Annotated in this window: 52 protein-coding genes and 5 tRNA genes (1 of these 57 running past the window's edge); 16 read left to right on the forward strand and 41 right to left on the reverse strand. The window is 64.8% G+C overall.

The window, feature by feature from the left end:
- From IT472_RS02680 to IT472_RS02705, 6 genes are all read right to left on the reverse strand, one after another.
- Window positions 1-302 (reverse strand): type IV pilin protein (locus IT472_RS02680; protein ID WP_297177975.1); only part of this gene is annotated, 302 nt, incomplete at its 3' end.
- Window positions 303-476: 174 nt separating this feature from the next.
- Complete coding sequence (locus tag IT472_RS02685) at window positions 477-4,178, reverse strand: PilC/PilY family type IV pilus protein (RefSeq protein ID WP_297177978.1); 3,702 nt, start codon at window positions 4,176-4,178, stop codon at window positions 477-479.
- Window positions 4,179-4,204: 26 nt separating this feature from the next.
- Window positions 4,205-4,786: a PilX N-terminal domain-containing pilus assembly protein gene (locus tag IT472_RS02690; RefSeq protein ID WP_297177981.1), complete on the reverse strand. Its 582-nt coding sequence runs from the start codon at window positions 4,784-4,786 to the stop codon at window positions 4,205-4,207.
- On the reverse strand, window positions 4,783-5,655 hold the full coding sequence (locus tag IT472_RS02695; protein ID WP_297177984.1) for a hypothetical protein: 873 nt from the start codon (window positions 5,653-5,655) through the stop codon (window positions 4,783-4,785). Before IT472_RS02695 ends, IT472_RS02690 begins: the two co-directional genes overlap by 4 nt.
- Window positions 5,652-6,113, reverse strand: a complete 462-nt coding sequence (pilV, locus tag IT472_RS02700; protein WP_297177987.1) for a type IV pilus modification protein PilV — start codon at window positions 6,111-6,113, stop codon at window positions 5,652-5,654. The genes IT472_RS02695 and pilV overlap by 4 nt, the downstream gene beginning before the upstream one ends.
- 5 nt (window positions 6,114-6,118) lie before the next feature.
- A complete protein-coding gene (locus IT472_RS02705; protein ID WP_297177990.1) occupies window positions 6,119-6,649 on the reverse strand; it encodes a GspH/FimT family pseudopilin in 531 nt (176 codons plus the stop codon).
- Window positions 6,650-6,885: 236 nt separating this feature from the next.
- Here IT472_RS02705 and IT472_RS02710 point away from each other — a divergent pair, with 236 nt between their 5' ends.
- Entirely contained in the window at window positions 6,886-7,917 is a 1,032-nt protein-coding gene (locus IT472_RS02710) for a histidine kinase (protein ID WP_297177993.1), read from the forward strand.
- 191 nt (window positions 7,918-8,108) lie between these two features.
- On the opposite strand, the gene cysN is transcribed toward IT472_RS02710, so the two are convergent.
- From cysN to IT472_RS02830, 24 genes are all read right to left on the reverse strand, one after another.
- On the reverse strand, window positions 8,109-10,025 hold the full coding sequence (gene cysN, locus IT472_RS02715; RefSeq protein ID WP_297177996.1) for a sulfate adenylyltransferase subunit CysN: 1,917 nt from the start codon (window positions 10,023-10,025) through the stop codon (window positions 8,109-8,111).
- Window positions 10,025-10,939, reverse strand: a complete 915-nt coding sequence (cysD, locus tag IT472_RS02720; protein WP_297177999.1) for a sulfate adenylyltransferase subunit CysD — start codon at window positions 10,937-10,939, stop codon at window positions 10,025-10,027. Before cysD ends, cysN begins: the two co-directional genes overlap by 1 nt.
- Window positions 10,940-10,966: 27 nt before the next feature.
- Window positions 10,967-12,550 (reverse strand): FMN-binding glutamate synthase family protein, encoded by a 1,584-nt coding sequence (locus IT472_RS02725; RefSeq protein ID WP_297178151.1) that lies wholly within the window; start codon window positions 12,548-12,550, stop codon window positions 10,967-10,969.
- Window positions 12,551-12,632: 82 nt separating this feature from the next.
- Window positions 12,633-12,719: transfer RNA gene (locus IT472_RS02730), tRNA-Leu, on the reverse strand.
- An 82-nt stretch (window positions 12,720-12,801) separates the two neighbouring features.
- Window positions 12,802-12,875 (reverse strand) — tRNA-Cys (locus tag IT472_RS02735).
- Between the two features lie 59 nt (window positions 12,876-12,934).
- A tRNA-Gly gene (locus IT472_RS02740) sits at window positions 12,935-13,010 on the reverse strand.
- A gap of 23 nt (window positions 13,011-13,033) precedes the next feature.
- Entirely contained in the window at window positions 13,034-13,618 is a 585-nt protein-coding gene (gene pgsA / locus IT472_RS02745) for a CDP-diacylglycerol--glycerol-3-phosphate 3-phosphatidyltransferase (RefSeq protein WP_297178002.1), read from the reverse strand.
- Window positions 13,619-13,708: 90 nt separating this feature from the next.
- Entirely contained in the window at window positions 13,709-15,547 is a 1,839-nt protein-coding gene (gene uvrC / locus IT472_RS02750; RefSeq protein WP_297178006.1) for an excinuclease ABC subunit UvrC, read from the reverse strand.
- 18 nt (window positions 15,548-15,565) lie between these two features.
- Window positions 15,566-16,045 carry a low molecular weight protein-tyrosine-phosphatase gene (locus tag IT472_RS02755; protein ID WP_297178009.1) on the reverse strand — a complete coding sequence of 160 codons (480 nt, stop codon included), beginning with the start codon at window positions 16,043-16,045 and terminating at the stop codon, window positions 15,566-15,568.
- Window positions 16,038-16,817 carry a 3-deoxy-manno-octulosonate cytidylyltransferase gene (kdsB, locus tag IT472_RS02760; RefSeq protein WP_297178012.1) on the reverse strand — a complete coding sequence of 260 codons (780 nt, stop codon included), beginning with the start codon at window positions 16,815-16,817 and terminating at the stop codon, window positions 16,038-16,040. Before kdsB ends, IT472_RS02755 begins: the two co-directional genes overlap by 8 nt.
- Before the next feature lie 113 nt (window positions 16,818-16,930).
- Window positions 16,931-17,968: a tetraacyldisaccharide 4'-kinase gene (gene lpxK / locus IT472_RS02765; protein WP_297178015.1), complete on the reverse strand. Its 1,038-nt coding sequence runs from the start codon at window positions 17,966-17,968 to the stop codon at window positions 16,931-16,933.
- Complete coding sequence (gene msbA, locus IT472_RS02770; protein WP_297178018.1) at window positions 17,965-19,716, reverse strand: lipid A export permease/ATP-binding protein MsbA; 1,752 nt, start codon at window positions 19,714-19,716, stop codon at window positions 17,965-17,967. The genes lpxK and msbA overlap by 4 nt, the downstream gene beginning before the upstream one ends.
- Window positions 19,713-20,150, reverse strand: coding sequence for a biopolymer transporter ExbD (locus tag IT472_RS02775; RefSeq protein WP_297178021.1), 438 nt, complete (start codon window positions 20,148-20,150; stop codon window positions 19,713-19,715). Before IT472_RS02775 ends, msbA begins: the two co-directional genes overlap by 4 nt.
- A gap of 10 nt (window positions 20,151-20,160) precedes the next feature.
- The gene (locus IT472_RS02780) at window positions 20,161-20,784 is read right to left on the reverse strand and encodes a MotA/TolQ/ExbB proton channel family protein (RefSeq protein WP_297178024.1); all 624 of its coding nucleotides are present in this window, start codon (window positions 20,782-20,784) and stop codon (window positions 20,161-20,163) included.
- Window positions 20,785-20,811: 27 nt separating this feature from the next.
- Window positions 20,812-23,214: a DNA internalization-related competence protein ComEC/Rec2 gene (locus IT472_RS02785; protein WP_297178027.1), complete on the reverse strand. Its 2,403-nt coding sequence runs from the start codon at window positions 23,212-23,214 to the stop codon at window positions 20,812-20,814.
- A gap of 470 nt (window positions 23,215-23,684) precedes the next feature.
- Entirely contained in the window at window positions 23,685-24,410 is a 726-nt protein-coding gene (gene lolD / locus IT472_RS02790) for a lipoprotein-releasing ABC transporter ATP-binding protein LolD (protein WP_297178030.1), read from the reverse strand.
- A complete protein-coding gene (locus IT472_RS02795; RefSeq protein WP_297178033.1) occupies window positions 24,403-25,647 on the reverse strand; it encodes a lipoprotein-releasing ABC transporter permease subunit in 1,245 nt (414 codons plus the stop codon). The genes lolD and IT472_RS02795 overlap by 8 nt, the downstream gene beginning before the upstream one ends.
- A gap of 22 nt (window positions 25,648-25,669) precedes the next feature.
- The gene (locus IT472_RS02800) at window positions 25,670-26,026 is read right to left on the reverse strand and encodes a hypothetical protein (protein WP_297178036.1); all 357 of its coding nucleotides are present in this window, start codon (window positions 26,024-26,026) and stop codon (window positions 25,670-25,672) included.
- A gap of 67 nt (window positions 26,027-26,093) precedes the next feature.
- Window positions 26,094-26,348: a succinate dehydrogenase assembly factor 2 gene (locus tag IT472_RS02805; RefSeq protein ID WP_297178040.1), complete on the reverse strand. Its 255-nt coding sequence runs from the start codon at window positions 26,346-26,348 to the stop codon at window positions 26,094-26,096.
- Window positions 26,349-26,376: 28 nt separating this feature from the next.
- On the reverse strand, window positions 26,377-27,159 hold the full coding sequence (locus IT472_RS02810; RefSeq protein ID WP_297178043.1) for a succinate dehydrogenase iron-sulfur subunit: 783 nt from the start codon (window positions 27,157-27,159) through the stop codon (window positions 26,377-26,379).
- A gap of 63 nt (window positions 27,160-27,222) precedes the next feature.
- Window positions 27,223-29,010, reverse strand: coding sequence for a succinate dehydrogenase flavoprotein subunit (gene sdhA, locus IT472_RS02815; RefSeq protein WP_297178046.1), 1,788 nt, complete (start codon window positions 29,008-29,010; stop codon window positions 27,223-27,225).
- A 6-nt stretch (window positions 29,011-29,016) separates the two neighbouring features.
- Window positions 29,017-29,412 (reverse strand): succinate dehydrogenase, hydrophobic membrane anchor protein, encoded by a 396-nt coding sequence (sdhD, locus tag IT472_RS02820; protein WP_297178049.1) that lies wholly within the window; start codon window positions 29,410-29,412, stop codon window positions 29,017-29,019.
- On the reverse strand, window positions 29,412-29,804 hold the full coding sequence (gene sdhC, locus IT472_RS02825) for a succinate dehydrogenase, cytochrome b556 subunit (protein ID WP_297178051.1): 393 nt from the start codon (window positions 29,802-29,804) through the stop codon (window positions 29,412-29,414). The genes sdhD and sdhC overlap by 1 nt, the downstream gene beginning before the upstream one ends.
- 82 nt (window positions 29,805-29,886) lie before the next feature.
- Complete coding sequence (locus IT472_RS02830; protein WP_297178054.1) at window positions 29,887-30,078, reverse strand: DUF1674 domain-containing protein; 192 nt, start codon at window positions 30,076-30,078, stop codon at window positions 29,887-29,889.
- Window positions 30,079-30,291: 213 nt separating this feature from the next.
- Between IT472_RS02830 and IT472_RS02835 the strand changes: the two genes are divergently transcribed.
- Together IT472_RS02835 and IT472_RS02840 are read left to right on the forward strand one after the other, a co-directional pair.
- Window positions 30,292-31,896, forward strand: a complete 1,605-nt coding sequence (locus IT472_RS02835) for an FAD-dependent oxidoreductase (protein WP_297178057.1) — start codon at window positions 30,292-30,294, stop codon at window positions 31,894-31,896.
- Window positions 31,897-31,898: 2 nt separating this feature from the next.
- Window positions 31,899-33,560: an acetolactate synthase large subunit gene (locus IT472_RS02840; protein WP_297178060.1), complete on the forward strand. Its 1,662-nt coding sequence runs from the start codon at window positions 31,899-31,901 to the stop codon at window positions 33,558-33,560.
- Between the two features lie 15 nt (window positions 33,561-33,575).
- Here the strand turns inward: IT472_RS02840 and IT472_RS02845 are convergent, their stop codons facing one another.
- The 3 genes from IT472_RS02845 to IT472_RS02855 form a co-directional block, all read right to left on the reverse strand.
- The gene (locus IT472_RS02845; RefSeq protein ID WP_297178063.1) at window positions 33,576-35,846 is read right to left on the reverse strand and encodes a thiamine pyrophosphate-dependent enzyme; all 2,271 of its coding nucleotides are present in this window, start codon (window positions 35,844-35,846) and stop codon (window positions 33,576-33,578) included.
- Between the two features lie 82 nt (window positions 35,847-35,928).
- Entirely contained in the window at window positions 35,929-36,483 is a 555-nt protein-coding gene (locus IT472_RS02850) for a GNAT family N-acetyltransferase (protein ID WP_297178066.1), read from the reverse strand.
- Window positions 36,484-36,613: 130 nt separating this feature from the next.
- Window positions 36,614-37,777: an acyl-CoA dehydrogenase family protein gene (locus tag IT472_RS02855; RefSeq protein WP_297178069.1), complete on the reverse strand. Its 1,164-nt coding sequence runs from the start codon at window positions 37,775-37,777 to the stop codon at window positions 36,614-36,616.
- Window positions 37,778-37,951: 174 nt separating this feature from the next.
- Between IT472_RS02855 and IT472_RS02860 the strand changes: the two genes are divergently transcribed.
- Together IT472_RS02860 and IT472_RS02865 are read left to right on the forward strand one after the other, a co-directional pair.
- Window positions 37,952-38,179 (forward strand): DUF6116 family protein, encoded by a 228-nt coding sequence (locus IT472_RS02860; protein ID WP_297178073.1) that lies wholly within the window; start codon window positions 37,952-37,954, stop codon window positions 38,177-38,179.
- Window positions 38,180-38,195: 16 nt separating this feature from the next.
- On the forward strand, window positions 38,196-38,966 hold the full coding sequence (locus IT472_RS02865) for a TatD family hydrolase (RefSeq protein WP_297178076.1): 771 nt from the start codon (window positions 38,196-38,198) through the stop codon (window positions 38,964-38,966).
- Between the two features lie 75 nt (window positions 38,967-39,041).
- Here IT472_RS02865 and IT472_RS02870 read toward each other — a convergent pair whose 3' ends face one another.
- Both IT472_RS02870 and IT472_RS02875 read right to left on the reverse strand, forming a co-directional pair.
- On the reverse strand, window positions 39,042-39,509 hold the full coding sequence (locus tag IT472_RS02870) for an RDD family protein (RefSeq protein WP_297178079.1): 468 nt from the start codon (window positions 39,507-39,509) through the stop codon (window positions 39,042-39,044).
- A 237-nt stretch (window positions 39,510-39,746) separates the two neighbouring features.
- The gene (locus tag IT472_RS02875; protein ID WP_297178082.1) at window positions 39,747-40,532 is read right to left on the reverse strand and encodes a tRNA threonylcarbamoyladenosine dehydratase; all 786 of its coding nucleotides are present in this window, start codon (window positions 40,530-40,532) and stop codon (window positions 39,747-39,749) included.
- 144 nt (window positions 40,533-40,676) lie between these two features.
- Here IT472_RS02875 and IT472_RS02880 point away from each other — a divergent pair, with 144 nt between their 5' ends.
- The gene (locus IT472_RS02880) at window positions 40,677-40,985 is read left to right on the forward strand and encodes a hypothetical protein (RefSeq protein ID WP_297178084.1); all 309 of its coding nucleotides are present in this window, start codon (window positions 40,677-40,679) and stop codon (window positions 40,983-40,985) included.
- A gap of 249 nt (window positions 40,986-41,234) precedes the next feature.
- The gene (gene phaR / locus IT472_RS02885) at window positions 41,235-41,720 is read left to right on the forward strand and encodes a polyhydroxyalkanoate synthesis repressor PhaR (protein ID WP_297178087.1); all 486 of its coding nucleotides are present in this window, start codon (window positions 41,235-41,237) and stop codon (window positions 41,718-41,720) included.
- Window positions 41,721-41,966: 246 nt separating this feature from the next.
- Here the strand turns inward: phaR and IT472_RS02890 are convergent, their stop codons facing one another.
- Both IT472_RS02890 and IT472_RS02895 read right to left on the reverse strand, forming a co-directional pair.
- Entirely contained in the window at window positions 41,967-42,860 is an 894-nt protein-coding gene (locus tag IT472_RS02890) for a M48 family metallopeptidase (protein ID WP_297178089.1), read from the reverse strand.
- 48 nt (window positions 42,861-42,908) lie between these two features.
- Window positions 42,909-44,618: a formylglycine-generating enzyme family protein gene (locus tag IT472_RS02895; RefSeq protein ID WP_297178092.1), complete on the reverse strand. Its 1,710-nt coding sequence runs from the start codon at window positions 44,616-44,618 to the stop codon at window positions 42,909-42,911.
- A 235-nt stretch (window positions 44,619-44,853) separates the two neighbouring features.
- Here IT472_RS02895 and rnd point away from each other — a divergent pair, with 235 nt between their 5' ends.
- Window positions 44,854-45,957, forward strand: a complete 1,104-nt coding sequence (gene rnd, locus IT472_RS02900; protein ID WP_297178096.1) for a ribonuclease D — start codon at window positions 44,854-44,856, stop codon at window positions 45,955-45,957.
- Window positions 45,958-46,184: 227 nt separating this feature from the next.
- A tRNA-Ala gene (locus IT472_RS02905) sits at window positions 46,185-46,260 on the forward strand.
- An 84-nt stretch (window positions 46,261-46,344) separates the two neighbouring features.
- Here IT472_RS02905 and IT472_RS02910 read toward each other — a convergent pair.
- The 3 genes from IT472_RS02910 to IT472_RS02920 all read right to left on the reverse strand — a co-directional run bounded on the left by IT472_RS02910 (window position 46,345) and on the right by IT472_RS02920 (window position 49,294).
- The gene (locus IT472_RS02910; protein ID WP_297178099.1) at window positions 46,345-46,938 is read right to left on the reverse strand and encodes a hypothetical protein; all 594 of its coding nucleotides are present in this window, start codon (window positions 46,936-46,938) and stop codon (window positions 46,345-46,347) included.
- A 158-nt stretch (window positions 46,939-47,096) separates the two neighbouring features.
- Entirely contained in the window at window positions 47,097-48,737 is a 1,641-nt protein-coding gene (locus IT472_RS02915; protein WP_343231800.1) for a GMC family oxidoreductase, read from the reverse strand.
- Window positions 48,734-49,294 (reverse strand): gluconate 2-dehydrogenase subunit 3 family protein, encoded by a 561-nt coding sequence (locus tag IT472_RS02920; protein ID WP_297178105.1) that lies wholly within the window; start codon window positions 49,292-49,294, stop codon window positions 48,734-48,736. The genes IT472_RS02915 and IT472_RS02920 overlap by 4 nt, the downstream gene beginning before the upstream one ends.
- A gap of 243 nt (window positions 49,295-49,537) precedes the next feature.
- Between IT472_RS02920 and IT472_RS02925 the strand changes: the two genes are divergently transcribed.
- The 7 genes from IT472_RS02925 to IT472_RS02955 all read left to right on the forward strand — a co-directional run bounded on the left by IT472_RS02925 (window position 49,538) and on the right by IT472_RS02955 (window position 55,812).
- Window positions 49,538-49,614: transfer RNA gene (locus IT472_RS02925), tRNA-Arg, on the forward strand.
- A gap of 118 nt (window positions 49,615-49,732) precedes the next feature.
- On the forward strand, window positions 49,733-51,265 hold the full coding sequence (locus IT472_RS02930) for an aldehyde dehydrogenase family protein (RefSeq protein ID WP_297178108.1): 1,533 nt from the start codon (window positions 49,733-49,735) through the stop codon (window positions 51,263-51,265).
- Window positions 51,266-51,452: 187 nt separating this feature from the next.
- Window positions 51,453-51,746, forward strand: coding sequence for a DUF4190 domain-containing protein (locus IT472_RS02935; RefSeq protein ID WP_297178111.1), 294 nt, complete (start codon window positions 51,453-51,455; stop codon window positions 51,744-51,746).
- Between the two features lie 4 nt (window positions 51,747-51,750).
- Complete coding sequence (locus IT472_RS02940; protein ID WP_297178113.1) at window positions 51,751-52,806, forward strand: quinone-dependent dihydroorotate dehydrogenase; 1,056 nt, start codon at window positions 51,751-51,753, stop codon at window positions 52,804-52,806.
- Window positions 52,803-53,855 carry a UDP-N-acetylmuramate dehydrogenase gene (gene murB / locus IT472_RS02945; RefSeq protein ID WP_297178116.1) on the forward strand — a complete coding sequence of 351 codons (1,053 nt, stop codon included), beginning with the start codon at window positions 52,803-52,805 and terminating at the stop codon, window positions 53,853-53,855. Before IT472_RS02940 ends, murB begins: the two co-directional genes overlap by 4 nt.
- 85 nt (window positions 53,856-53,940) lie before the next feature.
- Window positions 53,941-54,840 (forward strand): DMT family transporter, encoded by a 900-nt coding sequence (locus IT472_RS02950; RefSeq protein WP_297178154.1) that lies wholly within the window; start codon window positions 53,941-53,943, stop codon window positions 54,838-54,840.
- 72 nt (window positions 54,841-54,912) lie between these two features.
- Window positions 54,913-55,812 (forward strand): GGDEF domain-containing protein, encoded by a 900-nt coding sequence (locus IT472_RS02955; protein ID WP_297178119.1) that lies wholly within the window; start codon window positions 54,913-54,915, stop codon window positions 55,810-55,812.
- A 7-nt stretch (window positions 55,813-55,819) separates the two neighbouring features.
- Here IT472_RS02955 and IT472_RS02960 read toward each other — a convergent pair whose 3' ends face one another.
- A protein-coding gene (locus IT472_RS02960; protein ID WP_297178122.1) for an HD domain-containing phosphohydrolase crosses the window boundary here: on the reverse strand, window positions 55,820-57,671 show its 3' portion. It continues 113 nt past the right edge of the window; 1,852 of the gene's 1,965 nt are visible here — the last part of the coding sequence; its start codon lies off the right edge, out of view; its stop codon occupies window positions 55,820-55,822.

Genomic DNA, 57,671 nt, shown 5'->3' on the forward strand with positions numbered 1-57,671 from the left:
GCGGGCGAGGCCGTGATGGTGTAGGACTTCGCGCCCAGGCCCGATACCGCCAGCGTGTAGTACTGCAATGCGTCGGGATCGCAATTGATGGCATCGGCAAAACCAGCGTAGGTCAGGTTTGCCGTGTAAAAGCGCTCCAATTGCTGCGCCGCCGCCAGTGCGCAGGCCGCGCCGGCGGCGCGACGGGTCTTGCGCACATGGTCGTTGTACGACGGATACGCGATTGCGGTGAGGATGCCGATGATGGCAACCACCACCATCAACTCGACCAAGGTGAAACCGGAAACTCGGGAATTGCGCATCGGAAGATCCTTGTGCCTGTTCGGGGTGGACACCGCACGACCACCCCATCGTTGTTCATCTCCGGCCCGCGTACAACCGCCGCAAGCCCGCTGCCCTTCCCTGCCCGTTCATGCCTCCACCGGGCCGGCGCGCCCTCCCTGGCCTGCGAAGCCCCCGCAGGGGCTCCGCAGCGATCAATCGCTCCGGATCTCGCGCCACGACACCCGCTGCCAGCTCATCCCGAAGGTGCGCGCACCGGACAATCCGGAACTGCTGCCATCGCCGCTGCCGCCCACGATGATCTGGCCCGGCAACAGCACCGGCAAGGTGGGCATGCCCACGCCGGTGTTGACGGAACCGATCGGGCTGCCGCCTGCGCCGGTGTCGTCGGTCGAGCCATCGTTGTTCAGGTCGAACATCGACTTGCCGCCGCTGGTGCCGGTGAAGGCATCGAGGGCATTGATGAATCCGGTACCCGACGCATCCAAGCAGGCGTCGCCCACCGGGATCATGCTGGCCGTCACCAGGAACGTGCCGTTGATCTGCGCGTTCTGCACGATCCGCTCACCCTTGCCCGGCAGGTCCACGTACCAGCCCTTGGATGTCGTCGGCAAGCTGGACTTTGCCTCGAAGTAGCGATAGCTGCCGGACACCGTGATCGTGCGTGCGGTGAGGTTCGAGCGGGTGTAACTGGCGCCATCATCCATGAACCCGTACATGCTCTGCCCGTCCGTGCTGATGTCGTTGGCGTCGGCATTGCTCATGTAACTGCCGGTGCCGAAGAACACCCAGCGCTTGTTGGTGGCGATGTCCACGGCCAGCGCCGGTGCCGAGGTGATCGGCTGCGGCGTTCCAGTGAACTTTTCGGCATGGAAGATCTTGGTGGCCGTCCACGCCGACGGCGAGGCACTGGTCATGTCGAACTTCCAGATATTGCCTTGCCTGTCGCCGGCGTAGGCATAGACCAGGGTCTTGCCATCGGCTGCGTACACGCCGGTCGGTGCAAACAGCCCGTTGTTGGTGGTGCTGTCGGTCGGGATCTCGCGGATCACGGAGCCATCGTTCATGTTGAGGACGACCAGCACCGCCTTGTCACTGCCACTGTTCGGACCATTGCCGAACACCACGGCCGGGACATTCGAGCCGTTGCGCACCATGCCCAGCACGGGCGCACCGACGACATTGCCAATGTTGTTGCTTGAGGTGTCCTGCCGCTCCCACAACACATTGCTGGTGTTGAAGGACCCCGGGGTGGAGACATCGAGGGCGTACAGGCCCTTGCCGCCGCGGCCCATGGTGCCAACCAGGATGCTCTTGTTGGGCACATAGCTGTTGTACGGCGAAATCGTGATCGGCCCGTCGACGAAGAACTTGTGTTCGTAGTCGGGGCGGCTGAGGCTGGCGAGGTTGGTGAAGTTGGTCAGCGTGCCCGGGATGTAGGCAAACAACTCGGCGCCGTTGTTGCCGTCGATGGCATGCAGCATGCCATCGTTGGCACCGACGTACACCACCTTGCCGCGCGGCTCGTAGGCCGGCGACGAGTTGACGATGTCGCCCAACACGGTTGTCCGCGAACGCAGGTTGCCGCCGTTGCGGTCCTCACGGCTGCCATCGCCCCGGATGTAGTTGGCGTTGTCCGTGCCGGTGACCGGATAGTCGGCGACGCCACCGGTGCGGGTCAGCGCCGCCAACTGGGTGCTGGTCGGGAAGGTGGCGCCGGAGCTGCCGCTGTAGGTGAACACCTTGCGCACGCCATGGGCGGGGAAGGTGGCAGTCCAGCTGGCCGTCGAGCTGACGCCACCGCTGTACGTCACCGGATAGGCCTTGACCACGCCGGTCCAGATGCCCGAGGTGTAGCTGGCCGCGAACACCTGCGCGCCGGTATTGAGCGAGGTGGAGTTGGTGGCCACGTTGGAGAACGAACTGGTGCGCTGGGCAATGGCGGCCAGGGCCCGCTTCAGCGCATCGGCGAACGCAGCCGGGCTGTTGGCGGAGACGAAGGTTCCGTGGCCGTTCACGGCCGCATGCAGCAGGTCGTCAAGGCGCCTCGGGTTGTCAGGACTTGGGCTGGACGTGCCCGGATCCGGCCACGTGTCGCCGCCATTGATCGCTGTCGTCGCATCTTCCACGCTGGTCCAGCCCTTGGTGGTCTCCAGGCCCAAGGCGATGGTGAAGGTCACCATGTGCTGCCAGAACGCCGGATCGCTGCTTGTGGTGGGCACGTTGTTGCCGTCCGGAGAGGAGCTGTTGCCCATGGACGCTTCAGTTCGCAGGTCATTCTTCCAGTAATACATCGCCATGTCGGCCAAGGTTTTGCTGATGCCGTCACTGAACGGCTTGGCGGCGCTGTAGGTGTAACTGGCGGATTTCGGGCCCAGGATCGTCGGACCATTGGTGCCGTCTGCGTTGCCGGCGGTGGTTTGAATCGCGCTGTTCCAATACCCGTCGGTGGTCAGGATGGTGAAGTTCTGCCGGCACGAGAGCTGGTCGGACCCGGATTCCGGACCGTATGGACCGGTCGCGCTCGAACCCGAGAAGTAGGCGCCGGCATTCTTCAGCGCCGTCTGCAACGGCGTGCCGTTGCTGGCCGCGGCAGCGAACAGGCGCTTGTACCAGTTGCTGCGATTGGCGATCGAAGCTGTGCTGTCGTCGAAGAAACGCCCGTCGCCGAGGGTCACCGGGATGTCCAGGTTGGAGCGATCCCAGATGGTGCGGTAGCCCACCCGCACCTTGCGGTCCAGCGGCTTGAACGCTTCTGCGGCGCCGCCCTTGGCCGACTTGATGCGGGTGCGGTAATAGGAATACCACGTGGCAAAGTTGGTTTGTTCCTGGGCCCAGCTGCGACCCGTGGGAGTGATGCCTGAGGTGCAGTTGATCCAGCCGTAGCTTCCGAGCGAGGCGGTGGCATCGCAGGCATTGCCGCCGCTGAACGTCGACGACGCCAGAGTGAATTTCGTGTAGGTGCTGGTGCTGGTGTCGGCTGGCTTCATGACGATCGTGTATTTGCCGGCCGTCGGTGACTCGCCGGCGCAGACCACGGTCTGGCCAGATGTCACGATGCCCGTGCACACCTGTGCACCGGCTGGATCCGTCACCCGATAGACGCCATTCAGTGCGGTGCCGGTGATCCTGATCTGGACATCGGCCCAAGCCGCGACAGAGTTCGTTTGACTGGTCACCGACCCAGACGTCCTGACCTGACCCGAGGAGGGAGTCACGGTCAGTCCGGTCACCGTGGTGCCGGTGACCTTGCCGAACTCGGACCGTTCGATACCGCGGCCGGATGACAGATACCGATAGCGGTAATAGTTGGCCGCATTCGAAAGGTAGGCGCTACTCTGGTCTGCCGGGTTCTTGGGAACGTAGACGGTCTGCGTGTAACTGTTGAGATTGATGGTGCCGCCACTCTTGGTGTCATAAGTGACGTAGTCGTTGCTGCTGTACGCCGCCGTGTATGTGGTGCCACCGGTCATGCGACTCCCGTCCGGCAGGACCCACGGCAGATAATCGACACTGGGGTTGTAGTACAGCGTATTGGTGCTGGAAGCCTGCATGAACATCGCCCGCAGCTCGTTGGCGCCGTAGCTGCCGTAATCGGTACCGTCGCCCACGCCGTCGGCATCCGGGCTGCTGTTGAATCCGCCCGTGCCGGTGATGGCGGCGACGTCCTTGTTGTTGACGTTTCTCCACGCCATCGAACCCGAGTCATCGAGGATGAACAGGATGTTCGGGGCCACCCGGATGCCGGTGGTCAACGGCTCATCCGGAATGACGACGCCGGCATGGACCGGCAGCGCCAGCAGGGTGGCCAGGAAGGCGGCGGAGGCAACCCACAGCGGTTGGCGGCGCGGGGCGCCGGCGGGCTTGCGGGTGACGTTGGTCTGAGTGCTGTTCATGGCGTGGCTCATGCGGTGGGTGCGGATTACCGGCTGACGATGTTGGCCTGAAGAACGACCAGCGCATGGCCAGGCCCCTGCCCGCGCACGGTGGCGCGGAACATCGGCCGCTGGCATTGGTAGCTGTTCTGGCCATAGGTGGTTTCACAGATCCCCAGCAGCATGCTGCCCTTGCCGGTGCCGAGGTATTCCAATGTGTAGGTGAAGGGCATGACCTTGCCGTCGGCGGCGGTGTAGCTGTCGGACATCCTCACCGGGGTTTCGATCGTGCCGCTGTTCGAGTCCTGGTTGCAGAAGCCGTGGCCGGCGCAATCGAGCGGCAAGCCGTCGGCGCGCAGTTCGGCCAAGGTCTTGCCGTACTGCAGTTCGACGATGGCGGGATTGCCCAGGACCGCGTTCTGGACCTGGCGGAGCGCCGTCTCGGCGGCCTGGAACGCAAGGCTGCGGTCGTAGAGGTTGGCGGCCATGCGCTCCTGCATGGCGGAACTGCGCAACACCGCGATGCCGAGCACCGACATCACGATCAGCAGGACCAGCACGACCAGCAGGGAGACGCCCTGCTGGTGGCCACGGTAGGCCGGGATGGTGCATCGGGCTGTGCGGTTCATTGCACGCGGCTCCTCAGGCTGATGACATTGGAGAAATCGCGGCGGATCGTGCGGCCGTCCGCACTGTCAGCACCGTTGAGTCTCATGTTGACCCTGACCGCGACCACGTCGGACCACACGGTGGGTGCAGCCACGAAGTTCAGGCCACCGCGCTGGAGGTAGCTCACCCGCATCACGGCAACGTTGTCGATGACCCGCTGGGGGCCGTTGCCATCGTTGCGGTTGACCATCAATGAACCCGAATTCACGAACCAGCGGACGTTGCGGAAGCGGCTGACCATGACGCTGGCCCCAGGTGCCATGGGATCGCTGGTCATCACCACCGGGGTGGCCGGAGCGAAGGAAATCGTATCCGTGGAGACGCCCGTCACCGCCACCACGTAGAGCTGGTTGGCATTGCAGACGATGATGGACTGGCCGCTGCTGAAGGCATCGCTGAGTGCGAAGCTGGGGTTGTCTTCCTGAGCCTGGGTGAGATCGACAGTGACGCTGTTGGAGGTTGCGGAGGTGACGGGATAGGCATCATCGTCACCGGAGACCACGGTGAACTCCGAAGCGTTCCCGGAGACTGGCTGGGTCAGGAAAGCGGTCTCGTTGGACGTGTTCGAATGCTCGACGTCGGGCCTCGCGAGATTGGAACAGGACGAACCGCCCGCGGCGCGCACGTCGTTGGAAATCATCTCGAAGGCCACCCGCGCGCCTTCCTGGATGCGATTGATGCCAGAGTTGGCCCGGAAGGTGCGCTGGTTGGATTGGAAAATGGCGAACGCCGCGCCCACCACCAGCAAGCCCAGCACCATTGCGACCATCAGCTCGATCAGGCCGAAGCCGACAGGCCGGAAACCCTGCGTCCTAGGCGAGGCGCTCATATGGTTGCCTCCAGGGCCAGGCTGCGGTTGCTGGCGCCGCCGGCGCGGGAATCGTCCCAGAACACCGTGATGGCGCAGTTGGGGCAGCCGGTGATCTGGGCGCACGTGGTGGTGTCCCCAAGGGTGCCGATGGAACCCTTCAGGCCGTTCAGCCAGTCCCTCAGGTTATTGCTGGCCAGATCGCTGCCAGGGATGGAGGCAGAACTGCAGACCTTGGCGGTGTTGTAGCTGCCGGCGTTGGCGCTGTTGGCGCGCATATTCTCGACGATCGAAGTGGCGGCCATCACCGCCTGGCTGGATTCCAGCGAACCCTGCCCACCGCGCAGCGCCATCGACTGCAGCGCGGCGATGCCGAGCAGGCCCAGACTGAGGATCAGCACCGAGACCAGTACTTCGATCAGGCTCATGCCGCGTGCACGACCGCGCAGTTGCCGGCCTTCGTTGCGGATTGGATTCATGTGCATCATGGGCAGACTCCACCGCCGTTTGTCGGGGTCTTGGTGACCACGCCACTGATCAGCACGGTGACCACCTGCCGGTTCTCCGGCGGCAGGTCAACCGGCAGGCAGACCGTTACCGCGGTTTGTGCGGCAATGCGCCCCGATGGGGAAAATTCGATGCCGTTCAACGGCCCGCTGACCTCGACATCACCGGATGCGGTGGTGTCGCGCAGGGTCACGGGCGCAGCATCGACGTTGTCACGACCGGTGACGATCCAGCGCGACCAGCTTGTGCTGCCGGCGCAGGTGGTGCCGTCGGTGGAACCGCACACCCGGACCCTGGAATTGAGACGCACGGCCTCGGCCCGCGCCAGTTGGATCGTGCTGACCATTTCGTCGGTGGTGCCAGTGAGACGGGCGGCGTTGGCCATCCAGCCCATGCTGGGCAAGGCAACCGCAGCCAGAACGCCGACCACGACCACCGTGACCAACAGCTCCAGCAGGGTGAAGCCGCGTGATTGCGCGATTCCAGTCAGTGTATTGCGATGCAACATGGTGCCCCCGGTTCTAGGCAACGCCTACCCTAGCGTCGCCCGTGACTCTACGCTATTCATGGCCGACAGGCGGAGCGAACACGGGAATGAACGGGCCGGACAGCCGGGAAAATCGGCTGAATGGCCCGTCTTTCGGCCCGGGTTGCCACCCTGCTCCCCCTGCGACGGGCGACGGAGTTTTGCCAGATGCACCTCCACGCCGCTACCCTGCGGCCATCCCGTGGAGCCCGTCCCCCGTGAATGCCGACACCAATCCGTTGGCCGCGCTGTGGCGCCCCCCCGCCCTGCTCAGCGTGGTGCTGGGCGGCGAAGCGCTGGCCGCAGTGGTCGCCCTGGCGCCGGCGCAGGGCGGCGATCGGTTGGTGCATTTCGGGCTGGCCTCGCTGTGCGTGCAGTGGGTGGCGATCGGCGCCCTATGCGCGCTGTACTTGCTGCGGCGGCCGCTGGGCCGGCTGCCGCCGCTGCGCTTGGCCTGGGCCTGCCTGATGGTGCTGCTGGGCATGTGTCTGCTGGTGGCTACCGGCGCCTGGGGCGTCATGGCGCTGGGCGCGACGCCCGCAGGCGATCGCACCGAGTTCGTGCTGAGGCTGCTTGGGATCGCCGTGGTGGTCGGGATGGTCGGGCTGTTGGCCTACCAGAACTATTGGCAATCTCGGCAGCTTGCGGTGCGTGCAAAGCAGTTGGAATTGGAGGCTTTGCAGGCGCGGATCCGGCCGCATTTCCTGTTCAACACGCTCAACACAGGGGCGGCATTGGTGCATCAGCGCCCGGATGAAGCCGAGCGGGTGCTGCTGGATCTTGCCGATCTGTTCCGTCATGCACTGCGCGGGCCACGGCAGATCCCGCTGGCGGAAGAGTTGGCCCTGACCCATCGTTACCTCGAGATCGAAATCCTTCGAATCGGCCCGCGACTGCGGCTGCAATGGAACGTGCCCGCGGCCCTGCCCGACATCATGGTGCCGTCGCTATCCCTGCAGCCACTGGCGGAGAACGCGATTCGTCACGGCATCGAACGCCTGCTGGACGGTGGCGGCATGGAGGTGGACGTGGGTGTCCGGACCGAAGGCGTCGAAGTCGTCATTCGCAATGATTTGCCCGCCACCGGCGTTGGCAACGCCGGCCATTCGGTGGGGCTGAACTCGGCGCGCGAACGCGTGCTGGCGCTCACCGAGGGCCGTGGACGGCTCGACGCGGGCATCGAGGATGGCCGCTTCGTGGCGCGGGTGTGGCTGCCAGCCCAAGGCAATGCGGATCAATCACATCCGTGATCTCTCCGCGGCCGACCAACCAAGGTCGGCAGTCAACGTCGACGCGCAATCAGCATTGCCTGATCAATCAGGTCCGTGATCGCTCCGCGGCCGACCATCCAAGGTCGGCAGTCAACGTCGACGCGCAATCAGCATTGCCTTCAACCAGGCCCTTCACGCCCTGCGCAGGCACACAAGGCGCGGGCCATCCATCAGCTCAATCCGTGGTAGCCCAGTGCCGCCAGCACCCGATCCGCCAACGTTGCGGCATCGGCCTCCTGCGTATGCAGGTGCACTTCCGGTTTCAGCGGCGCCTCGTAGGGTGAATCGATCCCGGTGAAATTGCTGAGTTCGCCACGCCGCGCCTTGGCATAGAGGCCCTTGACGTCACGTCGCTCGGCGTCGGCCAGCGGGGTGTCGACGAACACCTCCAGGAATTCGCCATCCTCGAACAGCGCGCGCGCCATCTCGCGCTCGGCACGGAACGGGCTGATGAAACTGACCAGCACGATCAGGCCGGCGTCGGTCATCAACCTGGCCACCTCGGCCACGCGACGGATGTTCTCGACCCGGTCTTCGGCAGTGAAGCCGAGGTCCTTGTTGAGGCCGTGGCGAACATTGTCACCGTCGAGCAGGTAGGTGTGTTTACCCAGCGCCAGCAGCTTCTTCTCGACCAGATTGGCAATCGTCGACTTGCCGGCACCGGACAGGCCGGTGAACCACAGGCAGCGCGGCTGTTGGTGCTTGATCGCGGCACGCTCGCCCTTGTCGACATCGAGGTGCTGCCAATGGATATTGCCGGCGCGACGCAGCGCGAACTCCAGCGTGCCGGCGGCGACCGTGGCATTGCTCTGGCGGTCGATCAGGATGAAACCACCCAGCGCCCGGCTGTCGGCATAGGCCTCGAACGGGATCGGGTGGTCCAGGTGCAGGTTGCACAGGCCAACTTCGTTGAGCTCCAGATGCTTCGCCGCAAGCTGTTCCTGGCTATTGACGTCGACCTTGTGCTTGATCTCCGTCACCGAAGCGCCCAGCGTGCGGGCGCCGAGCTTGAGCAGGTACGGGCGGCCCGGCAGCAGGCGCTCATCCCCCATCCACAGCAGGTGGGCGGCGAACTGATCGGCCACCTCCAGCGGGCTGGATGCCAGAGCAATGACATCGCCGCGACTGGCGTCGATCTCATCCGCAAGGGTCAGGGTCACCGCCTGCCCTGGGCGTGCCTCGGCCAGATCGCCGCTGGCGGTCACGATGCGCGCCACCTGTGAGCGTCGCCCGGAAGGCTGCACCACGATGGCATCGCCCGGCTTGACCCGCCCTGACACCACGGTGCCGGCGAAGCCACGGAAATCCTGGTTCGGACGGCACACCCACTGCACCGGCATGCGGAACGCGGCCTGGGTGTCGTGGCCTTCGATCGGCACCGTCTCCAGCAGTTCCAGCAAGGTCGGGCCGGCATACCACGGCGTGTTGACCGAGCGCACGATCATGTTGTCGCCCTGCAGGGCCGACAACGGCAGGCAATCGACGTGGGTGATGCCGAGGTGGGAGGCCAGCGCACGGTACTGGCCGCAGATGGCGTCGAACGTGGCTTGGTCGAAATCGACCAGATCCATCTTGTTGACCGCCAGCACCACCCGGTTGATGCCGAGCGATTTGACGATGTAGCTGTGGCGGCGGGTCTGGGTCAGCAAGCCCTTGCGCGCATCGACCAACACCACCGCGACATCGGCGGTGGACGCGCCGGTGGCCATGTTGCGGGTGTACTGCTCGTGGCCGGGGCAATCGGCGACGATGAACTTGCGGCGCTCGGTGCCGAAGAAGCGGTAAGCGACATCGATGGTGATGCCCTGCTCGCGCTCGGCGGCCAGGCCGTCCACCAGCAGGGCGAAATCGATCTGCCCATTCTGGGTGCCGTGGCGAAGGCTGTCGGATTCCAGTGCCGCGAGCTGGTCGTCCAGCAGCAATTTGGTGTCGTGCAACAGGCGGCCGATCAGGGTGCTCTTGCCGTCATCGACGCTGCCGCAGGTGATGAAACGCAGCAAGCCCTTGGTTTCATGCTGCTGCAGGTAGGCAGCCACCGAAGCGGCGGCATCCGCACCCGGCAGCGACGTGTCGATTGCCTGCTCCATCAGAAATAACCCTCCTGCTTCTTCTTCTCCATCGACGCGGTCGGATCGTGGTCGATCACCCGGCCCTGGCGTTCGGAGGTGGTGGCCACCAACATCTCGGCGATGATCTTCTCCAGCGTATCGGCTTCGGACTCGATCGCGCCGGTCAGCGGATAGCAGCCCAGCGTGCGGAACCGCACCTGCTTCATCATCGGGACTTCTCCCGCGTGCAGCGGCAGGCGTTCGTCATCGACCATGATCAGGGCGCCATCGCGCTCGACCACCGGGCGTTCGGCGGCGAAATACAGCGTCGGCACCTCGATCTGCTCGCGGAAGATGTACAGCCAGATATCCAGTTCGGTCCAGTTGGACAGCGGGAAGGCGCGCACCGACTCACCCTTGTGGATGCGTGCGTTGTAGAGATTCCACAGCTCCGGGCGCTGGTTCTTCGGGTCCCAGCGGTGCTGGGCATTGCGGAAGCTGAAAATGCGTTCCTTGGCGCGTGATTTTTCCTCGTCGCGGCGGGCCCCGCCAATCGCCGCGTCGAAGCCGTATTGGTCCAGCGCCTGCTTGAGCGCTTGCGTCTTCATCACGTCGGTGTGCACGGTGGCGCCGTGGCTGATCGGGCCGATACCCTGCGCCAGGCCCTCGGGATTGCTGTAGACGCGCAGGTCCACGCCGGTCTCGACGGCACGACGATCGCGGAACGCGATCATCTCGCGGAACTTCCACGTCGTGTCCACATGCAGCAGCGGGATCGGCGGGCGCGCCGGGTGGAAGGCCTTGAGCAGCAGGTGCAGCAGCACCGAACTGTCCTTGCCGACCGAGTACAGCAGCACCGGGTTGCGGAACTCGGCCGCCACCTCGCGCATGATGTGGATACTTTCGGCTTCGAGCTGGTCGAGGTGGGACAGTCCGTTGTTCAAGGCAGGCATCGCGGAAAAAATCAATGCAGGATTTTATCAGGTCGCCTTGCTCGACCGCAGTCTCAATATGCGCTCGGGGGCTGCGAATGTGTCACTGCGTGATTCCTCCCAGTAATCACGGAACACCGCATGCTCCGGAATGGGGCCGGCGAGCAGTTCACCGGGCTCGAGAAAGCGGTACAGCGATGCATACGACTTCACCTGGGTCTGTGACACCCGCCGCAGGATGTGCTCCGGCCCGAGCTCGTCCGGATGACTCAACCCGGCTGCACACAGCAGGTCGCGCAGGGCGCGCACGGTATTGTCGTGGTAGTCGGCCACACGTTCGGTCTTGTCCGGCACGTCGAGGTGCTTCCAGCGTCCCGGGTCCTGGGTGGCGATCCCGGTCGGGCAACGGTTGGTGTGGCAACTGAGTGACTGGATGCAGCCCAGCGAGAACATGAAACCGCGCGCGGCGTTGCACCAGTCGGCGCCCATCGCGATCGCCCTCGCCAGATCGAAGGCGCTGACGATCTTGCCGGCCGCGCCGATCTTGATGCGCTCGCGCAGGTTCAGGCCCACCAGGGTGTTGTGGACCAGCAGCAGGCCTTCGTGCATCGGCACACCGACGTGATCGACGAACTCCGCCGGGGCCGCACCGGTGCCCCCTTCGGCACCATCAACCACGATGAAGTCGGGCAGCAGGTCTGGCCTTGTCGCTGCACTCTCCTGCATCGCCTTGGCGATCCCGAACCACTCCCAGGGATGGCCGATCGCCAGCTTGAACCCCGTCGGCTTGCCGCCGGACAGCTCGCGCAGGTGGGCGACGAATTGCAGCAGGCCCAGTGGCGTGGAGAACGCCGAATGCTTGGCCGGGGACACGCAGTCCTGGCCCATCGGCACGTCGCGGGTGGCGGCGATCTCCTTGCTGAGCTTGGCCGCCGGCAGCACGCCGCCATGACCGGGCTTGGCCCCCTGCGACAGCTTCACCTCGATCATCTTCACCTGCGCTGCGACCGCCTGCTCCGCGAAGCGCTGTTCGTTGAACGTGCCGTCGTGGTTGCGGCACCCGAAGTAGCCCGAACCCAGCTCCCAGACCAGATCACCGCCGCCTTCGCGGTGGTAGGGTGAGATGGAACCTTCGCCGGTGTCGTGGTAGAAGCCGCCGCGCTTGGCGCCGCCGTTGAGCGCGCGGATCGCCGCCGCCGACAGCGCGCCGAAACTCATCGCGGAGATGTTGAACACGCTGGCCGAATACGGCTGCTTCGATTCGGCACCAATCTGGATCCGGAAATCATGATTGGCCACCTCGACCGGCGCGATCGAATGGTTGATCCACTCGTAATCGGTCCCGTACACGTTGCGCAGCGTGCCGAACGGACGGACGTCGTTGACATGCTTGGCACGCTGGTAGACCAGGGCACGCTGTTCACGCGAGAACGGCACTTTCTCGGTGTCGGACTGGATGAAATATTGCCGCATCTCCGGGCCGATGGTTTCCAGCCCGTAGCGGAAATTGGCCAGCAGCGGATAGTTGCGGCGCAGCGTGCTGGTGCGCTGGAGCATGTCCGCAGTACCCAGCAGGGCCAGTGCCCCGAAAATGGCCACGCCCCACCACGCGCCCGTAAGCAGTGGCGTCAAGGCCAGGGTGCCGAGGGTCAGGACGATGCTGAGGATGTAGGCGAAATAGCGGGACACGGCGGCTCCTTCGCGCTGGTGGCGGTGGTGCCCGGAGTCGGGATCGAACCGACATAGTGTCGCCACTGAGGGATTTTAAGTCCCTTGCGTCTACCAGTTTCGCCATCCGGGCATGCCGCAAGCTTACGCGATCCGTTGCGTGGGGCCGAACATGGCGGCACAAGAAAAAGGCCCCGCGATGCGGGGCCTTGGGATGGAGGCCGAGGTCGGAATTGAACCGGCGTACGCGGATTTGCAGTCCGCTGCATGACCACTCTGCCACCCGGCCGGATGACGCTTGCATTCTACTGAAATGACAAAGCCCCGCGAACGGGGCCTGTCCGGAACTGGAGCGGGAAACGAGACTCGAACTCGCGACCCCGACCTTGGCAAGGTCGTGCTCTACCAACTGAGCTATTCCCGCATCGAGCCCGTTATTTTACGTTCTCAACGACTGCTGTCAACTCTCTTCGGTGAATCATCGACCAGCGCCGGCCACGCGGCGCGCAGGTACTCGAATCCGGACCACAAGGTGAGTACTGCTGCGGCGGCCAACAACCACTCGCCGATGAGGAAAATCGGCAGGCCCCACAATGGATCGCGGTACAGCAGGAAGCCCAATGCAATCATCTGCACCGTGGTCTTGATCTTGCCGACCATCGCCACCGACACCTTGGCGTGCTGGCCGATTTCCGCCATCCATTCGCGCAAGGCCGAGACGGCGATCTCGCGGCCGATGATGACGCTGGCCCACAGCGCCATCCACGCGGTGTGGTGGTGCTGGACGGTGACGACGAGTGCGGTGGCCACCATCAGCTTGTCCGCCACCGGATCGAGGAAGGCGCCAAAGCGCGAGGACAGGCCATAGCGACGTGCAATCCAGCCATCCAGCCAGTCGGTCAGCGATGCCAGCACGAAAACGGCCGTCGCCCCCGGATTGGACCAGCGCCCGCCGAGGTAATACACAGCCACCAGCACCGGGATCATCGCAATCCGCGCAAGGGTCAGCCATGTGGGAAGGGTCAACTTCATCCGTGCATTCTACTGGCAGGCCGCCGGCTCGCAGGGCGCGTGCACACGGCTCGCCGCATGGCCGCGACAACCCGAGCCGAAGCAACCCACTCAACCCAACCCATGCAATTGCTCCCAGATGCGCTGCGCAAGTGCGCCGCTGACGCCTTCGACGCGTGTGATCTCATCGACCGCCGCGGCCTTCAATCCCGGCAGCCCACCGAAATGTTTCAACAGTGCGGCGCGGCGGCGCGGCCCGATGCCCGGGATGTCCTCCAGCCGACTGGTGACACGCGCCTTCATGCGCCGCTGGCGATGACCGGTGATGGCAAATCGATGGGCCTCGTCGCGCACCTGCTGGATCAACTGCAGTGCTGGCGAGGCCGGCCCGGGCGCCACTTCGTGCCCATTCGGCAGCAGCAGGGTTTCCGCACCGGGTTTGCGTTCCGGCCCCTTGGCCACGCCCACCAGCACCACGCCGTCGACGCTGGCTTCGAGCAACACCGCCCGCGCCTGCGCCACCTGCCCCGCCCCGCCGTCGATCAGCAGCACATCGGGCACCACGGCATCGGCCGCGGCCTCCGCCACCGGTCGGAATCGCCGTTGCAGGGCTTGGTGCATCGCCGCGTAGTCATCGCCGGGCTGGATGCCGGTGATGTTGTAGCGCCGGTATTGCTTGCGTGCCGGACCCTGCGCATCGAACACCACGCAGGAGGCGACGGTGGCCTCGCCCATGGTGTGGCTGATGTCGAAGCATTCGATCCGGTTGGGCACCTCCGACAAGCCGAGCAGTTCGCGCAGGGCTTCGACGCGGGCTTGCTGGGCGCTGCTGCTGGTCAATTCCGACGCCAGCGCCAGTGCAGCATTGCGCCGCACCATGTCGAGCTGGGCAGCACGTTCACCACGCACGCTGGTCCGCAAGACGACCTTGTGGCCTGCGCGTTCGCCCAGTGCCTGCTCGATCAGTTCGCGTTCGGGGATGTCGCGGTCCAACACGATCTCGCCGGGCGCGCTCTGCGTGCCGTAGTACTGCGAGACGAAGGCGCCCAACACTTCCTCGGCGCTGTCTACCCCATTGGTCCTGGGGAAGAATGCATGCGTGCCGAGGTTGCGACCGTCGCGAAAGGCCAGCAACAGCACGCAGGCCGCGCCGCCTTGCAGGGCCACCGCCAGCACGTCGAGGTCGGCGCTGCGGCCATCCATGGTCTGGCGTGATTGCAGGCGTCGGATCAGGCCGATGGTGTCGCGCAATTGCGCGGCCTTCTCGAATTCCAACGCATCGCTGGCGGCTTGCATGGCCGCGGTCAGTTCACCGCTGAGTTCATCGCTGCGGCCTTCAAGGAACAATTCGGCGCGGCGCACCGAATCGGCGTACTGGGCGGGGTCGATCACCCCGACGCAGGGCGCACTGCAGCGGCCAATCTGGTATTGCAGACAGGGCCGGCTGCGGTTCCTGAACACACTGTCCTCGCAATTGCGCAGGCGGAACAGCTTGTGCATCAGGTTGAGCGTCTCACGCACCGCAGTCACGTTCGGGTACGGCCCGAAATAACGCCCCGGAACGGACTGCGGGCCACGGTGCACCACCAGCCGCGGCGCGTCCCCGCGGGTGATGAGCACATAGGGATAACTCTTGTCGTCGCGCAGCATCACGTTGTAGCGCGGCTGCAGCGACTTGATCAGTTCGTTTTCCAGCACCAGCGCGTCGGCTTCGCTGCGGGTGACCGTCACCTCCAGCCGCGCCACCTGCGCCAGCATCAACATGATCCGTGCAGGCTTCGGCGTGGCGCTGAAATAACTGCCGACGCGATTGCGCAGCGCACGCGCCTTGCCGACATAGAGCACGCCGCCGTCGGCGTCGAACATCCGGTACACGCCCGGTGCCAGCGGCAGCCGCGCGGCCTCGGCGTGCCCGTCGAAAATGGGTTGCCCGGGTGGGGACTTGGCCACGACGCTCCCGGCCGCCGGTCAGGACCGGCCCTCGTGCAGGCGCTTGACGATCCCAGTGGCGGCTGCATCGATCAACTTGAACGCGCGCTCGAAATCCTTCGCATTGCCGTAGTAAGGATCCGGGACGTCCTTGTTTCCGACCCCAGCCCATTCAAGCAGGAGTTCAACATCCGCGTGTGCGGTGCGCGGCTTGCGGATGCGGGTTTCATGCAGGATGGTGCGGTCCGCGCACAGCAGAAGATCGAAACTCTCGAAATCATCGTAGGAAAGTCTTCGCGCGCGCTGTGCCGAAATGTCCACTCCATTCCGGAGCGCGCACTCGATCGCCCTGGGGTCCGGCGCGCAGCCAACGTGGGAATCACCGGTTCCCGCAGAGTCCACTCGGACGCGTTGACCGAAGTCGCTGGCATCCAGCCGCGCACGCAGGACGCCTTCCGCCGTCGGTGAGCGGCAGATATTGCCCATGCATACCATCAGGATTGAATACGGCCTAACCATGGTTTGCCTGCATCTCCGCGTAAGTATGTTGCGCGCGCAGCAGGTCGGCCTCGGTATCGACCCCGGGAGGGAACGGCGACGGCGCCATCGCCACGGCGATACGCCAACCGGCTTCGAGTGCACGCAGTTGTTCCAATGCCTCGATCCGCTCCAGTCGACCGGCAGGCAGCGCGGCGAACGCCTGCAGGACACGCACGCGATAGCCATAGATGCCGATGTGGCGCAGCCATCGACCTTCCGGCATGGACCTGCGGTCGTGCGCGAAGGCATCGCGCGGCCATGGCACCGGAGCGCGGCTGAAATACAACGCATCGCCGTCATCGGAGCACACCACTTTCACTGCATTGGGATCCAGCAATGTCTCGACATCGCTGATGGAAGTTGCCAAGGTCGCGATTCCGGCCCCGCTCTCCGCCACGGTCCGCGCAATGCAGGCAATACCGTCAACCGGCGCAAAGGGCTCATCACCCTGCAGGTTGACGACGACGGCGTCCTCGGCCCATCCGGCCATGCGCGCACATTCGGCGAGGCGATCAGTGCCAGACGCGTGATCCGGCGAGGTCATCGCGACGTGGACACCGCTGCCCGCCAAGGCGTCGGCAATCCTTCCGTCGTCGGTCGCCACCCAGACCTCACGTGCGCCGGCAGCCAGCGCGCGTTGTGCCACATGCAGGACCATGGGGATCCCGCCGATCAACCGCAGGGGCTTGCCCGGCAGCCGGGTCGAGGCATGGCGTGCGGGAATTGCGACGATGAAGGGAGGACAGTCCACGGAGGAATTATCGCCCACAACGCTCCGCCGCCGATGAACCCTGGGCGCAATCAGTCTTTGCATAGCCCGGATCCTGACGCAGCGACTTCACCAACCGAGCTTGCCTGAGGAGGTCACTTGCCCGTTGCCACCCTGGCAAGCAGGGTGCTCCAGAACGCATCGGGCATGTGCGCCGTGATGGGCACCGAATGCAACCGCGGCAAATCGATGCCAGCGCACTTCACCGCATCCTTTTCTGTCATCAGCACTGGCAATGGGCTGCCGAATTCGAAATCGCCTGGCACATAGGCGTGGTGATCCGGAAACGCGTGTGGCACCACGCCGATGCCAAACTCGCGCAGCATCACGAAGAAGCGTTCCGGCTCGCCGATCCCGGCCACCGCATGCACGCGCTGGCCAGCGAATTCCGACAAGGGCGCGCCCCGGCCGCCCGCAAGTGGAACCACCGCTCCGACCTCCAGCCACATCGGCCATTCCCGGCCCGGGCCAGCAGACGCGTCCAACGCCTCGGGCTTGAACACCTCGGTGCCTTCCGGCTGGCCGAGATTGAGTACCCGGAACGCGCAGTCGGCCGCACGCTCCAGCGGCTCACGCAGGGGGCCGGCCGGCATCAGGCGCCCATTGCCATAGCGCCGGCGCACGTCCTGCACTTCGATTTCGACATCGCGCGCCAAGCGGTAATGCTGCAAGCCGTCATCGCAAACCACCACATTGCAGCCAGCGTCGACCAGCGCCTTGGCCGCAGCCACGCGGTCGACATCGACGCGTACCCTCGCCCCGGTACGACGTGCGATCAGCAAGGGTTCGTCACCGACCTCGCGCGGATTGGAATCTGACTCGACCCAGCGTGGCGTCTTCAACTCCGCACGGCCGTGACCGCGGCTGGCCACTCCCGGCACCATTCCCGCCTGCCGCAGCCGTTCGACCAGCGCAATGGTCATCGGCGTCTTGCCGCTGCCACCGGCCACGAGGTTGCCGACCACCAGCACCGGCACCCCAGGGTGGACCTGCTTGCGCAGGCCGCGGCGATAAATGAATCGACGCAGGGCAATGGCCGCCGCATAAACCTGCGTCAACAGGCGCGCCCAAAGCGGCGCGGGACTGCCGTCAAACCACCACGATGGAGTGTGTCGCGAAGACGTCCCGCTCACACGCCGCTCTCACGGAATTGCATCCGATGCAACTGCGCGTAGATGCCGTCCCTGGACAGCAATTCGGCGTGGCTGCCCTGCTCCACGATCCGTCCTTCGTCAAGGACAAGGATCTGGTCGGCGTGCTCCACCGTCGACAGCCGATGTGCGACCACCAGGGTGGTGCGATCCGGCATCAATTGGGTCAAGGCTTCCTGCACCAGGCGTTCGGAAGCGTTGTCGAGGGCCGCCGTCGCTTCATCGAGAATCAGGATCGGCGCATCCTTGAGGACCGCGCGTGCGATCGCCAGGCGCTGCCGCTGGCCACCGGAAAGCGCCCCGCCTTTCGGTCCGACCTGCGAGGCCATGCCTTCGGGCATGCGCTCCACGAACTCCATCGCATTGGCTGCGCGGACCGCCTGCTCCACCACCTCTGCGCTTGCCTCGCGCAATTCTCCATAGGCCACGTTCTCGGCCACGCTGCCATCGAACAGCATCACTTGCTGGCCGACCATCGCAACCTGCCGACGCAGGTCGGCGAGTGGGTATTCCGATAATGGGTGTCCGTCGAGCAGGATCGCACCATCGTCGGGATCATAGAAACGTGGGATCAGCTTGACCAGGGTCGACTTGCCGCTGCCGGAGCGTCCGACCAGGGCAGTGACGGTTCCGGGACGGGCCGTGAAGCTGATGCCGTCCAGCGCCGGCGCATCGCGGCCTTCATAACACATCCGGACATTGCGGAATTCGATCAGCCCTTCGCAGCGCTGCAACGGACGGGTTCCCAGATCGACTTCGTCCGGCGCATCCAGCACGCTGAACAGGCGTTCCGCCGACGCAATCCCACGATGCAGCATGCCCTGCACATTGGTGAGCTGCTTGAGCGCCGGGATGATCGCCATCATCGACATCATCAACTGCACGAAACCGCCGGCGCTCAACCGCCCCGCCGCGGCTTCACGCCCCGCCAGCAACAGCAGCACCGCAAGACAGATTGCTGCGGTCACCTGGACCACGCCCGAGAACAGGCCGCGCGTACTCTCGACGCGGAGGAACAGCTTCAGGTTCTGGTTGGCCAGCGTGCGATAGCGCTCCATTTCCGCGGGACGTGCGCCGTAGACCTTGACCTCCTGCTGGCCGGACAGGGCTTGGTCGGCGGCCTGCATCAGCTCCGCCGAGGTCTCCTGCACGCGGTGGCCGTAACGCCGATAACGGCGTCCGACCTTGTCCATCATCCAGGCCACCACCGGGCCGAGCAGCAACACCGCGAGGGTCACCCGCCAGCTGGCGTACAGCATCACCGCGACCATGGCGGCGGCTTGCAGGGTCTGCTGGACCATGACCTTGCCGGAATCGATGACGGCCTGGGCAAGTTGGTCGCTGTCCGAACCCAAGCGCACCAGCATCGATGGCACCGGTTCGGCATCGAAACGCAGCCCCGGCAGGCGCAGATACTTGTCCATCGCCGAAACCCGCATGTCGCGGGAGATTCCGCGCGCCGCCTTGGCCATGTTCAGGTCGGTGATGTAGCCGGCGGCGCCACGGACGACGAAGATCGCGATGATTGCCAGCGGCAGCAGCAGGCCGAATTGCTGGTTCTTCAGCACGAAAGTCTCATCGACCATCGGCTTGGTCATCCACGCGAACGCGCCAGCCGCCCCGGCCTCCACCACCATGCTCAAGGCCGCGACGAACAGCACCGGGCGATAGGCGCGCGCCAGCCCGAGCAGACGCCGATAGACCGGCCACACCGATCCGGTTGCACTCACTGCGCGCGACCCTGGGTTGGCACCTGCGGGGTGGTGGCGTTGGCGATTCGGCGGAAGCCAAGCTGTGCCAGTGCTTCATAGGCGGTCACCACCGCCTGCCACGGTGTGCGTGCGTCGGCACGGATCAGCACCACCCGCTCACGATCCGTGCCGGCCACGTCCTGCAAGGCCTGCTTCAGGGATTCGACGTCGGTCTTCAGCACTTCGCGGTCGCCAACGAAATAGCGCCCATCGGCATTGATCAGGATGCCCAGCGGCTGGTTGGCCGAGGTGGCGGGCTCTCCGCTGGCCTTGGGCAACTCCAGCTTGAGCACCGAGCGTGCGTCGAAGGTGGTGGTCACCACGAAAAAGATCAGCAGGCACAGCACCACGTCGATCAACGGGATCAGGTTGATCTCGGGGTTGTCATCCTCGCGATGGTCGGCGATCCGCATGCGTGCTACCTCAGTCGGCCGGTCGGCCGGCAGCGGTGTCCAGCACATCCTGCAACTGCATCGCTTCGTGCTCCATGTCGACGATGTAGCTGGCGATGCGGCCACGGAAATAGCGATGGAAGGCCAGAGCCGGGATCGCCACGATCATCCCGGTGGCGGTGCAGACCAGCGCCTTGCCGATGCCACCGGCGAGTTGGGTGGCGTCGCCAATGCCGTGGTCGAGGATACCGAGGAACAGCTGGATCATGCCGACCACGGTGCCAAACAGGCCCAGCAACGGGCCGGCCGCGGCAATCGTGCCCAACGAATTCAGGAAGCGCTCCATCCGATGGACCAGGTGGCGCCCCACGTCCTCGACGCGCTCGCGGATGATCTCGCGGCCGCGATGGCGCACGTCGAGTTCTGCAGCCAAAAGCGCGCCCAACGGCGAGGTCGCGCGCAGGGATTCGATGTGCGACGGCTCCAGCGCATTGCCGCGCGCCACCCAGGTGCGCACCTCGTCGCCAAGGCCGGGCGGCATCACCCGATCCCGGCGCAGGCTCCAGAAACGTTCCACCACGATCGCGAGGCCAGCCACGGTCAGCAGCAGCAACGGGATCATCGGCCAGCCTCCGGCCTTGATCAGTTCCAGCACAGGTCAATCCTCTTGCCCATAAGGCACTCAATGCCCAAGCGCGTAGCATAGCCCAGCCGCCTGCCCACGCCGCCGGACCGCATCCCAAAGACGGGGCTGGTCGGACCGGCGTTCACGTACGCGCAGGCCGCCGTGACCGATCCAGACCCGCAACGCGCCGGAACGCGAGGTGTCCAACACCTCGGCCCCGGCATCGCACCAACGCTGAACCACTGGCTGCCGCGGATGCCGGAAGCGGTTGTCGGCCCCGGTCGAGACCACGGCCAAGCGCGCACCCACGGCGGTCACGAAGGCCGGATCCGAAGATCCCGCACTGCCATGGTGGGGGACGATCACGACATCGCTGCGCAAGCGCGATGCCTGCGCGCGAACCAGCTTGCGTTCGCTGTAATGGCCGATATCGCCGGCCAGCAGGGCGCTTCCATGCGTGGTCTCGATGTGCAGAACGCAGCTGGATTCATTGCCGAGGTAGGGCACGCCGTCGCCCGGGCTCAAGACGCGAAAGCGCACGCCGTCCCATTCCCAGCGTTGCCCAGCGACGCAATCCCTGCTGCCAGGCGATGGACTCCCAGCCGGGGCAAGCACCGATGGCATGGGAAATGCTGCCGCCACGGCATTGCGTCCACCGGCATGATCCATGTCGCCATGGCTGACGATGCCCATGTCCAATCGACGCACTCCAAGCCCGTGCAACGCCGGAATCACCGCACGTTCGCCGGCATTGAAACCGTCTGGCACCGCAGGCCCCATGTCGAACAACAGGGCATGGTGCGCGGTCCGCACCAGGACAGACAATCCCTGCCCAACATCGATCGCGGTCAGTTCCACCTCACCCGTCTTCGGCAACTCCAAAGGTGGATGCAGCAAGGGCAACCACAGCAACAGCGCCAGCCACCGACCCGGCAGGCCACGCGGCAGCAGCAGCCAGAAGGCCGACAACAGAGCCAGTGGCAAGGCGTACCAGCGCGATTCGGGCAACCACAGCAGCGCCAGAGGACTGTCCGCAATCCGGGTGATCGCCGGCCAGAGCAGGTCAAAGCACCACGCGGACGCGTGCCAGAACCCACTGCCCCAACCTGCATGGACGGCATCGGCCAGCACGCCCAGCAAGCCCAAAGGCACCACCACCAGACTCCACCACGGGACCGCGGCGAGATTGGCCAACGGACCCGCGATGGAGGCCTGCCCGAACAAGACGACACCCAGTGGGAGCAAGCCGAGGCTGGCCACCGCTTGCGCCGCCAGAAAGCCGCGCAATTGCCCTCGCCAGCCCGTACTGTCGGCGTCAGGCAGGCACCAGAGCAACCACGCGACGCCAGCAAAGCTGAGCCAGAAGCCTGCGCCCAGTACCGACAGCGGATCCATCAGCAGGAGGACGCCGCAACCCATCGCCAAGGTATCGGCCAGCCGTTGGCGTCGTCGCAGCCAGCGCGTGGCGACCACGGCCGCGATCATCACCGCAGTACGCAGGGTCGGCACCGCCATTCCGGTGACCAGTGCATAACCGAAGGCTCCGAGGATCGCGCCCGCGCCTGCGGCGAATTGACGCGGCAACCAGCGGCACAGCGATGGCCACAGCCACCATGACGCCGCGATCAGCAATGCGCAAAAGCCCGCCACCAGACCGACGTGGAAGCCTGAAATGGCAATCAGGTGGGTCAGGCCCGCAGCGCGCAGACGCGTCCAGTCCTGTTGATCGAGGAAGCGCGTGTCGCCCAGGGTCAACGCACGCACATAGCGTGACGATGGGTCGTCCACCGTCGTTCCGATGCGTGCGCTCATGCGTTCACGCCAAGCGTCGAGCCCAGCCGCATCGACCAATCGCTTCGCTTGTGCGGGCTTGATGACGTAGCCGGTGGCGGCAATGCGGGCCGCCAATGCAAAGCGTTCGGCATCGCTGGCGCCGGGATTGCGCAGTCCGCGCGGCGCACGCAGGCGTACCGGCAACTCCCAGCGACTGCCTGCCCGCAAACCAGCACGAGCGCGAGGATCGTCGTCGTACCAGCCGAGGCGCAGGGTCTTACCGCGCAGTGCCTCAGGCTGCCGGTCGTCATCGTCGACCCGAAACTCGAAGCGCGTACGCCCAGGTTCGCTGACGGGTAGATCATGGACACGCCCACGCAGCGCGAATGCATGACGTTGCAGCGCCGGCGGGAGCTGCGCATCGAGTGCACTGGCCGCCTGAAGCCCGGCAAAGGCCATCCCGAACAACAGTGCGCCGATGGGGCGCAGTGGTGTGCGCCAGAGCGTAGCAACCAATCCTGCGGCCAGGAGCAGCAGCCACAGCCAGTGCGGCGGCAGTGCCGGCAACAGCAGGCAGGAGCCGACACCGGCCAGCATCGACGCAACACAGGCGGGTCCGAACAGCGTCGGCACGTTGCCACGGCGCAGTCGGGCAACGGCCAACGGGGTCGATGCGATGGGATTCACGGATGTGATGACGGCAGCCATACGGACAGCGTGCCTGCTGGCATCGCCCGCCTGGATCGGAACTCGTCCCGTTCATGACTCGGACTTGCCTGATTCGAGGCGTGTGCGCGACGTCGGCCCATCGGTCCGCCGTTGCACGATGTCCGGTGCTGGGCCGTCTCGCCTCTGCGGATGCGCCCTCAGAAGATGAAGGTCAAAGCAAATGAAGGTCTGAACAACGTCATCTTGGCGTTGTCAGCCCACGCCGAGTCCGGTACACGCCCGGACCAGGCTCACACGAATCAATCCCTTGCGTGATCGATTCGTGGCCAGCCTAGGTAGACCGCGATGGAAGCCCAGCACGGCAACGGGGATTGCACGCGCGCAATCCGCCTGGCCCAGACGCCGGATTTGACCACGACCTCGCCCTGGATGATGGCGGATCCCACATAGAGCAACAGCACGCCACCGAGCAAATGAACAAGAACACCTCACACCGCGTCGCTGGCAAGCGCATGCAGGCGCCCATCACGCAATTCCAGCACGCGATCAAGGCGGCGCGCGAGACTCCGATCATGGGTGACCAACACCAGGCTGGTGGCACGGGCGCGTTTGAGCTCCAGCATTTGCTCGAACACCACGGTCGCGGTTTTTTCGTCGAGATTGCCAGTGGGCTCATCGCCAAGGACGCAGGCAGGATTGTTCACCAGTGCACGCGCGACAGCGGTGCGCTGGCGCTCACCGCCGGAGAGCTCGCCTGGCTTGTGCGCCAATCGATGGCCCAGCCCGACCGATTCCAGCAGGCTGCACGCACGTTGCCGTGCCTCGCTGGTGGACGCCCCGGCCAGCAGCACCGGCATCATCACGTTCTCCAACGCGGTGAATTCCGGCAGCAGGTGGTGGAACTGGTAGATGAAGCCGAGCGAGGCATTGCGCAGACGACCACGGGCTGCATCGGAGAGTGCGCTCATCCGTTGGCCGGCGACGTAGACCTCACCGCTGCTTGGCACATCGAGACCGCCGAGCAAGTGCAAGAGCGTGCTCTTGCCTGCGCCGGAGGCGCCCACGATCGCCACCGTTTCCCCGCGTGCGACGGAAAAATCGAGCGATTCGAACACCCGTGTCCGCAACGTGCCTTCGGCATACGTCTTGCCGAGTTGCTTGGCTTGGACCACGCCATCGGCAGCCGCCGACATCGCCTGCGCGTCCTCATTCATAGCGCAGCGCCTCGGCCGGTGCGGTACGCGCCGCGCGCCGCGCCGGGTACAGGGTGGCGAGGAAGGCCATGCCCAACGCCGAGGCAGCGATCTTCAACACGTCCGAAGCTTGCAGGTCGGTCGGCAGGCCGGTGATGTAGTAGACGTCCTCGGGCAACAGCTTCACGTGCAGCAGCATTTCGATGCCGTGCAGGATGGTGTCGAGGTTCAGGGTCAACAGGATGCCGCCAACCACCCCGGTGACAGTACCGATCACGCCGATCAGGCTGCCCTGCACCATGAACACCTGCATCACCTTGCCCGGCGTCAACCCCAGTGTGCGCAGGATGGCAATGTCGGCCTGCTTGTCGGTGACCAGCATCACCTGCGAGGACACCAGGTTGAACGCCCCCATCGCCACCAGCAGCGACAGCAGGATCGCCATCACCGTCTTTTCCATCTTCAGCGCGCGGAACAGGTTGGCATTGTCCTGGGTCCAGTCGCTGACCGAGTACGGCCCCTTGAGTGCCCGTGCCAGGTCGCGTGCAACATCAAAGGCCTGGTCCATGTCGTGCATGCGCAGGCGCACGCCGGTGACGCCATCACCCATCCGCAGCACGCGCTGCAGGTCCTCGAGGTTGGCCACCGCCAAGCCCTTGTCGAATTCGTTGTAGCCGGCCTCGAAAATGCCGCTGACGCGGAAGCGCTTCATGGTCTGCACGCCACCCACGGGCGTGCTGCGGAACTCCGCGAGGGTGACGATCACGTCGTCGCCCACGCGCACGCCCAGCCACATCGCCAATTCACGTCCGAGCACGATGTTGAAACTGCCCGGCGTCAGGTCCGATAACTTGCCCTGCACCATCTTGCTGGGCAACACCGACACCTTGCCCTCGTCAGCAGGCAGGACGCCACGCACCATTGCCGGCTGGTTATTGGCACCGGAGATCAGGGCTTCCTTCTCGATATAGGGTGCGGCACCCGCCACACGAGGATCCCGAACCGCAACCGACACGGCGTGACGCCATTCCTGTATCGGTTCGCCATAACCGCTGACCGTGGCATGTGCGGCCATGCCGAGCATGCGATCGCGGATCTCCTTCTGGAAACCGCTCATCACCGCCAGTGTGGTGATCAAGGCGGTGACCCCCAGCGCGATGCCGAGGATCGACGCCAACGAAATGAAGGAGATGAAGCCGTTGCGACGTTTTGCGCGCAGGTAGCGCAGGCCGATGGCGACGGGAACGGGTTTGTACATCGGGGACCCTTGCAGTGACCGCCTATCGTGCCACCGATGCGCGGCCCAGTGCAGCCTCCCGTGCACGCATGGCCAGCCGAAGTTCACGTCGCGTCGCGACATCCAGCCGGTCGGGCCAGAACACCAGCCGCTGCCGGCGGCCATTCGGCGACACGCGCCAGTCCATGAAGGCCAAGGGGCCGCGCCAGCGCACGCGCAGGTCGATCATCGGCAGTTCTTCGCAGCGCGCCTCGCCAGAGGCCGGAAAATGGAGGTGCCGAGGTTGTGCGCCGAGATAGCGACGCACGATCCATGCACCATGCAAGCCGGCGATCAACGCCACCGACCACGCCACCGGCGCAGGCAGGCCACTGGCCAAGACCGACAGTGGCGCCAGCACGCCCAGGATCGATAATGCCAGCGCACACGCGCACGAAGGTCGCCAGGCGTAATGACCCGCGGCCAACTCAGGCCCGTACGGGCAAATTGCGGATGACTTCCACGAGTTCGGCAAGTTCGCCATCGGAGGGTTTCTCGAGACCGGAGAGCCAGCGCCAGAGGATGTCGTCCTCGCACGCCAACAGCTTCAGGAAAACCTCCCGCGTGGCAGTCGGACTTTGCCGCCATTCGCGTTCCAGCCAACGTCCCAGCAGGACGTCCAGTTCCATCATCCCGCGCCGACAGCGCCAGCGCAGCTTCTTCAGTTCGACGTCATCGTCCATCGTGTTCAGCGGGCCGAAACGTCACGCATCACATCTTGCGCGCCAGCATCAACTTCTTGATCTCGGCAATCGCCTTGGCCGGGTTCAGGCCCTTCGGGCAGGTGCGGGTGCAGTTCATGATGGTGTGGCAGCGGTAGAGCTTGAACGGATCTTCCAATTCGTCCAGCCGCGTTCCGGTGTCCTCATCGCGACTGTCGACGATCCAGCGATAGGCCTGCAGCAGGATAGCCGGTCCGAGGTAACGGTCTCCGTTCCACCAGTAGCTCGGGCAGGAGGTCGAGCAGCAGGCACACAGGATGCACTCGTACAAGCCATCGAGGTGCTTGCGGTCCTCGGGCGACTGCAGGCGCTCGCGATCTGAAGGCACCGGCGACTGGGTGCGGATCCACGGCCGGATGCTGGCGTACTGGGCGTAGAAATGCGTGAGGTCCGGCACCAAGTCCTTGACCACCGGCATGTGCGGCAGCGGATGCACCTTGACATCGCCCTTGTCGACCGAATCGATCGCGCAGATGCACGCCAGCGTGTTGGTCCCGTCGATGTTCATCGCGCAGGAGCCGCAGATGCCCTCGCGGCAGGAACGGCGGAAGGTCAGGGTCGGGTCGATCTCGTTCTTGATCTTGATCAGCGCGTCCAGGACCATCGGGCCGCACGCCGCCATGTCCACCTCGTAGGTGTCCATGCGCGGATTGGCGTCGTCATCCGGCGACCAGCGATAGACATGGAAGGTGCGTGGCTTCTTCGCGCCCGGCGCGGGCCAGTGCTTGCCCTTCTGGATCTTCGAGTTTTTCGGCAGCGAAAATTCGGCCATTGCTCTACTCGTGACTCTGGTTCGTGGAATCGGGGTACGACGGGATGCAGGAGCGCGGGGGTGTCAGTACACCCGCTTCTTCGGCGGCACCGTCTCGACCTCGTCGGTCAGGGTCTGGGTATGCACCGGGCGGAAGTCGAAACCGGTGCGGCCATCGGCATCGATGGTGACCAGGGTGTGCTTCATCCACTCGGCGTCGTTGCGGTCCGGGAAATCCTCGTGGGCATGGGCACCGCGGCTTTCGTGGCGCTGCTCGGCCGAATGCATGGTGACGACGGCCTGATCGAGCAGGTTGTCCAGCTCTAGGGTTTCGATCAGGTCCGAATTCCAGACCAGCGAACGGTCGCTGACCTTGACCTTCTCGAACGACTTGCGCACCGCGTCGATCTTCACGCAGCCTTCCTTCAGCGATGCGGAGGTGCGGAACACCGCCGCATCGGCCTGCATGGTGCGCTGCATGTCCAGCCGGATCTGCGCCGTGGACAGCTCGCCATTGGCGTTGCGGAGACGGTCGAAACGGTCCAGCGCCTTGTCCAGCACGTCGCCCGGCAGGTCCTTGTGCGGCGCATTGGGCACATGGGTTTCGGCGCAGCGGTTGGCGACCGCGCGGCCGAACACCACCAGGTCGAGCAGCGAGTTCGAGCCGAGCCGGTTGCCGCCGTGCACCGACACGCAGGCCGCCTCGCCGATGGCATACAGGCCATGCACCTGGGCATCGTTGTCGGTGCCGCGCTTCTGCACCACTTCGCCGTGGTAATTGGTCGGAATGCCGCCCATGTTGTAGTGCACGGTCGGCAGCACCGGGATCGGCTCCTTGGTGACATCGACGCCGGCGAAGATGCGCGCCGATTCGGCGATACCGGGCAGGCGCTCGTGGATGACCTCGGGGCCGAGGTGCATCAGGTTGAGGAAGGCGTGGTCCTTGTGCTCGCCAACACCACGGCCTTCGCGCACTTCGATGGTGATGGCGCGACTGACCACGTCGCGCGAGGCGAGGTCCTTGGCGCTGGGCGCGTAGCGCTCCATGAAACGCTCACCGGCGGAATTGGTGAGGTAACCGCCCTCGCCGCGCACGCCTTCGGTGATCAGGCAACCGGCGCCGTAAATGCCGGTGGGATGGAACTGCACGAATTCCATGTCCTGCATCTGCAGACCCGCACGCAGCGCCATGCCGCCGCCATCACCGGTGCAGGTATGCGCCGAGGTGCAGCTGAAATAGGCGCGGCCATAGCCGCCGGTCGCCAGCACCACGCCATGGGCGCGGAAGAAATGCAGGGTCCCTTCGTTCATGTCGAGCGTGAGCACGCCGACACAGGTGCCTTCGTTGTCGAAGATCAAGTCGATCGCGAAGTACTCGACGAAGACCGTCGCCCCGTGCGCCAGCGATTGCTGGTACAGCGTGTGCAGCATGGCGTGGCCGGTGCGGTCGGCGGCGGCGCAGGTGCGTTGGGCGGTGCCCTGCCCGTAGCGCGTGGTCATGCCGCCAAACGGACGCTGGTAGATGTGCCCGTCCTCGGTGCGCGAGAACGGCACGCCGTAGTGCTCCAGTTCGATCACCGCGGCCGGGGCGTTCTTGCACATGTACTCGATGGCGTCCTGGTCGCCCAGCCAGTCGCCGCCCTTGACGGTGTCGTAGAAGTGGTAGCGCCAATCGTCCTCGCCCATGTTGCCAAGCGCCGCGGCGATGCCGCCTTGGGCGGCCACGGTGTGGCTGCGGGTCGGGAAGACCTTGCTGATGCAGGCGGTCTTCATGCCCTTCTCGGCCAGACCAAAGGTGGCGCGCAGGCCGGCGCCGCCGGCACCGACCACCAGCATGTCGTACTTGTGTTCCTGGATCTTGTAGGCAGGCATCGACGATCAACTCCCGAGCGCGATGCGCAGCACCGCAAGCACGCTGGCGATTCCAGCCAGCGCACAGACAAGAAGGGTGGCAATTTGGAGGACCACGCCATTGAATGGCGCATGCACGTAGTCCTCGATCACGACCTGCAAACCCAGCCGTGCGTGCCAGAACACCGAAACGAGGAACAGGATCAGCACGCTGGCATTGATCGGATCGGCGACCAGACCGTGGATGATGGCGTATTCGGCGCTGCGCAGGGTCAGCGCGATCCCCAGCAGCCACAGTGCGGACAGGCCGATCAAGATGGCGGTGACGCGCTGCCAGATGAAATGGTGGACGCCATCCTTGCCAGAGCCCCAGTTGCGCGCGGTCTTGAGTGGGTTGCGCAAGTCGTTGTTGCGATTTGCCATCAGTGCCCCCAGCGCGCCAGGATGACGCCCCAAACGGCCGCCGTGAGCACCACGCTGCCGATCATCGAGATCAGGCTGTTGCGTACGAACTGCGGGATCCTGAAGCCAAGTCCACCGTCTTGGAGGAGATGGCGGATGCCATTGATCAGATGGTAGGACAGTGCCCAACTGAAGCCGCACAGCACCACCAATCCGGGAATCGACCCGGCGAACTTCGTGAAGGACTCCCAGCGCTCCGGTCCTGCGGCAAGTGACACCAGGCCGCAGGTGATGACCAGCGCGCCCACCGACAGGAGGATTCCAGTCGCGCGGTGGTAGATCGAAGATTGCATCTGCACCTGCCACGTGTAGATCTGCAGATGGGGGGATAGCGGTCGTTCGCGGGTCGCCATGGGCGGTCGCTTCTCCGGGTTGGCGGCCAGGGCCGCGTGAACGTGGATCAATGCGTGGGGTCGGAATGGGGTGATGGTTGGATCAGAAATCGATGCAACGGCCATCCTTTTCCCAATCACCGTATCGGGTGGGCTCCAGCCCAGACTTGCGCCCGCCATGTTCCGGCGGCAGGGCGGGTGTGTCGATGGCCGCGGGAGGCTGCCCGACACCGGCTCCCGGCGAGTCGCCAAGCTCCTTGCCTGCGTTGGATCGGTCTGCCAGCGATGCATTCATGACCCGCAAGTCTACGTCGGCGTGGCTTGTTGCGACAAGGCCAACGCTGTTGACGTGTCGCACATCACGGGCTCGGGACTGGTCACCACCGGCTCTCAAAACCCATGAATCCGGTCGAAATTCCACGACTTCCAACGCAAATCGTGGCCACTGGCAACAACCGACTGGCGCAATCCGCCTTCTCGCGGGATGATGGCCCCAGGGAGGTGGTGGATGAGGCCTGTGCAATCTGACGTCCTCGTGGTTGGTGGAGGATTGGCGGGGATCGTGTCTGCGCTGGAATGCCTGCGTGCCGGCAAGCGCGTGACCCTAGTCGACCGCGATACGCCGGAACGTTTCGGCGGGCTGGCGCTGTGGGCGTTCGGTGGCATGGCACTGGTCGGCACGCCGCTGCAGGAACGCGCGGGTATTCCGGACACGCCCGAGCGCGCCCTGCGCGACTGGGTGCGTTTCGGCGAACTCGATCCGAACGACACCTGGCCCTACCTGTGGGCCCAGCACTACGTCGAACGCTCCCGCAATGACGTCCACGACTGGCTGGTCGACCACGGCATCGGCTTCCTGCCGGCGGTCAATTGGGTGGAACGCGGTCGCTTCGGCGAAGGCAACAGCCTGCCGCGCTACCACGTGGTCTGGGGCACCGCACAGCGCTTGGTCCAATGCCTGACCAGTGCGCTGAAGACGGCTGGTGAAGGCGGCCGGCTCACCCTGTTGCACCGTCATTGCGTGATCGGCCTCGAATACGGCAGCGGACGCATGGCCGGCGCGGTGGCGCGCAACGAAGATTCCTCGGCGGAAGTGCGACTGGAGGCACCGGTGGTGGTGCTGGCCACCGGTGGCATCAACGGCAGCTTGCCGCAGGCGCGCCGCAATTGGCCGATCCACCTGCCGATGCCCAGCGACATGCTCAACGGCGCCAGCCCGCTCTCGGATGGCAAGCTGCATCAGATCGCAACGGGCTTCGGCGCACAGATCACCCATGCCGGCGAGATGTGGAACTACGCCGCCGGCGTGCCGCACCCCAAGCCGCACTTCCCCGGCCATGGCCTGTCGCTGATCCCCTGCAAATCGGCACTGTGGCTGGATCATCGCGGCCGCCGCATCGGCCCCGAACCGCTGGTGACCGGCTTCGACACGTCCTGGCTGTGCCAACGCGTCGCCGAGCAGGACAAGCCATGGACCTGGCAGGTATTGAATCGCCGCATCGCGCTGAAGGAATTCGCGATCTCGGGCGCCGAACACAATCCGCGCATCCGTGATCGCCAGTTCGTCCAGTTCCTGACCGAAACCCTGTTCGGCAATGCGCGACTGGTCGACCAGATGCACCGCGAAGTCCCGCAATTCCTGGCCGATGACAGCCTCTCTGGGCTTGTGACCAGGATGAACGCACTGGCCGGCACCGACGACATCGATCCGGATGTCCTGCAAGCCACCGTCGACGCCTTCGATGGCAATTTCGTCGACGGCAAGACGCTGGAGAACGACGCCCAGATCCGCGCGATCATGCACGCCCGCCAGTGGCGACCCGATCGCCTGCGCACCTGCAAGCCTGCGCCCTTGCAGAAGCTGGGTGCAGGCCCGTTCATCGCCATCCAGACCCGCCTGATCACCCGCAAGAGCTTGGGCGGCCTGCGCACCGACCTCGACAGCCGCGTGCTGGACGGCAACGACCAGCCGATCGACGGGCTGTACTGCGTCGGCGAAGCGGCCGGCTTTGGCGGCGGCGGCTCCTGCGGCAAGCGCTCGCTGGAGGGCACCTTCCTGCCTGGCTGCATTCTCACCGCACGCGCCGCAGCCCGTTCGATCAGCAAGGGCTGAACGTGCCCAACGGCGCCCAAGCCCTGCTGCAAACCCTGGCCGATGCCGGCATCGACGTCTGCTTCAGCAACCCGGGCACCAGCGAGATGCACTTCGTCGCCGCGCTGGATGCCGAGCCGCGGATGCGCGCCGTGCTGTGCCTGTTCGAAGGTGTGGCCACCGGCGCCGCCGATGGCTACGCACGGATGGCCGGCAAACCCGCCGCGACCTTGCTGCATCTGGGCTGTGGCCTCGGCAATGGCCTTGCCAACCTGCACAACGCCCGCAAGGGTAAGGTGCCGGTGGTCAATATCGTCGGCGACCACGCGACCTTCCATGTGCCGCTGGATGCGCAACTGCAATCGGATATCGAGACCGTGGCGCGCAATGTCTCGCCCGGGTTCGTGCGCACCTCGAACCGCACGGCCGACCTGTGCCGTGACGCGGCAGATGCGATCACCGCCGCACGCGGCCTGCCCGGACAGGTCGCCACCCTGATCCTGCCGGCCGACGTGAGTTGGGGCGACGGTGGCCAACCCTGCCCGCCGCCGCCATTACCGGCACCCGCGGCACCCGATGACGGTACGGTGCAGGCGATTGCCGACGCCATTCGCAGTGGCGGCAAGGCGGCCCTGTTGTTGGGCGGGCAGGCCTTGCGCGAACCGGCCTTGCTGACCGCCGCGAAGATCGCCGCGCACTGCGGCGTGAATGTGTTCTGCGAGGTGTTCCCGACCCGGTTGGAACGCGGCGCCGGGTTGCCGGCGGTCGAGCGCATTGCCTATCTGGCCGAGATGGCCAGCCTGCAACTTTCCGGCCTCCAGCATCTGGTCCTGGTCGATGCCAAATCACCGGTATCGTTCTTCGCCTATCCCGGCAAGGCCAGCGATCTGGTACCGGAAGGCTGCACCGTGCACACGCTGGCAACCCCCGCGCAGGATGCCGTTGCCGGGCTCGAAAAACTGGCCGCAGCACTGGACGCGACATCGGCCACGCCCGCCCTGCAAGCGGCCGCACGTCCATCGCGCCCACGCGGTCGCCTGACCGCCGCCAAGGTCTGCAAGGCGGTCGGCCACCTGCTGCCGGAGCGCGCGATCCTGATCGATGAAGCGATCACCTCGGGCCTGATGCTGGGCGTGATGACGACCGGCGGCCCGCGCCATGACCTGCTGACCCTGACCGGCGGCGCGATCGGGCAAGCCTTGCCGAATGCGGTCGGCGCTGCAATTGCCTGCCCCGATCGCAAGGTGCTTGCATTGGTCGGTGACGGCAGCGCGATGTACACGGTGCAGGCGCTATGGACGATGGCGCGCGAACGCCTCGACGTGATCGCGGTGATCTTCAACAACGCCAGCTACTCGGTGCTCAACGTCGAGTTGGATCGGGTCGGTGCCGGTAGCCGTGGGGGCCCCAAGGCCAAGGCGCAACTCGACCTGCACGGCCCCGTGCTCGATTTCGCATCGCTGGCACACGGTATGGGCGTGACGGCGACCCGCTGCGACCGTGCCGATGCCTTCTGCAAGGCACTGGAAACCGCGCTGGCGACACCCGGCCCGCACCTGATCGAGGCCGTGGTGCCGGAGTCATTGAACGCCAGCAAGCGCCGTGTCCTGCCTTGGCTGCTGCGCAGCCTGCCCAACCTGCCGAAACCGGTGGCACTGGCGCTCAAACGCAAGATCGCGCCCTAGACCCGGCACACAACTTCAGGCCAGTGAGCCCGCCGCCGCCACGATGTCCTCGTCCTTCGGAATCACGAGGAAGGCCGCGCCCGCCAGCGGCGTGTAGGTATCGGCACCGCAGACCCGTTGCAGCGGCTTGCCGCCAAAGCCGGCCTCGGTGATCGCGGTGATCACGCCTTCGCCTATGCCGGCGCTGAAGCGTCCCTCATCAACGATGAGAATGCGCGCGCATTCGCGGGCGTGCTTGGCAATCGCCGCGTGATTGAGCGGCACCAGCCAGCGCAGGTCGACCACCCGCACCTTCCAGCCGTGTTTGGCTTCGATCTCCCGCGCCGCACGCAGGCTCATCGGCATGCCATTTCCGTAGCTAAAGATCACGCAGTCGTTGGCATCGGCGTTGTAGACGCGCTCCTCGCCCAGCGTGAGCGCTAGGTCGGGGGCTGGATACTCGGTCAACCACTGACCATCGCCGGCTTCGTACAGGTCCTTGGTCATGTACAGCGCGATCGGTTCGAGGAAGGCGGTGACACGCCCGTCCACTTTCGCCAGTGCCGCCAGCGTGCGCAGCATCATCGCCGCATCATCGCCGCGCGAGGGACATCCGACGACCAAGCCGGGAATATCGCGCAGCGCGGTGACCGAGTTGTCGTTGTGGAAATGCCCACCGAAACCGCGCTGGTAACCCAGCCCGGCGATGCGCACCAGCATCGGGTTGGCGTACTGGTTATTGCTGAAGAATTGCAGCGAACACGCTTCGCCACGAACTTGGTCGATGGCATTGTGCAGGTAGGCCAGATATTGAATCTCGGGGATCGGCAGCATGCCCATGTTGGCAAAGCCCTGCGCCATGCCGAGGATCATGGTTTCATCCAACAAGGTGTTGAACACGCGCTTGTTGCCGAAGGCCTTGTGCAGGCCCTTGGTGACCGTGTACACGCCGCCCTTCTGGGCCACGTCCTCGCCGAACAGCAGGGTTTCCGGGTACTTGGCGAACAGGTCGTGCAAGGCCTGATTGATCTGGATCGCCAGATGCTTCGGCGCCTGCCTTTCCGGCAATTTCTCTTCGCTGCCGAAGGCCTTGATGCGCACCTCGTGCGTCGGCATGCGGATGGCTTCTGCCGCCACCTTGTCCGGCGAGTAAGGCGCCAACGGCGCCACCACGTGTTCCAGGGTTTCGATGCGTGGGCGGCGGTCGGCATCTTCGGCGGCCACGAAACACTTTTTGCGAGTGTCTTCGTACAGCGCAAGAATCTCGTCCGGACTCATCAAGCCCGACTCCAGTGCGATCGCCGCGCTGCGCAGCAGCGGATCGCCCGCTTCCACCGCGCACAGCTCTTCGAAGCTGCGCCATTCGATTTCGAAGTCGGTGCCGGCGTGGCCCATGATGCGGTTGGTGCGCAGGTGCAGGAAGGTCGGGCGGCGAGTCGTGCGGCAGTGCTCGACCGCGCGCAGCACGTCGCCGTAACCCGCGGCAAGGTCCAAGCCATCGGCGAAGAAGTAATCGAGGTCCGGGCGATTTCGGAAGCTCTCGGCGATCCAGCCACCGGGTGTCTTCACCGAGATACCGATGCCATTGTCCTCGCACACGTACAGCACCGGCGCCGGCAACTTCTGGTAGGCGGTCCAACTGGCCGCGTTGAACGCCGTCTGCGCGGTGGCGTGGTTGGCCGACGCATCGCCGAACGAACAGATGGCGATGGCATCGTCCGGCACCGGCAGGCCCACGCCGAGGCGCTTGCCGGCCTCGATCGCCACCGCCGTGCCCAGCGCCTTGGGCAGGTGCGAGGCAATCGTCGAGGTCTGCGGCAGCACCCACAAGGGCTTGCTGCCCCAGACCTTGTGGCGGCCGCCACTGGCCGGGTCTTCGGCGCTGGCGGCGAAACTCAGCGCCGAATCCATGATCGGATCCATCCCCGGCAACTTGCGGAAGCGCTCGGCCATGAAGCCGCCGCTGCGGTAATGCAGGAACGCCGGATCGGTATGCCGCGTGGCGCGCGCGACCATCGCATTGCCTTCGTGACCGGACGAGCCAATCGTGTAAAAGACCTTGTTCTGCACGCGCAGCACGCGCGCCATCAGGTCCAGATGGCGGGAGATCAATTGCGACTCGAACAGCTCGCGAAAACCACGCGCATCGAGCGCACTGCCGTCGAGGATTGCCTCGCCCGCCGCAGGCTTCGGCAGCGCCTGTCCGCTCCAACCGCGCACGAACTCCTGGAAATTGACGTCGCAGATCTCGGCGCGGTTCAAGCCCTTCATGCGGGCGGGAATCGGATTGGGAACGGTGTTGAACATGGCGATCTCTCATCCGGCGGAGTGCAAACCGCCATTTACGGAAAACGTGGGCAGACTCGAGCCTGCCTTGAAGGCGGTGCAGTCAGGTCGTTGCGGCGGCGCGGCGCGCGTTCCACTGCGCGACAGTCTGGCCCCACACATCCACCACGACATCCTGAAACGGGGGCGGCAGTTGGCCGGGGCCTTGCAGGGTCGAGCCGAGTCGCTTGGCCAGATTCTGCGAAGCGGTATTTCCGGGGTCGATGCAATGGATGATGGCATCCCAACCGAGGTTGGCAAATGCCCAATCGACTGCAGCGATGCCAGCCTCGGTGGCGTAGCCCTTGCCCCAGGCACGCGGATGGAAGGCATAGCCAATCTCGTTGCCGGGCCAGCCTTCCGGTTTCCACGGCCCGATCTGCCCCAGCCACAGGCCGCTGGACTTTTCGACCACGCCGAACATGCCGAAGCCCTGCACCAGCCACGCACCCGGCTGCCACAGGAAACGCCGCCACGCCTCAGCGCGGGTCACCGAACCTCCGATGAAACGAGCAGCATCTGCATCACCTTGCAGTTCCGCAAAGCCGTCGAAATCTTCGGCGCACGGTGGACGCAGGAGCAGACGGTCGGTTTCGATGCGGATGTCGTCGATTTTCATGCTCGGTTCCAAAAGCCCCTCTCCCACCGGGAGAGGGGTTGGGGTGAGGGTTCGGCACGCAGCACATGCGCATCCGCACCCTCATCCGCCCTTCGGGCACCTTCTCCCGGAGGGAGAAGGGAAAGCGACATCAAAACGCGTTGATTCCGGTCAATTCGCGGCCGATCACCAGCTGGTGCACGGTCTCGGTACCTTCGTAGGTGATCACGGATTCCAGATTCAACGCGTGGCGGATCGCGGCGTGCTCGGTGGTGATGCCGGCGCCGCCGAGCAGATCGCGGCATTCGCGCGCGATGTCGATCGCCATCCGGCAGTTGTTCCACTTCGCAAGGCTGACCTGCTGCGGCGCCATCGTCCCGGCATCCTTCAGCCTGCCCAATTGCAGCACCAGCAGTTGCGCGAGGGTGATGCGCCGAGCCATGTCGGCCATCTTCAGCTGCGCACTCTGGGTGGCGGCCACCGGGCGGTCGAACAGGATGCGCTCCTTGGTGTAGCCCAGCACTTCCTGCAAGCAGGCAATCGCCGCACCGATCGGGCCCCAGGTGATGCCGTAGCGCGCCTGGGTCAGGCAGCCCAGCGGCCCCTTCAGGCCCTTGACGTTCGGCAAGCGGCTGGAATCGGGCACCCGCACATTGTCGAAGAACAGCGCGCTGGTGACCGAGGCGCGCAGGCTCATCTTGTGCTTGATCTCCTGCGCACTGAAGCCGGGCATGCCCTTTTCCAGCAGGAAGCCCTGGATGCCCTCGTCGGTCTGCGCCCAGACGATGGCAATGTCGGCGAGGTTGCCATTGGTGATCCACATCTTGCTGCCGTTGATCACCCAGTCATCGCCATCGCGCTTGGCATGGGTTTTCATGTTGGCCGGGTCGGAACCGCCATGCGGTTCGGTCAGGCCGAAGCAGCCGATCACCTTGCCCGCCGCCATGTTCGGCAACCAGCGCTGGCGCTGCTCTTCGCTGCCGTAAGCGTAGATCGGGTACATGCACAGCGAGCTTTGCACGCTGACGAAACTGCGGATGCCGGAATCACCGCGTTCGAGTTCCTGGCAGATCAGGCCGTAGCTCACGCCGTTCAAACCGGCGCAACCGTACTGCTCCGGCAAGGACGAACCGAGCAGGCCCATCTCCGCAATCTCCGGGATCAACTCGCGCGGGAAACGGCCTTGGTCGAAGGCCTCGCCGATGATCGGGATGACGCGCTCGTCGGTGAATCGGGCAACGCTGTCCTGGATGGCGCGCTCTTCATCGGTCAGCAGGGAACGGACATCGAACAGATCGACGGGATTGAGGGCCATGGCAGCATTCATTCAGGTGAAACCGCCATTTTACCCGTGCACTGCGCCCAGCCGGTACGTGCGAATCGCCCATTGCATCGCGCAAAACGCCGAACCTGCCCGTTGCGGCGTGCGATTCGCAAGCCCGCCGCCATGTCCACACCACCGTGCGCCAGCCCGTGCTAGTTTTTCGGGATGGCCAATCCCCTACTCGCCCCGTTGCTCGGCTGGTTCGGCAAACTGAGCTTCCCGCGGCTGTTCGTACTGACCGCCGTGCTGTTCATGGTTGACCTGCTGATCCCCGATTTCATCCCGTTCGTTGATGAAATCCTGCTGGGTCTGGGCACCCTGCTGCTGGCGCGCTGGAAGACAACGCCCAGTGCCGACCCGCAGCCCATCGAAGGCGAATCGCGGCGCCCGTGATCCGGGGATGCCCTCGATGCGCCTGATCGATAGCCACAGCCATTTCGACGCCGCGGAGTTCGACGCCGATCGTGACGTTGCGCTTGCCCGCGCCGTCGAAGCGGGTGTGGCGATGCAGATCGTCCCCGCCGTGGATGCCGCCAGTTGGCCGAAACTCAAGCAGGTCTGTGCGTCCCATCCCGGCCTGTTCCCTGCGTACGGCCTGCATCCGATGTTCCTTGCCGCGCATCGCCCCGAGCACCTCGTTGCACTGCGCGCGTGGATCGAGCGCGAGCATCCGCTGGCCATGGGCGAATGCGGGCTGGATTTTTTCGTCGAAGGCCTCGATGCCGACGCGCAGCAAACCTATTTCGATGGGCAACTGCGGCTGGCGCGCGAATTCGACCTGCCAGTGATCGTGCATGCGCGGCGGGCGGTGGACGCGGTGATCGCAGCCATCCGCAAGATCGGCGGACTGCGCGGCGTGATCCACAGCTTTCCCGGCAGCGCGGAACAAGCCGCGCAACTGCACGGGCTCGGCTTCCTGCTCGGCATCGGCGGGCCGGTCACCTACGACCGTGCCAAGCGCTTGCGGAGCGTGGTGGCGCGCGTGCCGCTGGAACAATTGCTGCTGGAAACCGACAGCCCCGACCAGCCTGACGCCACGCGCCGTGGTCAACGCAATGAACCGGCCTATCTTGTCAACGTGCTCAATGTCCTCGCCATGCTGCGCGGCATCCCGCAAGTGGAGCTCGCAGCCACCACGACCGCCAACGCGCGGCGCCTGTTCCGTCTGACCGGCCCCTGAAAAACGAGCCTGGGCATGCTTCCGCGCCGCCCGGTCGTTGCCCGACAGGTGTTGCTTCCAAAACCGAAGCCTTGACTACACAGGTTGTCTGATGCAGACAACCTTCGTCTTCGGAATCGAATCGTGCCAAGCAATGCCTTCATCCGAGGCAAGCAGGGAAAACGGCTCGAATGGAATGTGCCGGCACAGCGTCCTCAGGAACACCTGCCACAGCGTCGGCCTGCCGCCGTCGACGCCCACGACCTTCGTTCCTGCCACCAGCTTTCCGATCGTTCGCGAGAACATGGCCTCGAGTGACACGAAATAGATGAAGTAGACGATGAATGACATCAGCACGCCCATTGCACCATCCATCGCATTGATGACCGCATCCGCCCCCATCAGCGCAAGGACAATCACGATCACTGTGAATAGCGCGTAGAAGCAGAAAATGTCGATCAGGCACGTGGCGAAACGCCGCCATTTGCCGGCAATCGGTGCATCCCGGTCACGCGGCTCGAAGATGCCGGCCGTCGTGGCCTGGTATGGGTTCAGGTCGGTCATTGTCTCCCCTTTACAATATTCCACGTTGACTGACGCAAAGGTAACGCTGTTTGAGTCGGCGTTGCCTGCCGACCATGGATGGTCATCCGCGGATCGAACACCTGTGTGATTGATCCGCGTGAGCGGCGTCCGGGCATGCACCGGACGCAGCGTGTGCTGACACGTCCAAGTAGGACTTGTTCAGCATTTCCCTGAGGATAGCGGGCGACAAGGCGCATCCGCCTCCGGCATGCCGCATCAGCCCTCGTTGGCGCCACGCAGCAGCATCCCGATCGCCTTGCCTACCGCTGCAAATGCAAATGCACCCGTCACATGGGCGGCAGCGCCCAGCCCCGCCCCGCAATCCAGCCTCAGCGATTCATCCTTGCCCAAGCGTGGGCGTACCCCACAGACACTGCCATCTGATTGCGGATAACGGACGTTCTCCAGCGAATACACCGCTGGCACGCCGAAATAGCGGTCGTGGTTCTTGGGGAAATTGAACTCGCCGCGTAACTTTTTCCTGATCAACGACAGCATCGCGTCGTGCTCGGTGCGTGACAGGTCGCGAACACGAATCTGGGTGACATCGCTGCGTCCACCGGCCGAACCCACAGTGAGGATCGGCTGCTTGCGGCGGCGGCAAAACGCGATCGCCTCGACCTTGGTGCGGAAGCTGTCGCATGCGTCAAGCACCAAACTCACAGGTGTTCCCAACAACGCCTCCATGTTCGACGGCGTCAGGAACTGCTGCCTCGAATGCAGCACGATCCCGGGGTTGATCGCACGGCAACGCTCCGCCATCGCCTCGACCTTGGATCGCCCATATTGACCATCCAGGGCAGGCAGTTGGCGGTTGGTGTTGGTCACGCACAACTCGTCTGCATCGATCAGCGTCAGCGTGCCCACGCCACTGCGCGCCAGTGCTTCCACCGCCCACGAGCCGACGCCGCCGATCCCGACAACGGCGACATGGCTGCCGGCCAACTCGGCCAATGCGCCGCGGCCGTACAACCGGTCGATGCCGCCGAACCGTTCTTCCATTGCCCTCTCCCTGCGTCGGCCATGATTTGCAGCCGCGTCCGGAGCTACCGTACGCTTTGGCTTGCGGCACCCATTCGTCACCGTTGCGGAACTGCATGCCGGCACGCCATTTTACCGGAGTCTTGCCAGATGAATTTTGGTCCATTGGGTATCGCCGGCACGGTTGTGCCGATCGTCATCGTGGTGGTCGTGGCCGGATTGATTGTCTTGGTGCGCAAGCTTGGCCGCAGTGTTGAACGAGACCTCGAGCGCACACGGACACTGCTTCGGGACGACAACACGCCGTCCTCAAACGATCCCTACGCTCCGCAGAACCTGCCGCGCCCTTCGGACGAGATCATGGCGCTGATTCGGGCCAGGGACACCATCACGGCGGCACGGATGTACCAGCTGGAAACCGGTCTGGGCCTGATCGAATGCAAGCGCGCAATCGACTACTACGCCAACCGCTGAGGAATCCCTGGAAAGATCTGAACCACTCCATCCTGGAGTTGTCAGGCCGCGTCAAGCCCAGCACAGGCCCGGGTAGGGATTCGCGTGCGCACTCCAGGGGCGCTTGCGCACCGAACTGCAACGTCGGCGCGACATCTGACGCGGGTACCCGGTGCAAGTGCCGCGGACGGGCAGCGGAATCACCGGCCCGGTTGCAACCGCTACTGCACTGCGCCATGCTGCGTCCAGCGCAACAAGAGTGTTTGCTCAATGTCAGCAACCCGCGTCATCAAGAAATACCCGAACCGTCGTCTGTACGACACGGAAATTTCCAGCTACATCACCATCGAGGACGTGCGCCAGCTGATCGTCGATGGCGAGACGCTGGAAGTACGCGACGCCAAGACCGGCGAAGACCTGACCAGGCAGGTTTTGCTGCAGATCATCACCGAACACGAGCAGGAAGGACAGCCGATGCTGTCCACCCAGTTGCTGAGCCAATTGATCCGCTTCTACGGCGACTCGTTGCAGGGCTTCATGGGCAACTACCTCGAACGCTCGATGCAAGTGTTCCTGGAACAGCAGCAGCAGTTCCGCCAGCAGATGGGTGGCCTGCTCGGGCAGACCCCATGGACCATGCTCAACCAGCTGACCGAACGCAACATGGCGCTATGGAAGGATTTTCAGCAGAATCTCGGCGGCATGGGCAGCGCCACCCACCCGGGCCATGCCAAGGACGCGCGCAAGCCGCGTTAAGGCAATGCTGAACACGTCCCTCCTGGACGTGTCAGCACACGCTGCGTCCGGTGCAAGCCCGGACGCAGGTCACGCCGACTAAATCAGCGTTGCACTAATCACTCTGCCAGCTGAGCCAGCCGCTACGGCCTGTCGGAGGCCGCTTGTTTCACGCAAGCTCAAGACTTGTAAAACGGGGTCCCACCGGATCGAATCCCACGTGGGATCGATCTTCAGCACGGCATCAACCCATGGCCGGGGACTCGGTCACGGCCCGGCAGCGGCGGTCGCGGCCGCTGGCTGCGAACTGCAAAATCTAGCGCGGTATTCCAACGCCTTGGGCATCAATTCCTGCAAGTGCTGAATACGGCTGCCCGCGCTGGGATGGGTCGAGGCGAACTCTGGTGGCGAGCCACCCCCACTTGCCCGGTCCATGCGCTGCCAAAGCGGGATCGCCTGGCGCGGATCGTAGCAGGCAGCGGCGGCAAGCATCAGGCCCATTTCATCCGCCTGGCTTTCCTGGCTGCGCGCATAGGGCAAGGCACTGCCATAGCCATAAGCCGACATCACCGTCCTCAGGGTGCCCTGGTCCATGCCGCTGGCAGCCCCCGCAACTTGGCCAAGCTGCTCCAACCTCTCGCGGGTCATGCGCTGCGCACCGTGGCGAAGCAAGGCATGGGCGATTTCATGGCCCATCACGATCGCCATGGCATCGTCGTTTTCTGCCACCGGCAGCAACCCGGTATAGACCGCCATCTTTCCGCCCGGCAGGCAGAACGCATTGACTTGGTCGGACTGCAGCACGCTGACATCCCAGTCGAAGGACCGTTCGATGTGCGTTGCCTGCATTCCATGACTGGAGGCAAGGGCGTCGGACACCTCGGGAATCCTGGCGATCAGCCGGTCGGCGATCCCCCGCACCTGCCGTGAGGCTTGGGCATCGGATGGCAACGGATTCTCCTGCCGCAAGACCTCGCGATAGGCCTGCAGGCCGAGCGCCTTTTCCTGTTCCGGGGAAATGCTGCGGTCGATCACGACGGTCTCCCCGGTCAACGGATCGACGCTGCGATTGGAAAACCAGTACCAACCCGCATAGGCGGCGAATATCACCAAGACCCAGAGACGCAGACCACCGCGCCGGCGATTCGGTAGTTGGTTCATGTCACCCTCCCTCGGAAACCCGAAGATTGCCTCGTGCGGATGGCGGCGTCAAAGCTGCCGCACCAGCCGAAAGCCGACCCGGGCATTGGTGGTGTCAACCCCTCCAGCCACACGCCAAGCAGAACGCAGTTGGTTGGGCGCGCTGGCCCATGCCCCCCCACGGTACATGCGGGTACGACAGCCGGGGTTGACCCAGGCTGCTCCATTCGCAGGTGCCCTCCGGTAGCCCTTGTGCCAGCAGTCGACGATCCACTCGCTGACGTTGCCGCCCATGTCGTACAGGCCGAACGCATTGCGCCGGAAACTGCCGACCGGAGCCGGTCCCCACCATCCATCGCCATAGCCCGCAACCGCATTGTTCCAGTGCAGCCCCCGCGGCGAAACGTCCCTTGCGCCGGCGAAATTGTCCACGCCGGCAGGTGGCGCCCCGTTGCCCCATGGGTAAATTCCCTGGTTGCCGGCGCGCAGCCCGTATTCGAACTCGGCCTCGCTGGGCAACCGGTAGTGGGCACGGGTCTGCTCGGACAGCCACGCTGCATACGCTTCAGCATCCCAGGCGGTGACATGCAGAACCGGCATGTCATCTGCGGCCGGCCGGCCGTCATAACCGGAACTCCAGTCCACCCCGCTCACGCGGGCAAAATTTCCACTGCGCACGTCGTAGATCATCGAATGGCCGCGCTGGTTGGCGCGCGCTTGGTAGTTCGTCGCGGCCACGAATCGCCGGAACTCGCCCACCGTGACCTCATGCCGCATCATTGCAAAACCGCGCGCGAAATCCACTCGATGTTGTGGTTGTTCGTCCACCACTGAATCAGGCTCCCCGGCTTCCGCACCCATCAGGAAAGTACCCGTTGGCAGCACCACCATCGATGGCCCGCGGCTGGCGTCCGGCATTTCATCGCTGAACACTTCGCCCGGCCGGAATGCCCCGTAGTGGCTGACGGTGTCGATCCGTTCGCGCAGTACGACGGCGAGGCGATCCGCTGGACGCGAGATCCGCAACATGTCGGCAAGTCGCTCGCGGGCGAATTGCAGGCCTTCGGGACTGGCAAGTGCAATCATCCCGGCATCCCCGAGGCGGCGCAGGTACTCCACCCGAGCCATCTCGACCCGGCCCCGTGCCACGGCAAGGGTTCGGGGATCGTTGCGCACGTTCCGCGCACGCTTGAGCAGTGCCTCGGCACCAGCGATATCGCCCGCCTGCGCTCGGGTCTGCGCGCGTGCGATCAGCAGCGCCTCCACCGCGGCGATCCCCTGTGCGGAGGCGATTTGCTGCGGCCACAAGGCCTGAGCAGCCCGGAAGGTCACCAATGCACCGGCAGGATCGTCCAACCTGCCCGAACGAAGAAGGATGTACCCCCTGTTCGTCATGTCGAATGCACGCTCGGCGCGGTCGACCTTATCCAGGTAGTCCCCGACCTCCTTCATGTCCGGCCACAGCGTGCGCAACACATTGCCCATGCGCTGGGCGTAGCGCAGGGATGCCGGATCTTCACTTGCATCCAGTGCAATGTTCGCCTGCGCCAGCAATGCGGCGCGTGCACGACCGAGAAGTTCCTGGTCCCCGGCGTCGTCTGGCTGGAGTGTTCGCAACGCCATCAGCAACGGAATGGCCGAATGTTCGGTCTCGAACAGATCACCTTCCTGCAAGGCCCGGCGCGCCTGGGCGCGTGCGCGTTCAGGTTGGTTGATCTCCACCTTCGGCAAGGTCCAGCTGAGCACATCGGCCAAGGCGTCATCGCCATGAATGCTCACTGCTCCAGAACTTGCATGGGCCTGTGGCGACGCGGCGGCAGGCCGGGGTGGCTGGGGTGCCGGGGACTGCGCCGACGGTGCCTGTTCACGTCCACACGACGCGAGCAAGGCGACCATCGCAAGCTGCAAGACACGGGTACGCAAACGCCTACTCCACCGACGACGCACCGGAATCCGCGGTGCTTGGTATGAAGGTAGGGCATGGGCCAGCCCCCGGCAACCGCATAATGCGCGGATGACACTCTGGATCGACACGCCTCAGGCGCTCCGCGAACACACATCACGACTTCCACCTGTCATCGGGCTTGACACGGAATTCATTCGAGAGCGGACCTTCTGGCCGCAATTGGCCTTGGTCCAGATCGCACTTGGACCCTCCGACGACGGCCACGGCATCTTGCTCGTCGACGCGCGTGCCGCGGGCATGTGCGCGGAACTCGCCCGGCTGCTGGCCAACCCTGACGTCCTCAAGCTGATGCACAGTCCGAGCGAGGATCTGGTTGCTTTCCGACACGCCTGCGGCGCCCTGCCTGCCCCCCTGTTCGACACCCAGACCGCTGCAGCGCTTGTGGACATCGGGGCGGGCATGAGCTACCAGAAACTGGTGCGGTCCCTGTGCGGGGTCGAACTCCCCAAGGGCGAGACCCGGTCTGACTGGATGCGGCGCCCCTTGCTTCCCTCCCAGTTGGACTACGCCGCCGACGATGTGCGCTATCTGCACGCCCTGCACGCGGTCCTGCAAGACCGACTGGACGCGCTGGGGCGTGGCGCATGGATCGTCGAGGAGTGTGCACGGCAATTGGACAGTGCGGCCGATTCCGACGCCGACCCCTGGCCACACTTGGGCATCCGCAGCGCGCGATCCCTTGCGGTCGATGGCCAGCATCGGCTGTTGCGACTGCTGCGCTGGCGCGAAGCACAGGCCAGATCCAGCGACCGCCCGCGCAGTTGGATCCTCGACAACGAACTGGCGGTGCAGTTGGCACGGCGCGCCCCCTCAAGCCCTGCCGCCTTCCACGCCCTGCTCGACGCCGCGCCCAAGGCGCCACGCAGCCTGCGAGAAGCGCTCTGGAAGGCCCTGGTCACGCCGCTTGCCGATGAGCCACAAGCCCCGCTGGCCCACGATGAGGAACGCGACCGCACACGCCTGCGCACATTGCAGGATGCTGTCGCCACCATAGCCTCGGAACTGCAACTTCCGGAAAGCGTCCTGGCATCACGCCGCATGTTGGAAGGCCTGCTCGACGGCAAGGGGTGGACCGGCGCACTGGCCGGCTGGCGCCGGCCCCGGCTCGAACCACGCCTGGCACCCTTGCTTGCCGCCGCCCCGGAAGCCTAAAGCAATGCTGAACACGTCCCTCCTGGGCGTGTCAGCACACGCACCGTCCGGCACATGTCCGGACGGTGCTCACGCCAAAATAAATCAGCGTTGCCCAATTGCCTTGGCACGGAACCAGGCCATCATCGGCACTCCGGGATCAACGCATCTGCCCTCAACGCCCCCAGCCGCGCCACGACACAGCTTGCCTGCACCCGGCCCGATACTCTAAACTTCGCGTCCCGCACGGGGCCATAGCTCAGCTGGGAGAGCGCGTCGTTCGCAATGACGAGGTCGGGAGTTCGATCCTCCCTGGCTCCACCAATACTCAAAAGAACAGCGCCCTGAAAGGCGCTGTTCTTTTTCGTGCAACAGAATCCACGGAACCGGCGAATGCCGAATCGGCAGTCAGTTCCCTCCGCCACCCGGCGTGCCAGGGGTCGTGCAGGTGAGATTCGCCGTATCCATCGTGCTGCCCGCGGGGCAGAACCAGATAACGTCAGGATGATCCACGCGGCCTAGCGAGTTGAGGCCAACGGAACCCATCCAGCCCTTGTCGATCATGAGATCGAAAGCGAGGTTGGCATACGCCCCCTGTGCCCCCACATTGAAAAGGAAAGCCGATTCGCGGAACGAGTATCCAAGGCCCAGTTCACCCTGGAAATCACGTCGTCCGCTGAGTGCCTTGACGCGAAACTCAGCCGGCCCGACTGGCCCACCGCTCAGCACCCAAGTGAACTCAGCCTTGCCGCCACTGACATGTTCGTTGGCGCTGACTCGGGCAGCACGATAGCCCAGTACGGCAGTGGCGCCACTGCGCACGCCGAAATTCCAGTTGATGCCCGCATACGCACTGTTGTCATGGCGTCCAACGAAAGTCGCCGTGGCCGGAGTCACGACCGGCGGCGTCCCCGGTCCACCCTTCCCCGCATTCGCAGGAAATGCAACCAGCCCGGAGCACGCAAGAACCAAAGCAGCGATACCGCGAATCGGCATGCTCATCCTTATCTCTCCCCGTTGAAGAGGCGTCGGCAATCCATGACTCAAAACACGGGACGCAAGTCACGTTTTTTGGCTTGTATACGAAAAAACCCGCGCTGTAAATACCCGATCCGACAGCCGGTCATGGGGACGCCGAGGGACGAGCGGCTTCCCACCCGTTACCCCATCCGGTCGACGGCTCGAAGCACCAGTGCCTGGATCGTCAGCGTCGGGGCCTCCCCGCCACCCGAACTCGGGAACACGCTGGCATCGCAGACATACAAGTTATCGAACCCGTGGACGCGCAAGTCAGCGTCCACCACCGACTTCCTGGGATCAGTGCCCATGCGACAGGTGCCAAAGACATGGGCAGAGGAGAAGTAGTCGTAGGTTCCGTATTCCTCGACCAGCGTTGGAATACCGCTGGATTTCAGCAATCCCCGGGTCACTTCGGCCATCGCGCGCAGGCGTCGCACCGTCATCAAATCGACGTGCGAATGGATGCGCGCCAAGGGGCGCCCGAGGGCATCGCGCTGTTGGGGATCGAGGTCGACCCAGGACCGCGCGCTGGGCAAGCTCTCCCCGACCGCCCCGGTCGCAACCGTGCTTCCAACCGCTTGGCGCAGCTGTTGCTTATGTTCGATGCCGAAGCCCGGAACCGCCCGTTGCGCGTGCGCAATCGCTCCCACCATGCCGGATTCGTGGATCGCCGCGCTGACGCGAAAGCCCCCCACGACACCGGGCACGGCATCGGGACGGTTGTGCTTCCAACTGATGGCATCGGCTGGCAATCCGCCGAAACTGAGGAGCGGCTCATCTGCACGCCCGACACTGGTCCAAGCGACGCTTTCCAAGAAATTGCGCCCCACTTGGCTGCCGGTTGGGAGCAACCCTGGCTCCAGCAGCAACATCCGCGGCGTCTCGATGGCCCCACCCGCCAGCACCAAGCGCTTCGTCAACACGCGCTGTCTGCCCCCTTCCCCCAGCAGTTCCACCGCATCGACGCGTCGCCTGGCCCCACGCACGATGCGCACCAAGGTGGTGTTGGGACGTATGTCGCAATGGCCGCTGGCTCGCGCCTTTGCCACGAACGTGATGTCGGCGGAGGCCTTGTCACGGCGCGGGCATCCCAGCGTGCAGCCTCCGCAGTAATTGCAGGGAGGCCGACCATCGTAGGGCCGCGACAGTGCGCAGCGGGGATTCGGATCCCAGTCCAGGCCCAGCGCCGCAGCCCCGGTAGCCAGTTTGCGCGATGCCCGTGACAGGGGATGCGCAGGCAGTGGATACGGGGCACTCCGCCACCGATCACGCGGCTCGTCCGGTCCTGCAACGCCAAGGAAACGCTCGACCTCGAGGTAATACGGCTCCAGATCGGCGTAGCTGACTGGCCAATCCGCGCCGACGCCGAAACGGCTGTGCATCTGCATCGACGCGGGATTCATCCGATGGGACTCCCCGACGAAATGCAGGGTGCTGCCGCCGATGCCGCGGACATGGTGGTATCCCGGTCCCGACACCGTACGTTCCGTGCCGTGGTTGGTCACACCTTGACCCAGGCTCCACGAACGCAGGTCAGCCAGCGCCGGATCAAGAGATTGCATGGGCGCAAAACTGGTTTCCCCAAGGCTTCCCGGCTTGTGGGGGAATTGCCTTCGCTCCCAGTCCGGCTGGTCCAGCGCATAGTCATGCGCCGGATCGAATGCTGGCCCAGCATCGACCAAGAGCACGCGCCAACGCTTCATTGCCATCCTCCATGCAGCGGCAGCCCCGCCTGCGCCTGCACCCACGACAACCGCGTCGTACTGCTGCGTGGCGTTCATGCGATCGCCTCGTAAAAACCCAGTGGCTGTGGTGGCCGATCCAATGCCAGCCCCCGCCACGCCTGTGGCTGTGCGTAGTAATCCGCCATCACGGTATTGCGCATCAGCTGGAAGAAACGGCCCGCAGGAGACTCCCATGGCTCTCCTGCCATGCGCACGCAGGCCGCATGCCGGGCAGCATCGTCCGCGTCCAGAAAACGTCCTGCGCACACAGCATCCAGCCACTTGCAGCCTGCGGCCAGCAATCGCTCCGCCAGCGCGTTGCCGCGCACATCGGCAAGAATGGCCGCTGGAACCCCCAGTGCCGAAGCCGCAGGGGTCAATTCATCGGCCGGAATCAGGGTGTCGCAAAAGGCAACAAACGTGCCGGCATACTGATCGATCCCGATGTCGGCCTGGCCGGCCAAGGCCGGCAGTTCGCCCGCAGCCATTGCGATCGCAGCGAGCGCCAGCAGACGCATGGCGCGTCGACGCCCCGGGGAGACCGGTGCGCCGGAATCCGCCTGCCGCACAGTGGGATCCCCGTTGGAGCCTACGCGATTGCCCGTGTTGGTCATGCGCCATGCCTCCCCTCGTGCCCTGCAATCAAGTGCATTGCGACGCATCACTATCGAAGAGCGCAATCTGTGTCAATGCGCACTGGACCTGCCGGGGAACCAGAAGGCTTCAGGCCCATCTCCCGCTGCCATCGGCAGAGTGCACAATCTACCTGGCCATTTTGACAAGACGCCCAGGACCAATCGCAGGGATCATCGGCGGATTGGCTGAACCTGGACCCTGCTGCGATAATGCGCAGCCATGGCCCCGTAGCTCAGCTGGATAGAGCGTCCCCCTCCTAAGGGGAAGGTCGCCCGTTCGAATCGGGCCGGGGTCGCCACGCGTTTGTCATGCCCGTGCGAGCGGATATCCAAGGACGATTCACCGTCGGAAGACGACGTACTTGGCTGCCTACCCTCGTCGGGATGACGGTTCACATTTCGGCATTAGGAGTTCCCATGTCCCACCCTGTCCTCACCGCACTTGGTCTTTCCGCCGTCGAATCCGGCACCTATCTCGGCAATGGCGAATGGTCCGAGACCCGCGACGCCGGCGTGCTGGAGCCGGTGAACCCGACCACCGGCGAGGTGTTGGGCCACGTCCATGCCTCGTCCAAGGCCGACTACGACACCATCGTCGAACGCGCCCAGGCGGCCTTCAGGGTTTGGCGCACCACCCCGGCTCCGCGCCGCGGCGAGGCGATCCGGCTGTGCGCCGACGCCCTGCGCGCGCACAAGGATGCGCTCGGCTCGTTGGTCGCGCTGGAGATGGGCAAGTCCAAGCCCGAGGGCGATGGCGAAGTGCAGGAAATGATCGACATCGGCGAGTTTGCCGTCGGCCTGTCACGTCAGCTGTACGGCCTGACCATGCACAGCGAACGCCCCGGCCACCGCATGTACGAGCAGTGGCATCCGATCGGCCTGGTCGGGATCATCAGCGCGTTCAATTTCCCGGTCGCGGTGTGGGCGTGGAATTCGTTCATCGCGGCGGTCTGCGGCGACATCAGCATCTGGAAGCCCTCGCCGAAGACCCCGCTGTCGGCCATCGCCTCGATGAAGATCTGCAATGAAGCGCTCCGCAAGGGCGGCTTCCCGGACATCTTCTTCCTGTTCAACGATGCCGGCAGCGATCTTGCGCAGGCGTTCGTCGACGACAAGCGCGTGCCGCTGATCAGCTTCACCGGCAGCACCAGGATCGGCCGCATGGTCGGCGAGCGCTGCGCGCGCCGGATGGGGCGCTCTCTGCTGGAGCTGGGCGGCAACAACGCGATCATCGTGGATGAAACCGCCGACCTGACCCTGGCGATCCCGGCGATTGTGTTTGGCGCGGTCGGCACCGCCGGCCAGCGCTGCACCACCACCCGTCGCCTGATCGTCCACGCCTCGCGCTACGACGATGTGCTGGCCAAGCTGATCACCGCCTACAAGCAGGTCGAGGGCAAGATCGGCGACCCCACCGACCCGGCCAACCTGATGGGCCCGCTCAACAGCCGTGACGGTGTCGATGCCTATCTGGATGCGATTGCCCACGCCAAGGCCGCAGGCGGCAAGGTGGAGACCGGTGGTAGCGCCATCGACCGCCCCGGCAATTTCGTGCTGCCGGCGATCGTCACCGGCCTGAGCAACGATGCCGAGATCGTCCAGCACGAGACCTTTGCGCCGATCCTGTATGTCATGCAGTACGACGACCTGGCCGATGCGATCGAGATGCAGAACGCCGTGCCGCAGGGCCTGTCGTCCTCGATCTTCACCACCAACCTCAAGCGCGCCGAGGCGTTCCTGTCGGCGGCGGGTTCCGATTGCGGCATCGCCAATGTCAATATCGGCACCAGCGGTGCGGAAATCGGCGGCGCCTTCGGTGGCGAAAAGGAGACCGGCGGTGGTCGCGAATCCGGCTCCGACGCCTGGAAGGCCTACATGCGCCGACAGACCAATACAATCAACTATTCCGACGCGCTGCCGCTGGCACAGGGGATCAAGTTCGACATTTGAGTAAGCTGTCATCCAGGCAAAGGACGGGCAACCCGGGTAGGCATGCACGTGTCGGGGTCATAATAATGAGGCCGCCACGAAGCTATCCGGATGCGCATCTGTCATGCACCAATTGGGCATGCCCTCGCCGGTGATGCCCAGTCCGCTGTTTCCGCCGGCAAGCCGATGCCAACTGCAGGGTCAGGTCATGAATGTTCCAGTACGACAAACCAATGCACTCGCGGTGGTCAGTCTAGTCAGCGGCCTCCTGGGTTGGACCCTGCTGCCATTCCTTGGAAGCCTGGTCGCAATCATCACCGGCCACATGGCGCGCAGTGAAATCCGGCGCTCCCCCGACACCCAGGAGGGTGACGGCATGGCCGTGGCCGGGCTGGTGCTTGGATACTTGGTCGTCGTCATGACGGTCCTGATCATCCTCGCGGTCATCGTGTTCTTCGGTGGCCTGGCTGCGATACTCACCTTCGTGGGCGCGGGGCACTGACGACTTGTACGCATTCGGCCGTCACCTGCTGTTCCTGATCGACCCTGAGCTGGCGCATGGCTTGGCGCTTGCCGGCCTGCAGGCCTCGTACCGCTGCAGGCTGCCTTCGCTGCTCGCAAAGCCGACCAAGCCCCTGCCGACCAAGGCGTTCGGGCTGACCTTCCCCAATCCGGTCGGGCTTGCTGCCGGGCTCGACAAGGATGGTGCCCACATCGACGCCCTGCTGGCATTGGGCTTCGGCTTCATTGAAATCGGCACGGTCACGCCCAAGCCGCAATTCGGCAACGATCGGCCACGCATGTTCCGGCTCGAACGCGAGCGTGCGATCATCAACCGCATGGGCTTCAACAGCGGCGGCGTTGACGCGCTGGTGCGCAACGTCGAGCGGGCCAAGCGTCGCGGCGATGGCCTGTTGGGCATCAATATCGGCCGCAACAAGGGCACGCCGAACAAGGAAGCCAGCAAGGATTACCTGCATTGCCTGCGCAAGGTGTACCCATTGGCTGACTACGTTGCAGTCAATATTTCCTCGCCGAACACCGCCGGGTTGCGTGAACTGCAGGAAGAGCAGTCGTTGCGCCAGTTGGTTGGCACGTTGCGTGACGAGCAGGAAAAGCTCGCCGGGATCCACGGCAAGCATGTGCCACTGCTGGTGAAGGTCGCACCCGACCTAGTCGAAACCGACATCGATGCCGCGGCCCGGGTGCTCGGCGACCTGCAGGTGGACGGCGTGATCGCCACCAACACCACGGTTTCGCGGGATGGCGTGGAAGATTCGCGCCACGTCGACGAAGCCGGCGGCATCTCCGGGGCGCCATTGATGGCGCGGGCCACCACCACCTTGCGCATGCTGCGTACCCGCCTGCCCGACAACATCCCGCTGATCGGCGTCGGCGGCATCATGGAAGGCGCCGATGCCGCCACCAAGCAGGCGGCCGGTGCCGTGCTGGTGCAGACCTACACAGGCCTGGTCTATCGCGGTCCTGTGCTGATCGGCGAATGCGTGGAAGCCCTGCGGAGGCGTAAGGAAGCCCGCAGCGGCGCCCTGCCTCTGGAATGAACGCCGGCGTCGACGGCTATCGCATCATCGAAAATGCGCCGCTGCGGGCGCGCAATACCTTCGGCGTGCCTGCCGTGGCCCCACTGTTGGTCGAGGTGACGCGCGCATCGGTCCTGCCTGAACTGTTCGCTACGGCCATGCCGACTGGAACCTGCCCGCTGGTGCTCGGCGGCGGCAGCAACCTGCTGTTCGCGGCCGATCCCGAAGGCATCGTGTTGTCCCTTGCCACCCGCGACATTCGCCTGCTTGATGACGACGGCGAGACAACGATCGTCCGCGCCGACGCCGGTGTGGTCTGGCACGATCTGGTGTTGTGGACCCTGGGGCATGGCCTCTCTGGACTGGAGAATCTGGCGCTGATTCCGGGCACGGTCGGAGCCGCACCAATCCAGAACATCGGTGCCTACGGAGTCGAAGTGCGCGAGCACGTGCATGCAGTGGAAGCCTACGATCGCTCCCATCGCGGATTCGTGCGGCTGACCGGCACCGACTGTGCATTCGCCTACCGCGATTCGCTGTTCAAGCACGATCCGGACCACTTCATCGTCAGCGCGGTCGAGTTCCGGTTGCCGCATGCCTACACGCCGCGCTTGGACTACACAGGATTGGCCGACGAACTGCGGGCCATGGGCATCGCCGGCGCGCCGCGTGCCTCGCAGGTGGCCGAGGCAGTCATGCGCATTCGCGGTCGCAAGCTGCCCAATCCGGATGTGCTCGGCAATGCCGGCAGTTTCTTCAAGAACCCGATCCTGCCTGCCGCGGCGGCCCAGGCGCTGCTGGCCGATCACCCGGACCTGCCATGCTATCCAGGGGACGCACCGGACACGCGCAAGCTCTCTGCTGCGTGGCTGATCGATCGCAGCGGCTGGAAGGGCCGCCGCGAGGGCGACGCCGGGATTGCGGCCAGCCACGCACTGGTGCTGGTCAACCACGGCATGGCAAGCGGCAGGCAATTGCTGGACATTGCGCGCCGCGTCGCCGCCGACGTGCATGCCCGATTCGGCATCGCCCTGCAGCCCGAACCGCGCATCATCGGGGCCACGTGGTAAGCCCTTGCGCCGTGTTTTCCCGATCTCGGGACGGGCTTTCCCCGTGAGCCACGCCCGCGGCACCCACGCCCGCGCCGCGCTGCTGATGTTGGCCAGTACCTTCGGTTTCGGCCTGATGGCGATTTTCATCCGCCTGGCCTCCGCCCGCATGCCGACGTGGGAAATCGCCTTCTTCCGCGTCGCCTTCGGATTCATCATCCTGCTGACCTTGCTGTTCTGGCCGCTGCGCGCACAGGGTCGACCCGTGCACGCCTTCCTCGCCAGCGTGCACACCGAACAGTTACCGCGGTATCCGGTGCGCTGTGCGATTGGCGTGGCCGCGATGTTCTGCGGGTTCTGGGCGATTGCCCACCTGCCGCTGGCGCAGGCCATCGCGCTGAATTATTCCTCGCCGATCTTCGTCACCATCGCCGCAATCCTGATGCTGGGCGAACGCGTGCGCGCACGCCGCTGGGCCGCGGTGATCGTGGGCTTCATCGGCGTGCTGGTGATCGTGCGCCCGTACTCGCAGGCGTTCAGTGCGCAGTCACTGGTCGCGGTCGCCGCAGCGATTCTCAGTGCACTCGTGGCGGTGCAGATCAAGCAACTTTCGGCGGTCGACAAGGCCGACACGATTGTCTTCTGGACCTATGCCCTGTGGGTGCCGATGACCCTGCTGCCCACCCTGTTCGTCTGGCGCACGCCGCTGGGCATCGACTGGCTGTGGTTGGCCATGGCCGGGCTGATGGGCACCGCTGGGCAATTGCTGTGGACCCGAGCACTCAAGCTCGGCGAATTATCGGCACTGACGCCCATCAGCTTCACCCAATTGCCGGTGGTCACCTTCGCCGGCTGGCTGCTGTTCGACGAACTCGTCGACACGCCAACCATGCTCGGCGCCGGGATCATCCTCGCCTCCACCTTCTACATCGCTCGCCGCGAATCGCTCTTGGCAAAACAAGCGGCTTCGCAGGCCGTCAGCAAGGACAACCCGCCGGTCGTCTGATCCGTGCGGCGCGACACCCGGCTGCGCCGCATTCACGGCTACACTTTTCGGCGTCACACCTTGCATCCCTGCATGAACAGCGATTCCCCGCACGACGACACGAGCAACCACACCCTGTTCAGTGCGGGTCCGGCCCAGCCGACCCCGCGCTTGGCCTGCGTGGTGGTGATACACGGCGAAGGCCTCGGCAAACGCATCGATCTCCGTGGCCGGCCGGTCCTGATCGGGCGCAGCCAGGAAGCGGACCTCGTGATCGAGCACAAGAGCGTCTCCCGCCAGCACTGCCGGATCTGGAATGACGGCGGTCGCTTCCGCATCCGCGACTTGGGCGCCACCAACCCCACCCGACTGAACGATGCCCGCGTCGAGCAGGATGCGCTACTGGGTGACGGTGACCGCATCACCGTCGGCGAGAGCATTCTCAAGTTCATCGCCCAGGACAGCGTGGAAGCCAGTTACCACGAGGAAATCTACCAACTGGCCGTGCAGGACCCGTTGACCGAGCTCCACAACCGTCGCTACTTCTGCGAGATGGCCGACAAGGAGATCGCGCGCGCTGCGCGCCACGACCGCATGCTGGCGCTGTGCATCATCGACGTCGACCTGTTCAAGCCGATCAACGACCGCCATGGGCACATCGCCGGCGACGAGGTGCTGCGCGGGATCGGCGCGCTCGTGCGCCAGCATGCCCGCGGCGAGGACGTGGCAGCGCGCATCGGTGGCGAGGAATTCGCCCTGCTGCTGCCCGAATGCACGCTTGCGGATGCCATCCAGTTGGCCAAACGCCTGCGTGCTGCGGTCGCAGACGCGGTATTCACCCCGGGCGGTACGCCGCAACGGATCACCATCAGCATTGGCGTCGCCAGCCTGTCCCCCGACCGCGCAGCCCGTGGGCCGTTGATGGCCGCCGCCGATGCCGCGCTGTACCGGGCCAAGAGCGAAGGCCGCAACCGGGTCTGCGTCGAAGATTGAACGCGGGTCAGGGCAGGTAATCCTCGATCCGTACCGCATCGATCTGCTCCGGCTTGAGGTAGCGGTTGGCATACTCGTTGTGCACACCGGCGCGCAGGAACAATTCGAAAAGCTCGGGGTCGATGTGTTGGTCCTTGCACATCTTCGCCATGATGGCGATGGATTCCGAGAGCGTCTTGCCGGACTTGTACGGACGATCCGCGGCGGTGAGCGCCTCGAAGATGTCGGCGATCGCCATCATCCGCGCTTCCACGCTCAGCTGGCTGCGGTCGAGCCGGCAGGGATAACCGGTGCCGTCCATCTTCTCGTGGTGGCCTCCGGCGATCTGCGGCACCTCGCGCAGGTGCCGCGGCAACGGCAGTTCACCCAGCATCTTGATCGTCTGCACGATGTGCTGGTTGATCTTGTAGCGATCTTCCTCGGTCAACGTGCCACGGCTGATCGTCAGGTTATGCAATTCGCCACGGTCGTAGAGCAATTCCGGGACAGCCATCCGGAAGCCCCAGCGGTTGTCCTCCGGAATCCGCTCCGCTTCGTTCCTCGGGACGCGGTGCTCGGGCCGGTCGGCCAATAGCGGCTCTTCGACCGGTAGCATCGGTGCTGGCCGAGGCATGCGCTCCAGTTCGTCCCTTGACAATCCCAGCCGATCATCCAGGGTACGCAGCCAGCGCCGCGCGCCGATTCCTCGCAGGCGATCTTTCTGCTCGGTCGGCAGGAATTCGCCACCCACGTTGCAGCGCGCGACGAACGCGAATTCCTCGTCCAGCGTCTGCAGCAAGGCATCACGTTGCTGCGCCAGCAATGCCTCCTCACCGCCTTCGGCCACGCCCTTCCAGTAAGCGATCCAGGCATCACGCTTGAGCACCTCGAAACGGGTGCGCACTTCGTGGATGCGGTTGTGGACGGTCTCCAGCTTGGTGGCCTTGTCGACGATGTATTCGGGCGTGATCACCTTGCCGCAGTCGTGCAGCCACGCCGCCAGATGCAACTGCTCCCAGCGCTCCTCGCTCATCGCAAAATCGGCATACGGCCCGCTGTCCTGTGCGCAGGCCGCGCGCGCCAGCATGAACGTGAGCTCCGGCACGCGTGCGCAATGACCGCCGGTGTACGGGCTCTTGTCGTCGATGGCCCCGGCGATCATGCGGATGGTTGCTTCCAGCAGCGCCTTCTGCTCCTTGACCAGCTCCTGTGTTTCAAGCGAGGTCGCCGCGCTGGCGGCCAAGGCCTCGATGAAACGGATGCTGGCCTCGTTGATCTCCTCGTCCTTGAACAACAGCAGCATGCCGAGCAACTGATCGTGGCGGTCTCGCAACGGCAACGCCAGCATGGTCGGCTTCGCAAGCTGCTCGTCCAGGCCGAGCGTGCACAACTCCTCCACGCTCAGGTGCCCGCTCAATGGCCTGGATGCCTTGCAGGCTGCTTCCATCAGCAAGGGCAAATGCTGCGGAGACAGTGGCGGCAGGTCGGGCGCCGGCTTGGCCTTGCCGCCTTCGACGTCGAGCGCGGTGATGCGCAGCGCGCCGCTGGCATCGGCCAGGTAAAGCGCTCCACCACGCGCCTCGGCAATGTCCACAAGTTTGTCCAGTAACCATGGCCGCAATCGATCGAAATCGGTCTCGGTCACCAATTGCTGATTGATCCGCAGGAACCGCCGTACCGCGTCGCGCATCAGGTCGAACGCTGCGCCGAAGGCGTCGATTTCACGCACCGAGGATCGCACCACCGGGTGGTCGCTGAAATCAAACCGCCGCACCGCCTCGGCTTCCTGCGCGAGCCGTGCCAGTGGGGCCACGATACGGCGGGAAACCAGCAGGGCAATCGAAGCCGCCAGCGCCACCAGCAGGAAGAATTCCCACGCC

Source organism: Thermomonas sp., assembly GCF_020850895.1.
Lineage (GTDB): Bacteria > Pseudomonadota > Gammaproteobacteria > Xanthomonadales > Xanthomonadaceae > Thermomonas.

What these genes read in the sequence shown, in the direction of transcription:
- IT472_RS02685 (WP_297177978.1), bottom strand. Translation starts at nt 4,178, where the DNA reads ATGAACAGCACTCAGACCAACGTCACCCGCAAGCCCGCCGGCGCCCCG.
- IT472_RS02690 (WP_297177981.1), bottom strand. Translation starts at nt 4,786, where the DNA reads ATGAACCGCACAGCCCGATGCACCATCCCGGCCTACCGTGGCCACCAG.
- IT472_RS02695 (WP_297177984.1), bottom strand. Translation starts at nt 5,655, where the DNA reads ATGAGCGCCTCGCCTAGGACGCAGGGTTTCCGGCCTGTCGGCTTCGGC.
- pilV (WP_297177987.1), bottom strand. Translation starts at nt 6,113, where the DNA reads ATGAATCCAATCCGCAACGAAGGCCGGCAACTGCGCGGTCGTGCACGC.
- IT472_RS02705 (WP_297177990.1), bottom strand. Translation starts at nt 6,649, where the DNA reads ATGTTGCATCGCAATACACTGACTGGAATCGCGCAATCACGCGGCTTC.
- cysN (WP_297177996.1), bottom strand. Translation starts at nt 10,025, where the DNA reads ATGGAGCAGGCAATCGACACGTCGCTGCCGGGTGCGGATGCCGCCGCT.
- cysD (WP_297177999.1), bottom strand. Translation starts at nt 10,939, where the DNA reads ATGCCTGCCTTGAACAACGGACTGTCCCACCTCGACCAGCTCGAAGCC.
- pgsA (WP_297178002.1), bottom strand. Translation starts at nt 13,618, where the DNA reads ATGAAGTTGACCCTTCCCACATGGCTGACCCTTGCGCGGATTGCGATG.
- IT472_RS02755 (WP_297178009.1), bottom strand. Translation starts at nt 16,045, where the DNA reads ATGGTTAGGCCGTATTCAATCCTGATGGTATGCATGGGCAATATCTGC.
- IT472_RS02775 (WP_297178021.1), bottom strand. Translation starts at nt 20,150, where the DNA reads ATGCGGATCGCCGACCATCGCGAGGATGACAACCCCGAGATCAACCTG.
- lolD (WP_297178030.1), bottom strand. Translation starts at nt 24,410, where the DNA reads ATGAATGAGGACGCGCAGGCGATGTCGGCGGCTGCCGATGGCGTGGTC.
- IT472_RS02795 (WP_297178033.1), bottom strand. Translation starts at nt 25,647, where the DNA reads ATGTACAAACCCGTTCCCGTCGCCATCGGCCTGCGCTACCTGCGCGCA.
- IT472_RS02805 (WP_297178040.1), bottom strand. Translation starts at nt 26,348, where the DNA reads ATGGACGATGACGTCGAACTGAAGAAGCTGCGCTGGCGCTGTCGGCGC.
- IT472_RS02810 (WP_297178043.1), bottom strand. Translation starts at nt 27,159, where the DNA reads ATGGCCGAATTTTCGCTGCCGAAAAACTCGAAGATCCAGAAGGGCAAG.
- sdhA (WP_297178046.1), bottom strand. Translation starts at nt 29,010, where the DNA reads ATGCCTGCCTACAAGATCCAGGAACACAAGTACGACATGCTGGTGGTC.
- sdhD (WP_297178049.1), bottom strand. Translation starts at nt 29,412, where the DNA reads ATGGCAAATCGCAACAACGACTTGCGCAACCCACTCAAGACCGCGCGC.
- sdhC (WP_297178051.1), bottom strand. Translation starts at nt 29,804, where the DNA reads ATGGCGACCCGCGAACGACCGCTATCCCCCCATCTGCAGATCTACACG.
- IT472_RS02830 (WP_297178054.1), bottom strand. Translation starts at nt 30,078, where the DNA reads ATGAATGCATCGCTGGCAGACCGATCCAACGCAGGCAAGGAGCTTGGC.
- IT472_RS02835 (WP_297178057.1), top strand. Translation starts at nt 30,292, where the DNA reads ATGAGGCCTGTGCAATCTGACGTCCTCGTGGTTGGTGGAGGATTGGCG.
- IT472_RS02845 (WP_297178063.1), bottom strand. Translation starts at nt 35,846, where the DNA reads ATGTTCAACACCGTTCCCAATCCGATTCCCGCCCGCATGAAGGGCTTG.
- IT472_RS02850 (WP_297178066.1), bottom strand. Translation starts at nt 36,483, where the DNA reads ATGAAAATCGACGACATCCGCATCGAAACCGACCGTCTGCTCCTGCGT.
- IT472_RS02855 (WP_297178069.1), bottom strand. Translation starts at nt 37,777, where the DNA reads ATGGCCCTCAATCCCGTCGATCTGTTCGATGTCCGTTCCCTGCTGACC.
- IT472_RS02860 (WP_297178073.1), top strand. Translation starts at nt 37,952, where the DNA reads ATGGCCAATCCCCTACTCGCCCCGTTGCTCGGCTGGTTCGGCAAACTG.
- IT472_RS02865 (WP_297178076.1), top strand. Translation starts at nt 38,196, where the DNA reads ATGCGCCTGATCGATAGCCACAGCCATTTCGACGCCGCGGAGTTCGAC.
- IT472_RS02870 (WP_297178079.1), bottom strand. Translation starts at nt 39,509, where the DNA reads ATGACCGACCTGAACCCATACCAGGCCACGACGGCCGGCATCTTCGAG.
- IT472_RS02875 (WP_297178082.1), bottom strand. Translation starts at nt 40,532, where the DNA reads ATGGAAGAACGGTTCGGCGGCATCGACCGGTTGTACGGCCGCGGCGCA.
- phaR (WP_297178087.1), top strand. Translation starts at nt 41,235, where the DNA reads ATGTCAGCAACCCGCGTCATCAAGAAATACCCGAACCGTCGTCTGTAC.
- IT472_RS02890 (WP_297178089.1), bottom strand. Translation starts at nt 42,860, where the DNA reads ATGAACCAACTACCGAATCGCCGGCGCGGTGGTCTGCGTCTCTGGGTC.
- rnd (WP_297178096.1), top strand. Translation starts at nt 44,854, where the DNA reads ATGACACTCTGGATCGACACGCCTCAGGCGCTCCGCGAACACACATCA.
- IT472_RS02910 (WP_297178099.1), bottom strand. Translation starts at nt 46,938, where the DNA reads ATGAGCATGCCGATTCGCGGTATCGCTGCTTTGGTTCTTGCGTGCTCC.
- IT472_RS02915 (WP_343231800.1), bottom strand. Translation starts at nt 48,737, where the DNA reads ATGAACGCCACGCAGCAGTACGACGCGGTTGTCGTGGGTGCAGGCGCA.
- IT472_RS02920 (WP_297178105.1), bottom strand. Translation starts at nt 49,294, where the DNA reads ATGACCAACACGGGCAATCGCGTAGGCTCCAACGGGGATCCCACTGTG.
- IT472_RS02930 (WP_297178108.1), top strand. Translation starts at nt 49,733, where the DNA reads ATGTCCCACCCTGTCCTCACCGCACTTGGTCTTTCCGCCGTCGAATCC.
- IT472_RS02935 (WP_297178111.1), top strand. Translation starts at nt 51,453, where the DNA reads ATGAATGTTCCAGTACGACAAACCAATGCACTCGCGGTGGTCAGTCTA.
- murB (WP_297178116.1), top strand. Translation starts at nt 52,803, where the DNA reads ATGAACGCCGGCGTCGACGGCTATCGCATCATCGAAAATGCGCCGCTG.
- IT472_RS02950 (WP_297178154.1), top strand. Translation starts at nt 53,941, where the DNA reads ATGTTGGCCAGTACCTTCGGTTTCGGCCTGATGGCGATTTTCATCCGC.
- IT472_RS02955 (WP_297178119.1), top strand. Translation starts at nt 54,913, where the DNA reads ATGAACAGCGATTCCCCGCACGACGACACGAGCAACCACACCCTGTTC.